Below are 57,671 nucleotides of genomic sequence, written 5' to 3'. Positions count from 1 at the left end.
TCGCACCCGGTTTCCTCTCCGAGGACGAGGTGATCGCGCGCTATTCCGCCGAGACCGGACGCGACCTGTCCGACTTCGGCTTCTACCTCGCGTTCGGCTGCTTCAAGCTCGCCGGAATCGTCGAGGGCATCCACTTCCGCTATGTCAACGGTCAGACGGTCGGCGAGGGTTTCGCCGACGCCGGACAGGCCGTCGGTCCGCTGCTGGCGGCCGGTTTGAACGCTCTGAAGGAGAACTGAGATGGACTTCGAGTTCGACGCCAAGACGAAGGAACTGCGGGACAACCTCCTGGAGTTCATGGACGAGCACGTGTACCCGGCGGAGCCGGTGTTCGCCGAGCAGCTCGCCGCGCTCGAGAACCAGTGGGACTGGGACGCGGTGCCGGTGCTCGCCGAACTGCGCGCCGAAGCCCGGCGCCGCGGCCTGTGGAACCTGTTCCTGCCGGGCGAGCACGGTGCCGGGCTGACCAACCTGCAGTACGCGCCGCTGGCCGAGATCACCGGTCGCAGTCCGGGGCTGGCTCCGGCTGCGCTGAACTGCTCGGCACCGGACACCGGCAACATGGAGGTGCTCGCGCAGTACGCGAACGCCGACCAGCAGGCGAAGTGGCTGACGCCGCTGCTGGCGGGTGAGATCCGGTCGGCGTTCGCGATGACCGAGCCGGACGTCGCCAGTTCGGATGCGACCAACATCGAGCTGTCCATCGTCCGCGACGGCGACGAGTACGTCATCAACGGCCGCAAGTGGTGGATCACCGGGGCGATGAGCCCCAACGCGAAGATCTTCATCGTGATGGGCAAGACCGATCCGACGGCCGAACGCCACGCACAGCAGTCGATGATCCTCGTCGAACGGGACACCCCGGGCTTCGAGGTGGTCCGCGGTATGCACGTGCTCGGCTACGACGATCACGACCACGGCGGCCACGCCGAGCTCCGGTTCACCGACGTGCGGGTGCCCGCGGCGAACCTGATCGGAGCGGAGGGCGACGGCTTCGCCATCGCACAGGGCCGTCTGGGACCCGGCCGTATCCATCACTGCATGCGATCGATCGGCATGGCCGAGCGTGCGCTGGAGATGATGTGCGCCCGCGCCGCGAGCCGTGTCGCCTTCGGCAAGCCGCTCGCCGAACAGGGCGTGATCCGGAACTGGATCGCCGAATCGCGGGTGAGGATCGAGCAACTGCGACTGCTGGTGCTCAAGACGGCCTGGCTGATGGACACCGTCGGCAACCGCGGCGCGCACACCGAGATCCAGGCGATCAAGATCGCGACGCCGTCGACCGTCGAGTGGATCCTCGACAAGGCCATCCAGACACACGGCGCGGGCGGCCTGTCGCAGGACTTCCCGCTCGCCAACTACATCGCCGGGATCCGCACCCTGCGGTTCGCCGACGGTCCCGACGAGGTGCACAAGAACTCCCTCGCACGCGCGGAGCTGCGTCGCCAGGGCGCGCGTTGAAAGCCGTCGCCGACTTCCTCGCCGCGCACGATCCGTCGACCACGGACCCCGCAGAGTTCCTCCGCGCCCGATACGACGCGGGACTGGCGTGGGTGTCGTATCCGGTCGGCCGGGGTGGCCTGGGGCTGTCGCGGTCGTTGCAGCCCGAGGTCGATCGGCTCTTCGCCGAGGCGGGCGCGCCGGGGAACCGCAGCGAGGTCAATGGCATCGGGCTCGGCATGGCGGCCCCGACGATTCTGCGCTACGGCACCGCCGCCCAGCTCGATCGGTACCTCCGGCCACTCTGGACGGGGGAGGAGATCTGGTGTCAGCTGTTCAGCGAGCCCGGTGCCGGCTCCGACCTCGCCGCCGTCGCCACCCGCGCGGTCCGCGACGGCGACGACTGGGTCGTCAACGGCCAGAAGGTGTGGACCTCGGGAGCCCACAATGCGCGCATGGCGATCCTCGTCGCCCGGACCGACGGCGACGTCCCGAAGCATCGCGGTCTGACGTACTTCCTGTGCGATATGACCGATCCGGGCGTCGACGTCCGTCCGCTGCGGCAGATCACCGGGGAGGCGGAGTTCAACGAGGTCTTCCTCACCGATGTACGGATCCCCGACAGCCAGCGGCTCGGTGCGATCGGACAGGGCTGGGAGGTCGCCAACGCCACCCTGAACAACGAGCGCGTCGCGATCGGCGGGCGGGCGGCCCGCCGCGAGGACGGCATGATCGGGGTCGTCGCGCAGACGTGGCGCGATCGTCCCGAACTGCGGACCTCAGAGCTGCACGGAGAACTGCTCCGACTGTGGGTGGACGCCGAGGTGGCCCGGGTGACCGGTGTCCGGCTCGGGCAGAAACTCGCCTCCGGACAGCCGGGTCCCGAGGGCGCCGCGATGAAGCTGTCGTTCGCGCGGATCAACCAGAAGCTGTCCGGGCTGGAATTGGAGATCCTCGGGGCCGAGGGGCTGCGCTACTCCGACTGGACCATGGTCCGACCGGAGCGCGTCGACTTCTTCGGCCGGGACGCGGGTTACCGCTATCTGCGCGCCAAGGGCAACTCCATCGAGGGCGGCACCTCCGAGATCCTCCGCAACATCGTCGCCGAACGGGTGCTCGGGCTGCCGCCGGAGCATCGCGTCGACAAGGACATCCCATGGAAGGACGTGCCGCGATGACCGCCGACTACGTTCCCGCTCTGCTGACCGACGAGGTCGAAGAGGATCTGCGCGCGTCGATCCGCGATCTGCTGGCCCGCCGGATCACGACCGACCAGCTGATCGGTGCCTACGACGGTGCGCCGCAGCCCGACCTCTGGCCGGAGCTGTCGGGCCTCGGCCTGCCGGGCCTGCTGATCGGCGACGATCACGGCGGTGCGGGCGCCACCCCGGCGGTGGCGGCGGTCGTGCTGGAGGAACTGGGCGCGGTACCCGCGCGCACGCCGATGCTGACGAGCGCGGTGATCGCCACCACCGTCCTGACCCAGTGCGGGGACACCGCACTGCTGCCGGGACTGGCCGACGGCTCGGCCGTTGCCGCGTTGACGGTGCCGTTCTCAGCGGACCCGTACTCGGTCGTCGCGACAGTGGCCGCCACCGCGGGCCGTCTCACCGGACGGGTGATGAGCGTCGCGGGCGCGGAGAGCGCCACCGTCCTGCTGGTGCCCGGCTCCGACGGCGCCCTGTACGCGGTCGACGCGGCGGACGCGACCATCACCCCGGTCGCCTCCCTCGACATGACTCGTCCGGTCTCCGACGTCGTGTTCGCGGGCGTCACCGGACGTCAGGTGTCCGCCGACGGCGCCGCGGCGATCCGTGCGGGCCTGGCACTGGGCGCGGCGCTGCTCGCCTCCGAACAGGCGGGTGTGGCCCGGTGGTGCGTCACCGAGACCGTCTCCTATCTCAAGGAGCGACGTCAGTTCGGCCGGGTCGTCGGTGGCTTCCAGGCGGTCAAGCACCGGCTCGCGGAGCTGTATGCGGACACCGAGCAGGCGTCGGCCGTGGCGCGGGCCGCGGCGGTGACCATCACCGATCGAGGGGTGGACGACGACGAGTCCGCACTGATGACGGCGGTGGCCGCCGCTTACTGCGGCGATCACGCGGTGCGGGCCGCGGAGGAAGCGGTTCAGCTCCACGGCGGCATCGGGATGACGTGGGAGCACCCCGCTCATCTGTATCTGAAAAGGGCGAAAGCCGATCAACTCGCGCTCGGATCGCCGAGTCGGCACCGGACCGCATTGACGATCCTGGCCGACCTGCCGGCCTGACCGCGACCCATCACTCCGCATATGAGGAGATGACATGTCTTTCAATCTGGCCGTCATGCTGCAGGAGTCGACGGCGGCGACGCCGACGGCGCCGATGCTGTATCTGGGCGACGACACGTTGACCTACGCGGACGTGGACGAACGGTCCCGACGAGTGGCGGCGGCGTTGCTCGCGCGTGGGCTGGTGCCCGGGGACAAGGTGGCGGTGCAACTCCCGAACGTCCCGGAGTTCGTCTTCGCCTACTTCGGGATCCTGCGCGCAGGCCTGACGATGGTGCCGCTGAATCCGCTGTTCACCGCCCGCGAGATGACCTATCACCTCGATGACAGCGACTCCCGGATGCTGCTCACCTCGACGTTCTCGCTGACCGGCGCGGTGCCGGGGGCCGCGGCCGCCGGGGTCGCCGATGTGCTGGTGGTGCCGCTCGGGCAGGAGCTGCCCGCCGACGTCGGGCGGTTCGACGAGCTGCTCGAGGCGGAGCCGTTCGGCGATCTCCACCCGGCGTCGCCGGACGACACCGCGGTGCTGCTGTACACCTCGGGTACCACGGGCCGGCCGAAGGGCGCGGAACTGACGCACTTCCAGCTGTACATGAACTGCACGGTCGCACCCGAACTGTTCGGACTGCGGGCCGACGACGTCGCGATCGGAGTGCTGCCGCTGTTCCACGTCTTCGGGCTCTCGAGTGTGCTCAACGCCGCCGTGCGCTGGGGCGGCTCGGTGGCGCTGCTGCCGAGATTCGACGCACAGGCCGCTCTCGACGTGATCGAACGCCGGCGGGTGACGGTGTTCTCCGGAGTCCCCACCATGTACGTCGCGCTGGCCGAGGCCGACACGTCCGGGCGGGACCTGTCGAGCCTGAGAACCGCGATCTCCGGCGGCGCCTCGATTCCGGGAGAGGTGATCCGGGCGGTCGAGGCGAAGTTCCCCGGGGTGGTGGTGCTCGAGGGATACGGGTTGTCGGAGACGGCTAGTACGTCGACGTTCAACATCAGTGCCACCGAGCGCAAGGTGCTCTCGATCGGCAAGCCGGTGTGGGGCGTCGAGATGGCGGTGCTCGACGGCGACGGCACGCCGATGGCGGCCGGACCGGATCAGGTCGGGCAACTCGTGGTCCGCGGGCACAACGTCATGAAGGGCTATTACAAGCGTCCGGATGCGACGGCGGAGGCTCTACGCAACGGGTGGCTGCACACCGGCGACCTCGGCTATCGGGACGAGGACGGCTATTACTTCGTCGTCGACCGGCTGAAGGACCTGATCGTGCGCGGTGGATACAACGTGTACCCGCGCGAGATCGAGGAGGTCCTGTACACCCATCCGGAGGTGGTCGAGGCCGCGGTGATCGGTGTGCCGGACGATCGGCTGGGGGAGGAGGTGGTCGCGTACGTGGCGTTGCGTGCGGAGGCATCGGTGACGCCGGACGAGCTGATCGCCTTCTCGAAGGAGCAGTTGGCCGCGTACAAGTACCCGCGCGCGGTCGAGATCGTCGATGCCCTGCCCAAGGGTGCGACCGGCAAGATCTTGAAGAGGGAGTTGCGGAGGCCCTGACGGCCCGGACTCGATCGGGTTCCGACCCCGCTTGCGGCGACCAGCCGGAAGCGGGGTCTTTTTCGTCTCCCACCTATTGACGTTGACGTCAATGTAAAGCAATATGAGTGGTGCGGGTCACTCCGGTGACCTTGATCACCGCACGAGCCAGGGGAGATTCAATGGCACAGTCAGTTTCAACCGCGGCACCGGGAGGTGTGGAGAAACTCTCCGCGCACCGGAAGCTGCTCGCCGCCGGCCTGTTCGGCAGCTCGATCGAGTGGTACGACTTCTTCGTCTACGGCACCGCGGCGGCGCTGGTGTTCCCGAAGGTGTTCTTTCCGGACGCCTCGGCACTCGTCGGAACGCTGCTGGCGTTCAGCACGTTCGCGATCGGTTTCATCGCCCGTCCGCTCGGCGGCATCCTGGCCGGCCACTACGGCGACAAGATCGGCCGCAAGCCGATGGTCTTGGTGTGCCTGATCTCCATGGGGCTGGCGACGTTCCTCATCGGCTGCCTGCCATCGGCCGCCGCCATCGGGTCCGCCGCGCCGATCCTGCTCGTGACGCTGCGCTTCGTTCAGGGATTGGCCTGCGGCGGACAGTGGGGCGGCATCGTCCTGCTCCTCACCGAATCTGCCGGTCCGAAGCGCCGCGGCTTCGCGGGAACCTTCGGGCAGATGGGCGTCCCGCTCGGACTGGTCATGGGCAATCTCGCGATGATCGTCGTGAACAGCGCCACCTCCGACGCGGCGTTCATGTCCTGGGGCTGGCGGATCCCGTTCTGGGCCAGTGCCGCGCTGATCCCGCTCGTGCTGTACATCCACTTCAAGGTCGAGGACTCGCCGGAGTTCCGTGAACTGCAGCAGACCGCCGAGGCCAAGCGCGGCCAGGAGCAGATCGCCCAGGCTCCGCTGTCGGAGGCGATCCGCTTCCACTGGCGCAAGATCCTGCTGGGTGCGGGGCTGCTCGCCGCCACCAACTCCGCGTTCTACGTCGCCATCGCCGGGTTCCTGTCCTACGGCACCAGATCGCCCGCCGAGAACGGCCTCGGCATGGACCGCAACACGGTGCTCACCGCGATCATGGTGGTGTCGGTCATGATGCCGTTCGCCATCGTGTGGGCGGGCAAGATCTCCGACTCCATCGGACGCCGGCCGCTGATCATCCTCGGCGGCGGAGTGCTGCTGCTGTGGGCGTTCCCGTTCTTCTGGCTCGCCAACACCGCGTCCGGCGTCCTGCTGTTCTTCGCGATGCTCATCAGCAGCATCGGTCAGTCACTGACCTACGGTCCGCTGGCCGCCTTCATGGCAGAGCTGTTCGAGCCCCGACTGCGGTACTCGGGCGCCTCGCTCGGCTATCAGCTCGCGGCCGTCGCGGTGTCCGGCATCGCGCCGTTGGTGATGACGTGGATCATCGCGGAGACGGCGTCGACCGCAGGGGTCTCGATCTACCTGGCGGCGATGGCGCTGGTGACCGTCTACTGCGCGTGGCGGCTGCCGGAGACCAACAGCGAAGCCGTCCGGACCGACCCCGAGGCGGTCCCCGGACTGCCCACCGCGGCCTGAGCCGACCGACCCGTGCCGCACCCCTCCGGCGTCCTTGAAAGGCCGACAGTGTCACAGCAGACTGACACAGTGAGCAACGCGCAAGAGCGTGCCCGGGCCACCCGCAAGGACGCCGGAGCAGCACGTCGTACCCAACTCCTCGCCGCCGCCGCTGAATGCTTCGACGAGTTCGGCTACTCCGCCGTGACCGTCGAGATGATCGCGGGCCGCGCACGGACGTCGCGCCCGACGTTCTACGCCTACTTCCGATCGAAGGATGAGGTGTTCTTCGCGCTCGTGGAGAAGCTCGCGAACGATCTGAACGTCACGCAGAGCCTCGACGGGCTCGAGGACTCGTCACCGCGAGAGATCCTGGCCGCCACCACCCGCGCCTACGTCGACGCGATCTTCTCGATGGGCGGGATCGTCGGACTGATCGACGTGAGCGCTCCGGTGATGCCGGAGATCGCCGAGGTCTGGACCACCGGAGCCGACCGCCGGATGCGCGGCTACGGCAGGTTCCTGAACGGTCTGCCCGCGGGCACGATCGATCCGGTCATCGAGCCGGAGCGCCTGGTGCGGATCATCGGCGACTCGATCCACCACGGCGCCAAGCGATTCGCCGGAGCGAGCGAGGAGGAGCGGGAACGCTTCGTGCTCGACATCATCGCCGTCACCGAACGGCTGCTCGGCTTCGCCGACGACGTCGGCGACTGACCACTCCCAAGACAGGAATTTCCAACATGTCACACAGCATCGCGACCGCGGCGAACCTTGCGGCGGCGGTGGACGAGATCCGTTCCCGTCAGCTCGCGAACTGGCCCGCCGAGGTGCCGAGGACCTTCGCGTACCCGGCGGGCGAGGCGAGCATCGTCGATCACCTGCGGTACTGGGCCGCGGAGCGTCCGGACGCGGTCGCGATCAGCTTCTACGGCCGCGACGTCACCTACGCCGAGTACGACGAGCTGTCGGATCGCTTCGCCGGATGGCTCGCCGCCCAGGGGATCGGTGCGGGCGACCGCGTCGGTGTCCACCTGGCCAACTGTCCGCAGTTCCCCATCGCCATGCTCGGCATCCTCAAGGCCGGTGCGGTGCACGTTCCGGTGAATCCGCTGTTCAAGGCGTTCGAGTTGGAACACGAGCTCGTCGACGCGCAGGTGCAGGTCCTGCTCACGTCCCCCGACCAGCTGGAACTCGTCGAATCCGTCCGGCCGAGGACGCCGCTGCGACGGGTCGCGGCGACCGCGTTGGACGACCTCCGGTCCGGCCCCGGCGCGGGGTCGGACTGGGCGGAGATCATCGAGGCGCCGCGCGCGGAGCCCGTCCCGTCCGATCCGGATGTGCTCGCCGCGCTCAACTACACCGGCGGGACCACCGGGATGCCGAAGGGCTGCGAGCACACGCAGCGGCACATGGCCTACACCGCGGCCACGGCGACCCTCGCGGGCGGTGCCGACCTCGGCGAGCCGGACTGCGTCTCGATGAACTTCCTGCCCGTCTTCTGGATCGCCGGCGAGGACTTCGGCATCCTCAAGCCACTCGTCAACGGTCAGCGTGTCGTCCTGCTGACCAGGTGGGACGCGGCCGTCGTGGTCGACCAGATCGCCGAGTACGGCGTCACGGATCTGGTCGCCACCGTCGACAGCTACCTCGAGATCCTCGACCTCCCGGACCTGAAGCCGTCGGCGCTCGGATCGCTGACCTCGACGCTGGCGGTGTCGTTCGTCACCCGCCTCGACCCGGGCATCCGCGCCCGCTGGCGCGAGGTGGTCGGCTCCACGCTGCGCGAGGCGTCGTACGGCATGACCGAGACGCACACTGCCGACACGTTCACGCTCGGCTTCCAGGACTCGGACCGGGACCTGCTGACCGATCCGGTGTTCTGCGGGCTGCCGGTACCCGGTACCGATGTGCTGATCGTCGACGCCGATGGGATGCCGGTGCCGATCGGTGACACCGGAGAGATCATCCTGCGGAGTCCGTCGATCCTGACGCGCTACCTCGACAACCTGCAGGCGACCGACGACGCGATCCGGGACGGATGGCTGCACACCGGCGACGTCGGCCGCCTCGACGAGTGGGGTGCGCTGCATTACCTCGCACGCACCAAGGAGATGATCAAGATCAACGGCATGAGCGTGTTCCCGTCGGAGGTGGAGGCACTGATGCGCCGCCACGACGGAATCGAGGCGATCTCGGTGGTGCCCCGGCCCGATCCGGACAGGGGGCAGGTCCCTGTCGCGTTCGTCGTCGCGTCCGACGACGGTCTCGACGCGGCCGCGCTGACCGCCTGGGCGCGGGAGAACCTCGCGACCTACAAGGTGCCCGAGGTGATTCTGGTGGACGCACTGCCGATGACCGCGACCGGGAAGATCCGCAAGGGCGATCTGCTCGCACGCGCCGCCGAGACCACGCCGGGAGGTGCGCGGTGAAGCTGCTGATCGCGAACCGGGGCGAGATCGCCCTCCGGATCATTCGGACGGCGACGGAGATCGGGGTGCACACCGTGGCGGTGTACGCGCCCGACGACGCCGCCACCCCGCATGTCGGCGCCGCGGATGAGGCGGTCGAACTGCCGGGCACCGGTCCGGCCGCGTACCTCGACATGGATGCGATGCTCGACGTCGCCGCCCGGACTGGAGCGGACACGATCCACCCCGGCTACGGGTTCCTGGCCGAGAACGCCGACTTCGCCGAGGCGTGCGCCGCCGCGGGTGTGACGTTCGCGGGGCCGTCGCCCGACGTGCTCCGCCGGTTCGGCGACAAGCAGACCGCGCGCGCGGTCGCCGCCGCGAGCGGACTGGACGTGCTGGCGGCGACGGACGGTCGTGCCGAACTCGCCGAGATCCGCGAGTTCGCCGCCGCGCATCCGGGCGGGGTGATGCTGAAAGCGCTCGCCGGCGGCGGCGGGCGCGGGATGCGGCCGGTGGCGGCGGGCGACGATCTCGACGCGGCATACCGATCGGCTGCCGCCGAAGCCGAACTCGGATTCGGCGACGGCCGTCTGTTCGCGGAGGAACTGCTGATCGGTGGCCGCCACATCGAAGTCCAGGTGGTCGGGGACGGCACGCGATCGGTGGCGCTCGGTGACCGGGACTGCAGCGTGCAGCGCCGCCGCCAGAAGCTGATCGAGATCGCACCCGCTCCCGGTCTGCCGAACGACGTCCGGGCCCGCCTGCACACCGATGCGGCTCGACTGTGCACCGACGTCGGCTACCGCGGACTGGCCACCGTCGAGTTCCTGGTCGCCGCCGACGACGCGCACCGCGCGGTGTTCCTCGAAGTGAACCCACGCATCCAGGTCGAGCACACGGTCACCGAAGAGGTGACCGGTGTCGACCTCGTCGCCGTCGGACTCACCCTCGCCGCGGGCGGCACGCTCGCCGACTGCGAACTGCCCGACCCGCCGATCGCGGTGGGCGCCGCCGTCCAGGCGCGGGTCAACCTGGAGACGATGAGCGCGGACGGGACGGCGATGCCCACAGCCGGCACGCTGGCCGCATTCACCCCGCCGACCGGTCCGGGGGTCCGGGTCGACACGTTCGGCGCTCCGGGACTCGAGACGTCGCTGAGGTACGACTCCCTGCTCGCCAAGGTGATCGTCCGCGCCCCGACGCTGTCGTCCGCGCTCGGCAAGGCCGACCGCGCGTTGGCGGAGTTCGTGATCGACGGACCGGAGACGAACATCCCGCTGCTGCGCGCGATCCTCACGGACCGCGAGTTCTCGACCGGTCCGGTGGACACCGGATATCTCGACCGAAGGCTCACCGACCTGCTGCCGACGATTCCAACTGCCTCGACCTCGGCTACCTCGGCTGTCTCGACCGGTCCGGCGACCTCTGCGGCGACCACGGACCCGATCGCGACGGAGGCCGGCGAGGAGGCAGCCGTCGCCTCTCTGACGGCGACGGTCGTCGAGATCGCGGAGCCGGGTCGGACCGTGGCGGCCGGGCAGCCGCTGGTGATCCTGGAAGCGATGAAGATGCAGCATGAGGTCCTCGCGGAGAGCACAGTGCACGTGACCCGCGCGCTGTCGTCTCCCGGGCGGACGGTGACCGCTGGCACGCCGCTGGTGGTCTACCGGCAGGCGGCCGGAGACGAACGGTCGGCGTCCGACCGGATCGAAGACCTGGACCGCCCGCGCGCCGACCTCGACGAGGTGCGCGAGCGGCACCGCCTCACCCGCGACGAGGCACGACCGGACGCGACGGCCAAACGGCGCCGGATCGGCCGGCGCACCGCGCGGGAGAACATCGCCGACCTGGTCGACGATGACAGTCTCGTCGAGTACGGATCGCTGGTGATCGCCGCGCAGAAGGCCCGGCGATCGGAGGACGATCTGATCGCGAACACGCCGGCCGACGGGCTCGTCGGCGGTGTCGCGACCATCGGCGCCGACGACTTCGGACGAGAGCGATCGGCGGCCGTGGTGATGTCGTACGACTACACGGTGCTGGCGGGGACCCAGGGGTGGCGCAACCACGCGAAGACGGACCGGCTCCTGGACGTCGCACTGCGCCGGGACCTGCCGGTGGTCTTCTTCACCGAGGGCGGCGGCGGCCGTCCCGGCGACACCGACCTGGACATCGTCGCAGGACTCGACGTCCCGACATTCCGCTCGATGGCGCGCGTCCGCGATCGTGCCCCGTCGATCGCCGTCGTGTCGGGGCGGTGCTTCGCGGGCAACGCCGCGCTCGCCGGAGCCTGCGACTTCATCATCGCCACCCCCGACGCCAACATCGGGATGGGCGGGCCGGCGATGATCTCCGGCGGCGGTCTCGGCGACTATCCGCCGGAAGCGGTCGGACCCATCGACGTCCAGCGCCGAAACGGCGTCGTCGACGTCGTCGCGGACGACGAGGCCCACGCGGTGCAGCTGACTCGTCGACTGCTCGGGTACTTTCAGGGCGACGTCGACGAATGGACGGCGCCCGACCCGCGACTCTCCCGCCACGCGGTCCCGGAGAATCGGCTGCGAGCCTACGACGTGCACGACGCGATCGGTGCGGTCGCCGACGTCGGGTCAGTCCTGGAATTGGCGCCCGACTATGCGGCGGGCATGCTGACCGGTCTGCTCCGGGTCGAGGGGCGCGCCTTCGGGTTCGTCGCCAACAGCAGTCTGCACCTGGGCGGTGCGATCGACGCCGACGGCGCGGACAAACTCGCCGCCTTCCTCGAACTGTGTGAGCGCCGCGGCCTGCCCGTCGTCTCGTTCTGCGACACCCCGGGATTCATGGTCGGTCCGGAGTCGGAGGAACAGGCGACGGTCCGTCGCTTCTCGCGGCTGTTCTCCGTCGGTGCGCGACTGACGGTGCCGTTCGGCGCGGTCGTCCTGCGGAAGGGATACGGGCTCGGTGCGATGGCGATGACCGGCGGCAGCTTCCACGCCCCGCAGTTCACCGTCGCCTGGCCGACGGGGGAGATCGGCGGCATGGGGCTCGAGGGCGCGGTGCGGCTCGGCTTCTCGAAGGAACTGGCGGCCGCCCCGGACGAGGAGGCCCGCGCGGAACTGTACGACCGCCTCGTCGCGACCATGTACGCGCGCGGTCGCGGCCTGTCCGCCGCTGCGACCTTCGAACTGGACGACGTCATCGATCCCGCGGACACCCGGGCCTGGATCGCGACGCTGTAGTGCACCGGAAGGACGAGACGAGCGCCCCGACTCCGCAGAGTCGGGGCGCTCGTCTGGTAGGTCTCTAGTCCAGGTAGTCGCGCAACACCTGCGAGCGGCTCGGGTGCCGCAGCTTGCTCATCGTCTTGGACTCGATCTGCCGGATGCGCTCGCGAGTCACGCCGTAGACCTGACCGATCTCATCGAGCGTGCGCGGCTGACCGTCGGTGAGGCCGAAGCGCAGACGGACGACGCCCGCCTCACGCTCGGACAGGGTGTCCAGCACGTCCTGCAGCTGATCCTGCAGCAGTGTGAAGCTGACGGCGTCGACGGCCACGACCGCCTCGGAGTCCTCGATGAAGTCGCCGAGCTGGCTGTCGCCTTCGTCACCGATCGTCTGATCCAGCGAGATCGGCTCACGCGCGTACTGCTGGATCTCCAGCACCTTCTCCGGCGTGATGTCCATCTCCTTGGCGAGCTCTTCGGGAGTCGGCTCGCGGCCGAGGTCCTGAAGCAGTTCGCGCTGGATGCGGCCGAGCTTGTTGATGACCTCGACCATGTGCACCGGAATGCGGATGGTGCGGGCCTGGTCGGCCATCGCGCGGGTGATCGCCTGGCGGATCCACCACGTCGCGTAGGTCGAGAACTTGTAGCCCTTGGTGTAGTCGAACTTCTCGACCGCGCGGATCAGACCGAGGTTGCCCTCCTGAATGAGATCCAGGAAGGCCATGCCGCGGCCGGTGTAGCGCTTGGCGAGCGAGACCACCAGGCGGAGGTTGGCCTCCAGAAGGTGGTTCTTGGCGCGATTGCCGTCGCGAGAGATCCACGACAGGTCGCGGCGCTGCGCGACCGAGAGCTTCTCGCCCGACTCCATCACGCGACGCAGTCGCTCGGTGGCGAACAGTCCGGCCTCGATGCGCTTGGCGAGTTCGACCTCTTCCTCCGCGTTGAGGAGGGCGACCTTGCCGATCTGCTTGAGGTAGGCGCGAACGGAGTCGGCCGACGCGGTGAGCTCGGCGTCCTTCCGGGCCTGGCGGAGGGCTTCGGACTCGTCCTCGTCCCAGACGAAGTCGGGCTTGGCCTCGTCTTCCTTCTTCGCCTTGGCTCCGCGGCCCTTGGCGGGCTTGGCGGGCTTCTCGTCCTCGGCGTCGTCGTCCTCGTCGACGATGAGATCGCTGTCGGCGAGGTCGATCTGCGAGTCGTCGACGTCGTCGAGGCCCTCACCGGCGGTGTCGAGGTCGTTCTCGTCGACCGACGGGTCGGCGGCCTTGCTCGCGGCCTTCTTCGCCGCGGTCTTCTTGGCCGCGGTCTTCTTCGCGGCCGTCTTCTTGGCTGCCGTCTTCTTCGCGGCGGCCTTCTTGGCAGGCGCCTTCTTCGCAGCAGTCTTCTTCGCCGGGGCCTTCTTGGCGGGGGCCTTCTTGGCTACCGGAGCATCATCTGCTCCGACGACTTCAGCTGCTGTGTCGGTGGACTTGGTGGTTGCCACGTACAACCTTTCGACAGAACTCACGGGCGGCACGGCTGCGCGCGTCCCGGACAGGACGTTACGCCGTGGGCGAAGGGGCTTGAGGGCTCGGTGCGGGACCGATGCGTTCCATTGTAACGACATCGCCGCCCGCGTGACATGCGCATGCCGGTCTAGACCCTCGGGTCGCGACCGTGCGATCAGAACGACAGGCCGTCGTCGACGGCGATCGCGGCACCCACGATTCCCGCGGTGTTCCGCAGTTCAGCTGCGACGACGGGGGTCTCGTTGGTCAGCAGCGGGATCCATTGGTCGGCCTTCCGACTGATGCCGCCACCCGCGATGAACAGCGTGGGGGAGAAGATCGCCTCGTAGTGCTTGAGCACTTTCGAGACCTTCTTGCTCCACTTGGCCAGCGACCATCCGTGGTCCTCCCGGACCTTGGCCGAGGCCCGGTGCTCGGCCTCCTTGCCGTCGATCTGAAGGTGACCGAGCTCGGTGTTCGGTACCAGGATCCCGTCGTACAGCAGCGCCGAGCCGATGCCCGTGCCGAACGTCAGCAGGATGACGGTCCCCTCCGCATTGCCCGCGCCACCGCCGAATCGGTGCTCGGCGATCCCGGCCGCGTCGGCGTCGTTGAGCACGGTCACCGATCGGCCGCCGAGCCGGTCGCTGAAGAGCGCGTTCAGATCGGTGCCCTTCCAGGTGTCGTCGATGTTCGCGGCGGTACGCATGATCCCGCCCCGCACGACGCCCGGCACGGTGAGCCCGACGGGGCCGGTCCATCCGAAGTGCTCGACGATCTCGACGACGGTGTCGGCGACGGCCGCGGGCGTCGCGGGCTGCGGCGTCGGGATCCGATGACGGTCGCCGACGAACTGTCCCGTCCGCAGGTCGACGATGGCGCCCTTGACTCCGGATCCGCCGATGTCGATACCGAAGCCCAGGCGGGACGACGGGCTCGGGGAGTGGTCGGAGGCAAGCACGGTGATTCGCGCGTCGGACATCGAGCGGTCCGCCTTTCTTGACATGTGAAGGCAGTGCCGCGGCGGGTCGCGGCGGTGGAAACGCAGTCGGCGAGATGTTCTCGTCGGCAACTCTAGACTCTAAGTGTGACGTCCCCTGGATTCTCCACTCCCTCCGAACGCGCCGTGTCCGATCAGGTCCCGGCCGCGGCCGATCTCGTCGAGATCGCCCGTCGCGTCGCCGAGCGTGCCGCTGTCCACGTCCGTACCCGGCGAGCCGAACTGTTCCCGCCCGCGGGCACGCGTGCGAGCGACGACTCCGTGGCCGCGAAGTCGACCCCCACCGATCCGGTCACGGTGGCCGACACCGAGACCGAGTCCCTCATCCGAGGGCTGCTGCGGTCGGAGCGTCCCGGCGACGAGATCCTCGGCGAGGAGGCGGGCGGGACGGTCGACGTGCCCACCGGGGTGCGCTGGGTGGTCGATCCGATCGACGGGACGGTGAACTTCCTCTACGGCATCCCGGCGTTCGCGGTGTCGGTCGCCGCGCAGATCGACGGCCGATCCGTCGCCGGTGCGGTGGTCGACGTCGCGCGCGAGGTGACCTACTGGGCGAGTGCCGGAGGCGGGGCGTGGGCGGCCGGGCTCGCGGCCGAGCCGGTGCGGCTGTCGTGCAACCCGGTGCGGTCCACCGACCTCGCCCTCGTCGCCACCGGGTTCGCGTACTCGCGGGCCCGACGCGAGCAGCAGGGCGCATTGATCGGCCGGCTGCTGCCTCAGGTGCGTGACATCCGCCGCGTCGGCGCGGCCGCCATCGATCTCTGCATGGTCGCGTCGGGCGCGGTCGACGCGCACTTCGAGCACGGACTGAGCCCGTGGGACTGGGCGGCGGGCGGTCTCATCGCCGCGGAGGCCGGTGCCCGGGTGGTGCTGCCGCCCGCCGACTCGCGGTCGGCCGACGGTCATGCGACGGTCGCCGCAGCGCCCGGTATCGCCGACGAGTTCCTCGGCGTGCTGGACCGGATCGGCGGGCTCGACGCCATGCCGGATTAGGCCGGTGCCAGGGTCGCGGCCCGCCCCGTACTCAGCAGGACTGGCCGTGCACCGATTCGATGAGTGACCGGTCGATCGCCGTCTTCGGGTTGTTGGGATCCACCGATCGCAGAGCCTCGAGCGCGGCCTGGGTGTCCTGCGTCGGACGGTCGCTCGTGTAGTACTCGCCGAGCGCAAGGTCGACGTCGGTGCCGGTGCGACCGTCGTTCACCAGCTGGGCGCACGGTGCAGCGAGCCAGACCGCGGCCGCGCCGGCCTGGCCTGCCTGGCCGAACCGGATCTGCGCGACGCAGTGGAGGTCTCGATTCGCGTAGACCGTGTCGTCTCCGTACGCGGGCTCGGCCGGAGTGAAGCCCTCGGCGACGAGATCGTCGCTCGCCGATCGAGCCGAGCCCCGAGCGGCCGCCGAGTTGAGGACTCGCACCTTGAAGGTCGACAGCCCGGCGGGGGCCACGCTGAGCATGTCGGTGGAGCTGACCGGGGTCAGCGCCGGCGGTGCGGTGGCCGCCGAGCCCGCGGGCTTCGAGGCGGCCGCGACGGGCATGTTGCAGTCCGTCGGCCGGGCTTCGTCGCCGCCTCCGGTGAGAACGACCGACCACGTGATGATCGCCGCGACGGCGAGCACGGCGGCGACGATGGCGGCGGGCATCATGTGGCGGCGCCGGAACGGCCGGCCTTTCACATCGGTGGTGTAGCCGGTGGCGATCTTCGAGACCAAGACGCTCTAGCACCTTCTTCCGGAAACAGGGGTCGGCACCACTCTAGAGTGCTTCGACGGGCTGCTGCGGCAAGCCTTCCGGCGCGCCCTCATAAGTCGAGTTCGGTGGGTCTGATCGGCGCATTCACCGGCGGCTTGACTTACAGATCGAGTGCACCTAGAATTCGGGCGCCCACCATCGTTGAGTGACGATGTGAGGGGCGGGTGAACGAGGCCACAAGTGTGTTCTCCCATGGCAATCCGCAACGAACCTACAAGACCCAGGTTAGGCACGATATGGCAACCGATTACGACGCTCCGCGTCGCAGCAACGACGACGACATCGCGGAGGACTCGCTGGAGGAGCTGAAGGCTCGCCGCAATGAAGCGAAGTCCGCCGACGTCGATGTCGACGAGGGCGATACCGCCGAATCGTTCGAGCTGCCGGGCGCGGACCTGTCGGGTGAGGAGTTGTCGGTACGGGTGGTGCCGAAGCAGGACGACGAGTTCACGTGCTCGAGCTGTTTTCTCGTCTACCACCGCAACCGCCTCGCCGAACAGCACGGCAATCAGATGATCTGCGTCGACTGCGCCTGATACAGCCGCCCGCTGAGTCGAGCCGCCGCGGCCGGTGATCCCGGTACCGCGGCGGCTCTTTTACATCAATCGCCGCTCTTGTACATCAATCGCCTCCGTGCTGTGGTGCGCTGTCAGCGACGGGAGCGCCCGATCACTCCGGCGCGTCCGACTCCTCAGTGCCCGTTCCCGCAGCATCCCGGCCCGCATCGCCCATGCCGAGTGCGGCGAGCACCTGGGCCGGTTCGCGCGTCGAGATGAGCCAGTACGGCGTGGGGTCATCGGGGTCGTCGAGGACCACCAGGACCATCGTCTTCACCCAGGTGCGATGAAGCACGAACGCCGCCGGGTCGAGCTGTCTGCCCATCGCGGCGCTGCGCTGTGCCGCTGAGACGACCGCGCCGCGCGCGATGACCTCGCCGGGGAGCATCGCCTTGCCCGCGTGCAGCGCGCCGTCCGCATCGACGCGGACCGGAGTTCGCCCCATCGAGTAGAGGCCCCACGCGATCAGCCCGGCGATGATCGGGTACGCGACGATGCTCCACGGCTGGCGGTATGCGGCGAGCTGCACCTCGTAGCCGAAGATCGCCGTGACGGCGAGGCCCGCGAGCCACCACCACCATGGGACGATGAGGCGCTCACGGTAGCGGTCCTGCTGCTGGGCGGGGGTCGAAGCTGCTTGCGTCACGCGGTCAAGCCTAGTGCGGAGGCGTCCTAGTAGTCTGCGGGGGTGACCACGCCAGTGACGCCCGATACGTACCCGCCGTTGCGGATCCGCCGACTCGATCCAGACCTGCCGCTGCCGTCGCGGGCCCATCCCGGAGACGCCGGCGTCGATCTGTACGCGGCCACGGACCTCGTCCTGGCTCCCGGCACCAGACAGCTGGTCGGCACCGGTATCGCGATCGCCCTGCCGTTCGGCACCGTCGGGCTGATCCATCCCCGGTCCGGCCTCGCCGCCCGAGCCGGTCTGTCGATCGTGAATGCGCCGGGCACCGTCGACGCCGGGTATCGCGGCGAGATCAAGGTGTGCCTGATCAATCTCGACCGCGACGCGGCCATCGCCATCTCGCGTGGCGATCGGATCGCGCAGCTGGTCGTGCAGCGTGTCGAGTTGCCAGACGTGATCGAAGTCGATGAACTCGACGACACGGAGCGCGGCGCGGGTGGCCACGGCTCCAGCGGCGGCCACGCGATTCTGGCGGAGGGATGACATGACAGACAAGCACTCGATCGGCGACACCGCGGGGCCGTACGACATCGCAGACCTCGCGACGCCACTCGCGGAGCTCGCGAACTCCCATCTCGATCTCGGGTCGATTCTGATGCCGGTCGTGGAGGGCGGCCAGGTGACCGTCGAGATGTCGGCGACGCACGAACCGGAGGCCGTCTACCTGGTCACCCCGGTCGGCCGGATCGGGCTGCACGCGTTCGCCGCGCCGCGCAGCGGCGGTCTGTGGCGCGAGGTGGTCCGCGAGCTCGCCGAGTCGCTCCGCAGTGACGGCGCGCAGACCTCGATCGAGGACGGGCACTGGGGTCGCGAGGTGCTCGCGCGGGTGGCCGGCGGAAGCCATCGTTTCATCGGCGTCGACGGCACGCGCTGGATGGTGCGCTGCGTCGCGAGCGGACCGGAGGAGTCGGAGGTGCAGCTCGCGCAGCTCGCCCGGGCGGTGCTGGCGGAGACCGTGGTGCGCCGCGGCAACGAACCGTACCCGCCCCGCGAGCTGCTGCCGATCGTGCTGCCCCCGGTGCTCGCCGAGCAGGTGGCTGCGGCGCAGCAGCAGATGGCGGACCAGGTCGCCGAGGAATCGGGAGTCGACGCGGAGACCGGGGCGTTTCCATCGCAACCGCTCTCGGCGGCGCCCGACGCGGACTCTGCACCGGGCACCGCGGTGCCCGAGGAGGTGGTGCCCGGCGGCGCGGTGGCGCAGAGCGCCTCGGCGACGATCTATTCGGAGGCACAGCCCGGTCCGGAGCCTACGGGCGCTCTCCAGGACGAGCCCGGTCAGAACGAGACCGAGAACGATCCGGCTGCGGTGGATCCGGCATCAGGCGCGGAGCCGGCGGAAGCCGACGCCCCCGCCCCGTCGCGCGGGTCGGCGATGTCACGGTTCCGCAGGCGCCGCCGCTGAGGCGGTCCGCCACGCGGCCAGACATGCGTCGCCGAGCCGGTGCTCGGCGGGTCCGAATTCGGTGAGCGGCACCGCGGACAGGGACGCTCGCGCGGCGCGCGCGACCCAGGCGCGGCCGACGGCGATCGGATGGAGCGGGTCGTCGGGCGCGGCGGCGACGCCGAGCGGGACCGGCAGTGACGCGACATCGTCCTCGGTGGGCGCGGTATAGGAGCAGGCGGCGCGCAACTGTGCCACCAGGCCCCGGTCGGCGAGCGATCGCCACGACCGCGAGAGTTCGGTGGCGAGCCACGCCGGACTGGTCGCGGCCATCTGCGCGATGGTGGCCTCGAGTCCGTCGCCTTCGATCGAGTCGGCGGTGATTCGGGCCGAGAGCGCGGCCAGTGAGTCGCCGGGGGAGCCCGACCACGGCGGCAGCGCGGCGAGCACCCCGATACAGCGGTGCGCGTACACCGAACGCAGGACCCATTCGACGGCGATCGCGGCACCGATCGAGACGCCGCCGACGAGCACGTCGTCGTCGGTCTGCGCGATCTCGTCCACGCGGTCCAGATAGCCTCCGACCAGGTCCGATTCGGGTTCGAGGGCGATCAGCCGGGCTCCGAGCGATGCCGCCGCGGGGCCGAATGCGCGGGCCGCGTAGTCCGCGTCCGAACCGGTGCCGGGCATCACGATCAGAGTGGTCATACGTCGATCATGCACGGGGAGTATGGTGGCCTTGCAAGTGAGTTCTACAGCGACGCCCCGCGGAGGATGGGATGGCTAATTCGGGTCTGCTCAAGCGGCTCGGACGGATGCTGACCGAGGATCTCGACGAGATCGAAGACGGTCGCATCCAGCGCGAGTGTCAAGCGCACGGCGCACAGCGAGCGGTCGACTGCGCTCGCGGCGACGAGGCCACGATGGTCGGCGAGCTGAGGTCCGTCGAGACATGCTCCCGAAACACCAAGTCCGGTGTCGTCGCGGAGTTCTTCGACGGCACCGACACGGTGGTCCTCAAGTGGATGGGCCGCAACCGGATCCCGGGCATCGAACCCGGGCGCCGGGTGACCATCAGAGGCCGGGTGGCCAATGCCGACGGCATGAAGGTGGTCTACAACCCGTACTACGAACTCCACGCGACTGAAGAGTGACTGAAGACGACGCCGGCCTCCAGAGGAGACCGGCGTCGAATCGTGTGACGGTGACGATTCAGGCGTGCACGCGACGATTCAGGCGTTCAGCAGCAGCGACGTCCCGAGGGCGATCAGCGCCGCCACCTTGATCAGATCGAATCCGACATACCAGTAGTGCGCCGTGCTTCGCTTGTCCGGCACTGCCTCGGGGTTCGCGAGCACGGCGTCGGTCCGCTTCGACAGCACCGGGCGGATCGCCGCGACCTGGACGATCAGCGCCGCGACCGCGATGCCGAGCGCGACTTCGGTCGTGATCGACCAACCGTCGCCGACGACGACCGTCACGATGAGCACCGCGGCCCAGACCATCTCCACGGCGTTGAGCGCGCGGAACACCAGTCTGCCGATCCCGAGGCCCAGCGGAATGGTGATGCCCGGAGCCTGGAATTTGAGCGGTGCCTCGATGAACGAGATGCCGACCACCAGGCCCAGCCAGATGAAACAGCCCGCGACGGCGAGAGCCGGCGCGGCGGTCACTTCATCACTCCGAAGGTCTCGTAGTGGATGCGATCGCCGGGCACGTCGCGGTCGAGGAGGGCGTCGCGGATCGCGCCGAGGAATCCGGACGGGCCGCACAGCAGAGCGACGGTGTCGGGCGCGATGTCGATGCCGTCCAGGTCCATGTAGCCGATCCGCGTCGACGCGTCGGTCTTGAGGCCGTTCTCATACCACTGCACCAGTTCGGCGGCGGGCAGGCGGTCGACGAGCTGCGCGAGGTCGCCGCGGTGCGGCTGCCTGCTGCGCGACCGGTCGGCGTGGAGGACAGTGACGGGCCGGGTGTCGCCGGTGGCGGCCAGATGGTTGAGCAGTCCGATCACCGGGGTGCAGCCGATGCCCGCCGACGCCAGCAGCAGCGGATCGTCGCCCTCGGGGAGCGTGAGATCGCCGAACGGAGTGCTGACGCGGATCACGTCGCCCTCGAAGACGTGCTCGTGGAGGTGGGTCGAGACCTCGCCGTCGCACTTGACGCTGACGTGCCACGCCGGGTCGGAGGTGGCTCCGGTGAGGCTGTACTGACGAATCTGGTTCGCGCCGTCGGCCATCGGGGCCTGCACCGAGATGTACTGGCCCGGGACGAAGGCGCCGAGGGGAGTGCCGTCCACACCGGTCAAGGTGAAGGCGACGGCGTCCGGCGAGACCTGCTCGCGTCCGGTGACGAGGGCCGACTGCCAGACCTCACCGGCGTCGACGCCCGCGGCGCGGTACAGCTCCGCCTCGCGGCCGATCAGCACGTCGGCCATCTCCCAGTAGAGCTCGTCCCAGGCGGCCGCGACCTCGGGAGTGACCGCGTCACCGAGCACGTCGACGATGGCGGCGAACAGATGCTCGTGCACGATCGGATACTGCTCGGGGACGATGCCCAGCGACGCGTGCTTGTGCGCGATCCGGTCGATGACGAATCGCATCCGCTCGGCGTCGGGCTCCAACTGCAGACGGGCGAAGGCCGCCACGGCTCCGGCGAGCACCTGTGGCTGGCCGCCGGTGGCCTGGTTGGTGCGATTGAACAGATCCCGAAGCAGTTCGGGGCGTGCGGTGAACATCCGGTCGTAGAACCGCGGAGTGATCTCCGGCAGGGCGGATTCGACGACGGGCAGAGTGGCTTCGAGGACGAGTTTCGTATCCGACGAGATCATCGGGGGCTCCTTAACTTCTCTTCACTGCACTTCATTGACGGACTGCACTTCATTGACGGCCGCCGCGTCCACGATGTCGGTGGCGGGCGGAGTTCCGGGGGATCCGGCCGGTGGCGAACCGGCGGTGGGCAGGAGCGTCAGCAGGCGCGCTCCGGTGGGATCGGCGATCAGGTCCTGGACGGTCAGCCGATCGAGGCTGTCGTAGAAGGCCTCCTGCGCGGCGGCCAACGCGCCCCGCAGCCGGCACGCCGAACGGAGCGGACACGGTGTCGGGCCTTCGCAGTCGACGACGGGGCCGTCGCCCTCGAGGTGGCGCGCCAGCCAGCCGACGCCTGCGCGGGGGCCGAGTTCGGTGATGCCCAGTCCGCCGGACCGGCCGCGCGAAGAGTGCACGACGCCCAGTTCGGCCAGACGGCTGACGACCTTCGCCACGTGCGTGTAGCTGAGATCGAGATCGTCGGCCAGCCGGCGCGAGGTGTGACTGGCCTCCGGGTCGGCGGCCAGCGCCATCACGACCCGCAGGCCGATGTCGGTGAACCGTGTCAGCTGCATGAAATGATCACAGCATAATTGGAATGAAAGACTCCAATTAATGTGCCGCACCTCTCATGACCTGGTAGAACAGGTTGTTCCGGTGCGTGAAAGCGGGACGAAGGTCCCTAGACCTACTACGTGTCGTAGGAGTTAAATCGGAGTCTTGATCGTCCGATGCAGCTCGTCCTCGGACTCCTCCGGAGCAACGAAGACCAACTCGTCGCCGCCCTCGAGCGAGTCGTCGGGCTGCGGCACGATCACCCGGCGACCGCGGATGATCGCGACCAGCGCGACGTCGCGGGGGAGTTGCAGCCTCCGCACCGCCTTGCCCGCGAGTGGAGTGTCGTTCGGCAGCGTGAGTTCGACGAGGTTCGCCTGGCCCTGGCGGAAGGTCATCAGGCGCACCAGGTCGCCGACGGTCACCGCCTCCTCGACGAGCGAGGCGAGCATTCGCGGCGTCGAGACCGCGACGTCCACACCCCAGTCCTCGTTGAACAGCCACTCGTTGCGGGGATCGTTGACGCGCGCGACCACGCGGTTCACCGCGAACTCGGTGGTCGCCAGGAGACTGACGACGAGATTCGCCTTGTCGTCGCCCGTGGCGGCGATCATCACGTCGAACGTCTGCAGTTGGGCGAGTTCGAGGTCCGACAGTTCGCACGCATCGGCGTGCACCCAGTTCGCTCCGGGCACGGCGACCGGGTCGATGTGGGTCCGATCCCGCTCGAACAGCGTCACGTCGTGCTCGTTGACCAACAACTCGCGGGCGATGGCCCGGCCCACGGCACCCGCTCCGGCGATGGCGACTTTCACGATTACTCCCGGGGCATCTCGGCGCCGGCGACGGCGCGCGCGTGGTCGATGTTCGACGCGATGGTGGCGACGTACAGTTCGTCGTCGTCCTGGATCACGGTGCGCGGATCGGGCAGCACCGTCTGGCCCATGCGGGCGAGGAACGCGACGCGCGCTCCGGTCATCTCCTGGAACCTGGCGGCGTCGGTGCCGACCCATGATTCGTGGAACTCCAGGGCCGCCATCACGACCGATCCCGACGGATCGTGCCAGAGCGGGGTGGTGGAGGTCTCGCCGAGTGCGGCCACGAAACGCTGCGTGGTCCACGGCACGGTCGCGACCGTGGGGATGCCGAGGCGCTCGTACACGGCCGCGCGCTTGGCGTCGTAGATCCGCGCCACGACGCGTTCGACGTCGAAGGTCTCGCGTGCCACACGTGCCGCGATGATGTTCGAGTTGTCGCCCGAGGAGACCGCCGCGAAGGCGTCGCAGTCGGCCACGCCGGCCTCGTTGAGGACGTCGCGGTCGAATCCGACACCGCAGACCGTACGGCCTCTGAAGTCCTGTCCGAGGCGTCGGAAGGCCGTCTCGTCCCGGTCGATGACGACCACGTCGTGACCGAGTCCGGACATCGCCCCTGCCAGGGCGGATCCGACGCGGCCGCAACCCATGATGATTACGCGCACGGTGAACGAGGCTACTGTGTGACGATTGAATTCGCACCCTGATGGGACGTGGTGGCTTCAGGGTCCTAATGTTGCGGAGTGTCCACGATGTCAAAGGTGTCGGTCGCGACCAAGAGGCTTGTCCTGGGGCGCCCGTTTCGCAGTGACCGCCTCGGTCACACACTGCTGCCGAAGCGAATCGCGCTACCGGTGTTCGCGTCCGACGCGATGTCGTCGGTGGCGTACGCCCCGCAGGAGATCTTCCTGGTCCTCTCGATCGCCGGTATCAGCGCGTACACGCTGGCCCCGTGGGTGGCGGTGGCCGTCGCCGTCGTCATGGTCGTGGTGGTCGCCAGCTACCGGCAGAACGTGCACGCCTACCCGTCGGGAGGAGGCGACTACGAGGTCGCGACGGTCAACCTCGGCTCCAACGCCGGGCTGACGGTGGCATCGGCCCTTCTCGTCGACTACGTCCTCACCGTCGCGGTGTCGGTGACCTCCGCCGCGGAGAACATCGGTTCGGCGATCCCGCTGGTTCACGAACACAAGGTGTGGTTCTGCGTGATCGGCATCGCGCTGCTGGCGGCGGTGAACCTGCGCGGAATCAAGGAGTCGGGCGCCGTGCTCGCGCTGCCGACGTATGCGTTCATCGCGGGCGTCCTGCTGATGCTGGGATGGGGCGCGATCAAGATCTTCGTCCTCGGCGACACGGTCGAGGCCGAGACCTCGGGATTCGGGATCGTCGCCGAACAGCCGCACCTGATGGGCCTGGCGATGGCCTTCCTCGTCGCGCGGTCGTTCTCGTCGGGCTGTGCGGCGCTCACCGGTGTCGAAGCGATCAGCAACGGTGTTCCGGCCTTCCGCAAGCCGAAGTCGCGCAACGCCGCGACCACGCTGCTGCTGCTCGGCTCGTTCTCGATCGCGCTGCTGCTCGGCATCGTCATGCTGGCGCAGAAGATCGGCGCGAAGTATGTGCTCGACCCGGCGAAGGACCTCAGCGGGCTGCCGGACGGCTATCAGCAGAAGTCGATCCTGGCGCAGCTGGCCGAGGCCGTCTTCCGCGGTTTCCCGCCGGGCTTCTACTTCATCGCGGTCGTCACCGCCCTCATCCTGCTGCTCGCGGCGAACACCGCGTTCAACGGTTTCCCGGTGCTCGGTTCGGTGCTCGCGCAGGATCGCTACCTGCCGCGACAGCTGCACACCCGCGGCGACCGCCTGGCGTTCTCGAACGGCATCGTCTTCCTGGCGCTCGCCGCGATCGCGTTCGTGGTGGCGTTCGGCGCCGAGGTCACGTCGCTGATCCAGCTGTACATCGTCGGCGTGTTCGTGTCGTTCACCCTGAGCCAGACCGGCATGGTCCGGCACTGGACGCGTCACCTCAAGACCGAGAGCGATCCGGATGCCCGGTCGCGGATGAAGCGGTCGCGGATCATCAATGCGATCGGCATGCTGATGACCGGCACCGTCCTCGTGGTGGTGCTGTTGACGAAGTTCACCGCGGGCGCATGGATGGCGATCCTCGCGATGGTGGTGCTCTTCGGCCTGATGAAGCTGATCCATCGGCATTACTCGTCGATCGAGGAGGAGCTCGAGTCGGCGGACCTGTCCGACGAGGTGCTCCCGAGCCGCAGCCACGCGGTCATCCTGATCTCGAACCTCCACCTGCCCGCCCGCCGCGCGCTTCGCTACGCGCGCGCGACCCGTCCGGACACCATCGAGGCGGTGACCGTCAACGTCGACGACCGCGACACTCGCATCCTGGTCAGCGAGTGGGAGGAGAGCGACATCACCGTTCCGCTGAAGGTGCTGGCGTCCCCGTACCGCGAGATCACCCGGCCGATCATCAGTTACGTGCGCCGCGTGCGCCGCGAGTCGCCGCGCGACGTGATCACCGTGTTCATCCCGGAGTACGTCGTCGGCCACTGGTGGGAGCAGATCCTGCACAACCAGTCGGCGCTGCGACTGAAGACGAGGCTGCTGTTCGAGCCCGGTGTCATGGTGACCTCGGTGCCGTGGCAGCTGAACTCGTCGGAGAGCCGGGCGCGTCGCGCCGACCAGAACTACTACGCGCCCGGCGACGCCCGACGCGGATTCCCCGGCACGGACCAGACGAAGGCCGCTCAGACGAAGACAGGCCAGACGAACACCCGGGGCCGCCGCACACCCGAGGACCGGGCATGACACGGCCGGCGGAGCGTCTTCTGGAACTGGACGTCACCGGCTACGCGAACGGCGGCTCCGGCATCGCCCGATCGGCAGGCCGGGTCGTATTCGTCGACGGTGCGCTGCCCGGCGAGCGGGTGGTCGCGCAGATCACCGACGACTCCCACGCGGCGTATGCGAAAGCCGTGGTCCACCGCGTACTCGAACCCTCGGCGCACCGGGTCGAACCGGGCTGTCGTGCGGCCGCCGCGGGCGCGGGCTGCTGCGACCTGTCGTTCGTGGCACCGGACTTCGCGCGCTCCCTCGGCGCGCAGGCCCTGGCCGACGTCCTCCGGCGGATCGGCGGCTTCGACTTCGACGACCTCGCCCAACCCGAGATCGAGGCGCTCGGCGATTCGTCGACCGGCTGGCGGATCCGGACGCGGCTCGCCGTCGACCGGGCGGGCCGCGCGGGCTTGCGCGGCCGCCGATCGGCTCAGATCGTGACCGAGCCGTGCGCCGCCCCTGTCACCGGCCTGCTCGACGGCGTCGACGACCTCGGCGCCCGGCCGGGGACCGAGATCGTCCTGATGGCCGACGCCGACGGCGGGCGCCATGCGGGCGAACTCGCCGCGGCCGGCGACGGACGGGACGGGCGCGGCGGCCCGGGTCGTCGGCGCGCCCAGCGATCGCGCGGCGCCCGCAGCGCGCCGCGCGCGCTTCGACCGCTCGACGGTGCGGACTCGGTGACGCATCGGGTCGGCGACCGGGAGTGGCGGATCCGGGTGACCGGATTCTGGCAGGCGCACCGCGACGCACCGCGTGTCTACTCGATGGCTGCACTCGAGATGCTCGCCGATGTCGGGGTTCACGGCCGAGTGCACGTGTGGGACCTGTACGGCGGGGCGGGCGTGTTCAGCGCAGCACTGCTCGACGGCGGTGCGGAACACGGATTCGAGGTGTCGTCGATCGACCTCGTCGACACCGATCCGGGCGCGCTCGCGGCCGCGCGGGAGACGCTCGCGAGCGACCCCGTCCACGCGCACCGCGGCGGTGTGGCCGAGTCGATCGCCGGTCTGCGCGCACCCCAGGTGGTGGTGAGCGATCCGCCGCGGGCGGGTGCGGGGCTGCACGTCGTCGATGCGATCGCGGCCGCGCGCCCGGACGCGGTGGTGCACGTCGGCTGCGATGCGGCGTCGTTCGCGCGGGATCTCGGCCGGTTCGCGACCCACGGCTATCGGGTCCGCGGGTGGCGCGGCTTCGACGCGTTTCCGATGACGCACCACATCGAGGCGATCGCCGTTCTCACTCTCTGACCCGGAGTCCGTAGAATGGGTCCGATGCGCGGCCGCCAGGGCCGACGCGGGTGCGAAGGAGGACAACGGATGGGCGTGCTGGATCGGGTGGATTCACCGGCAGACGTACGTGCGTGCTCGCCAGAGGAACTGGCCGAGCTCGCCGACGACATCCGGCAGTTCCTGATCCAGAAGGTGGCGGCGACCGGCGGTCACCTCGGGCCCAACCTGGGCGTCGTCGAGCTCACCCTCGCGATCCACCGAGTCTTCGACTCGCCGACCGACCCCGTCCTGTTCGACACCGGACATCAGTGTTATGTCCACAAGATCGTCACCGGACGCAAGGATCGCTTCGACAGTCTCCGCCAGGAGGGCGGCCTCAGCGGCTATCAGGACCGCAGCGAGAGTCCGCACGACTGGGTCGAGTCGTCGCACGCGTCGGCGGCCCTGTCGAATGCGGACGGACTGAGCAAGGCGTTCGCGCTGCGCGGCGAGGACCGCACGGTCGTCGCGGTGGTCGGCGACGGCGCGCTCACCGGCGGCATGTGCTGGGAGGCGCTGAACAACATCGCAGACAGCGACCGTCCCGTGGTGATCGTCGTGAACGACAACGGGCGGTCGTACGCGCCGACGATCGGCGGGCTCGCCCGGAACCTGTCGGCACTGCGTCTGCAGCCGGGCTACGAACGCTTCTTGAACACCGGACGCCGGACGCTCAAGAGCATGCCGATGGTTGGCGACGCCGCGTACGCCGTGCTGCACGGCATGAAGAGCGGCGTGAAGGACCTGGTGTCACCGCAGGCGATGTTCGCCGACCTCGGCCTGAAGTACGTCGGTCCGGTCGACGGGCACGACCTCGCCGAGATGGAGGCGGCGCTGCGCCGCGCCAAGGCGTTCGGCGGCCCGGTGATCGTGCACGCGGTGACCCGCAAGGGCAACGGCTACGCTCCGGCGGAGAACGACGAAGCCGAGCAGATGCACGCCACGGGCAAGATCGATCCGCTCACCGGCAAGGCGCTGGCGGAGTCGCCGGTCGACTGGACGTCGGTGTTCTCGAAGGCACTGGTCAACGAGGGGGCACGACGGCCCGAGGTGGTCGCGATCACCGCGGCGATGCCCGGACCCACCGGACTGTCCGCGTTCGGCGAGCGGTACCCGGAGCGGATGTTCGACGTCGGCATCGCCGAACAGCACGGGATGACCTCGGCGGCCGGCCTGGCGCTCGGCGGCATGCACCCGGTGCTCGCGATCTACTCGACGTTCCTCAACCGCGCCTTCGACCAGCTGCTGATGGACGTCGCGCTCCTCAAGATGCCGGTCACCGTCGTGCTCGACCGGTCCGGAATCACCGGCCCCGACGGCCCCAGCCACCACGGAATGTGGGACCTGTCGCTGCTGTCGATCGTCCCCGGGATCCGTGTGGCGGCGCCCCGCGACGCCGTGCGACTGCAGGAGGAGCTGTCGGAGGCGCTGGACATGGGCGACGGCCCGTCGGCGATCCGGTTCGGGAAGGGCAGTGTGCCGCACGACGTGGCGGCGGTCCGGCGCCTGGACGACGGCGTCGACGTGCTCGTCGAGGCGGATGAGCCGGGCGGCGTGCTGATCGTCGCCGTCGGAGGCATGGCCGAGCTCGCGCTCGCGACAGCCGAACTGCTCGTCGCGCAGGACGTCCCGGTCACGGTCGTCGACCCGCGATGGGTGCTTCCGGTGCCCGCGTCGGTGGTCGAGCTCGCGCGCGAGCACACGGCCGTCGTCACCGTCGAGGACGGTGGCGTGCAGGGCGGCGTCGGCAGCGCGGTGGAGCTGGCGCTGGAACGCGCGGGCCTCGACGTGCCCGTCTATCGCCGCGGCGTGCCGCAGGAGTTCATCGCGCATGCGTCGCGCGAGGCGATCCTCGCCGACTGCGGTCTGACGCCCGGCGCGATCGCCGAGTCGGTCCGATCGGCGATCGCCGGCGGGCAGGAGCGGGTCTCGCTCGTCGGTCCGGAGGAGCCCGTCTCGCTCGACCTCGTCACCCGGCAGTCGTGATCCGGTAGTCGCCGCGGACGCAGCCGGTCAGCAGCGTGCCGGTGCCATGCGCGGTGAGCCGCTGATCCGAGAGGCCCGACGACTGGATCGTCGGCGTCGCGGTGCCCGGGATCCACACGCGGATCCGGCAGGTTCCGGGGCCCGCGCGGCCGGTCAGCTCCATGTCGGCGCCGTCCGCGTGGAGTGAGGTGATCGTGCCGGGAGCGGCCTGCGGGTACGCCCGGGTCAGGATCTTCAGCAGCGCCGACTTGGGTGGGGCGTCACCGCCGGTGCGGCAGTCCTGTGGCATGAGGGCGTCGCCGATCGGCCCGATCCCGTTCTGCGGATCGCCGCAGGCCTGTTTCCACACCCAGTAGGCGCCGCCCTGGTGGCGCCGGTCCTGCTCGCGGGCGAAACGTTGCAGCATGTCCTCCGCGGTGTCGCCCCAGTAGCCGTACTCACCACTCCACACCGGCGCGCCGTACTCGGCGGCCACGCGGTCGGCCAGCCGGAAACCGCGTTCGATGCTGACGAGCGGCCCGATCCCGAGCGAGGCGTCCATGGTGATGGACTGGGCGTACAGGTGCGGGGAGAAGACGATGTTCGCGTCGTCGGTGAAATCGGGGGAGGGGCCGCCGTCGAACGCCAGCCCCGACCACAGGATGCTCGGCTCGACGAACACGATCTGGTCCGCTCCGGCGGCGCGGATCTCCCGGATCGCCGACGCGTAGAAGCGGCCGAGGAGCAGGGAGGAGGTGAGCGGGGCGGACTCGCCGAAGCCCGGCTCGTTGAGCAGATCGAAACCTGCGACGGCGGGCTCGTCGGCGAACTCGTGCGCCAGTAGCCCCCAGGTGTGGGCGAGGGCGTCGCGGATGCCGTCGCTGTTGTACCAGAAGTGGTTGAACGCGCGGTCGCCTGCCGGCGACATGTCACGTCCGTTGAACTCGCAGCGCGGTGCGCCGTCGGTGATCGTGGCCCATCCGGGCGCGCCGTCGAAGCCCCACATCGGCGAGGTCCCGGGCCGGCATCGCGTTCCGGGCGACGCGGCGCCGTTCCACCATCCGTCCTGATGCATGTCGAGGACCGTGTACACGCCGTGCGCGGCGGCCTGGTCGACCGAGGTGCGGATCCGGCCCAGGTACTGCGGGTCGAGTCGTCCGCGTTCCGGCTCGAGCGCCGACCACGAGAGGTTCAGCCGAACGACGGTGAACCCGAGGTCGGAGATCGCCGCGAAGTCGGCGTCGGTGAGCGGTCGCGTCGCGGGTACGTTCGGGCGTGCCGCGTAGAAGTCCACGAGCTGATTCACGTTGACGCCGCGCAGCAGCACCTCGCGGTCGGCGGTGTCGGCGATCGAGCCGTCGCGCACCCGCAACGGCAGCAGCGAGTGGTCGTCGACAGCGGTCACAGGGGTAGCGGTGGCAGGCGGGCCGTCGGCGGAACGGTGGGGAGCGGAGTGCACGGCAGTCGGCACGACGACGCCGACCGCGATGACTGCGATCAGCGCCAGCACGGACTCACCTGCAGTGATCACACCCGCACCGGCCTCGTCCGCACGGTGCCCCCGAAGCGGCGCGGGCAGCAGTGCGGCGAGTCCGGCCACCCAGCCGAGGCACGCGCCGTACGCGATGCCGTCGGCGATCCGGATGTAGCCCGACAACACCGGCCAGAGATCGGAGCCCGCGCCTGCGCCGCCGAAGCCGTCGCCGGCGAAGAGTCCCACCACGGTGGCGCACAACCCGAGCACCGCTCCGCCGCCGATCGCCGCGTACCAGCCGATCAGGAATCGCTGCTGTGGTGCCTGGTCTGAACCCGCCCGTCCAGAACCCGACTGGCGAGTCTCGGCCGCGCCACGCCGCATCCACCAGCCGGCCGCGGCGGTCCCCGCCCACAGCACGCCGACGCCGAACACCACCGCCCACCAGCCGCGTGCGGGATTCGGCGCGGGCATCGCGGAACTGTAGGTCGCACCGGTCCACCAGAGTCCGGCGAGGGGGACCGCGATCACGGCGAACAGCCCGGACCCGAGCCAGTCCGGTCGGACGCGATAGGGAGCCTCTTCGACGGGGGCCCCGATCCGGTCGCGCCGGCACACCGCCACGACCACCGCGCCCACGACCACAGCGGCGACCGCGGCCTTCCCGACGCTGTAGCCCACGGACCACGCTGCGGTCCGCAGCTCGCCGACCGAGACGAGCGCTGTCACGAACTTGCCGATGAGGAGCGCGATCAGGGTGCCGGCGAATGCCGGTGCGAATCGTCTCCGACCGTCGTCGAAGACATGGACGGTCCACCACGTGCCGACCAAGGCGATCGGCAGGAGCAGCAGGAAAGGCGCGCCCTGCCATACGCCTTCGACAGGCCAGATCCTCGCACCCGACCACCCCACCACGGTGATCAGTCCCACGGGGTCGAGGGCGGCACCGAGCCCGATGACGAGGGCCAGGGCCACGGTGGCGACCGTAGACCGACGCATCAGCAGTTCGCGATTCACTCGCGTCACCCTAGGTCGGAGAAGAACCACCGTGCGAGCCGAATGCGAAGGGGGACCCGTTTCTGGCCCTCTCACTCGAGAGCCGGACTCACCCGAGAGCCGGACTCACCCGAGAGCCGGACTCACCCGAGAGCCCGAATCACCCGAGAGCGTCGTCGATCGGTTCGGCGACCAGCTCGCGCTGCCAGGGCCGCGCGCCGTGGGCGGCCAGCCATGACCCGGCGTCGTCGCCGGCGAGGCCGTCCCAGCACAGATTGCGGAGTAGATCGGGCGCCAGCAGGTTCTCCTGCGGAATCCCGATCTCCTCGGCGATGGTCCGGACCACGGGCCGGACCGCGTTGGCGCGCGCGGCGGCTTCGGGGTTGCGCTGCTCCCAGCGGTTGTACGGCGGCGGCCCCACCTGCGGGCTCTTCTTCGACGGCAGCTCGGACTCCGGAAGGCGCTGAGCCGTCGAGATCGCCCGCATCCAGCGGTCGGCCTGTCTGCGCTGTCGCGGTCCGCCGAACACCGGCAGTCTCGTCAGCGCCTTGCCGTCGACCGGATTCGCGGTGGCCGCGGTGATGATCGCGGAGTCCGGCAGCACTCGCCCGGGGGCGACGTCCCGAAGTGCGGCGAGCTCCTCCCGGGCCGTCCACAGCTCGCGTACGACCGCCAGCTGTCGTGCCGAGCGCAGATCGTGGATGTTCGATGTCCGCCGCCACCTGTCGGGCTTCGGCGCCGACGGCGGTCGTGCCAGCACATACGCGAATTCCTGAGCCGCCCACTCGTCGCGCCCGGCCTCCGACAGCGCGTCGGCGACCGCGTCGCGGAGTTCGACGAGCACCTCGACGTCGAGTGCCGCGTAGTTGAGCCAGTCGTCGGGGAGCGGGCGGCGGGACCAGTCCGCGGCGCCGTGACCCTTCGCCAGACCGAGGTGGAGGAACTCGGCGACCATCGCCGCCAGGTTGACCTTGGGAATGTTGAGGAGCCGCCCGGCCAGTTCGGTGTCGAACAGAGTCGTCGGGGTGAAGCCGAGTTCGCGCAGGCACGGCAGATCCTGGTCGGCGGCGTGCAGGATCCATTCGGGACCGTCGAGTGCGTCGATCAGCGGGGACAGCGCGTCCGGATGGCTGATCGGATCGATGAGGAAGCTGCCCGACCCCGCGCGCTTGAGCTGCACCAGGTAGGCGCGCTGCGAGTATCGGTAGCCGCTGGCCCGCTCGGTGTCGACGGCGATGGGACCGGTTCCGCGGCCGATGAGCTCTGCGGCTTCGGCGAACTCGTCGGGTCGTGAGAGCACGGTCGGCACGCCGTCGTGCGGGCGGGTGAGTGGCGTGATCTCCGGTGCGCCCTGGTCCGACGGGCCGGCCGCGACCCCGGTCACGACGGCTGGACCGGGCCGAGCGCGGTGACGCCGGCCGGTGGCAGCCCGGCGGCGGACGCGAGTACCTCGCAGAACGCCTCCAGGTGGGCGGCGAGTTCGGCGCTGGTCGCCGTCCACGACGCCCGCAGTTCGAGCTGATGGGCCTGCGGCGGTCCGGCGATGTCGCCGTACCGCACCGAGGTGGTTGCGGTCACCGTGCCGCCGAGCGCGCGGACCGCGGGTTGGTCGGCGCCGAGGGCGGGCGTCGACTCCGTGGCGCCGTCGGGGACGCCGAGCGCCTCCGACAACCAGGTCCACGCGACCTGTGGAAGCAGGGGATCGGCGGCCAATGCCGCTTCGACCTCGGCTTGGATGAAGGCCACCAGGCGGAACGTGCCGTTCCAGGCCTCCTGACCGGCGGGGTCGTAGAGAAGGACGAGGCGGCCGTAGGCGCTGCCGGACGAATCCGTCGGGACGAGGCCCGGATCGTTGATCTCCGCCGGGCTGACCTCGACGCCGAGGGCGTAACTGTACGGCGCCAGGCGCTGCGGCGGGCGAATCGAACCGATCTCGATCTCGCGTCGCACGGCGGCGTCGTGAAGAGAGGCCACCGCATCGCGGAATTCGGCGGGCTCGCTCGGGGCTCCAGATGTGGTCACGGCGTCAGGTTAGGCCCCGGCTCAAGCCAGTTGGCGGAGGCGCGCCGCAAGCTAAGACGACGATAAGTGAGCGGCCTCACGGCCGGATGGCTTATGTCCTGTCGGAAGTGGCAGAGTTGTCGGCATGACTTCGATTCGAGGCCGCCGCTCGCCGAACCGGATGCCGTTGATCGCCGCCGCCACGGGTGGCAGCCCAGCCCGTCGGCCCGTGTGGTTCATGCGCCAGGCGGGCCGTTCGCTGCCGGAGTATCGGGAGATCCGGGCCGGACGCGGAATGCTCGAATCCTGCTTCGACCCGGAGCTCGTCGCCGAGATCACCATGCAGCCGGTGCGCAGGCACGACACCGACGCCGCCATTCTGTTCTCGGACATCGTGGTTCCGCTGCGCGCGGCGGGCATCGACCTCGACATCGTCGGCGGAACCGGACCGGTGATCGCCTCGCCGATCCGTACGGCGGCCGACGTCGCGTCGATCCCGCGTCTGGATCCGGCGGCGGTCGGGGCCGTCACCTCGGCGATCGGTTCGATTCTCGCGGAGCTCCCCGACGAGAAGTCGCTGATCGGCTTCGCCGGGGCGCCGTTCACGCTCGCCTCGTACCTGATCGAGGGCGGACCGAGCCGCACCTACGAGCACACGAAGGCGATGATGCTCGCCGAACCCGAACTCTGGCACACCCTGATGGGACGACTCACGGACATCACCATCACCTTCCTGCGAGCCCAGCTCGACGCGGGCGTCGACGCGATGCAACTCTTCGACTCGTGGGCGGGGACGCTCTCGAAGTCGGCGTATGAGGAGTACGTGGCACCGCACTCCACCCGCGTGATGGCCGAGGTCGCCGAGTACGGCGTTCCACGCATCCACTTCGGTGTCGGCACCGGTGAGCTGCTCAGCTCGATGACCGACGTCGGCGCGGACGTGATCGGCGTCGACTGGCGCATCCCGCTCGACGAGGCCGCGGCCCGCGTCGGGCATCGGGTCGCGGTGCAGGGCAACCTCGACCCGACGGTGCTGCTGGCAGGTGACGACGCCGTCCTCGAACGGGAGATCGACCGGATCGTCGCCGCGGGTCGTCGAGCCGTCGACGCCGGTGCGCCCGGGCACATCTTCAACCTCGGTCACGGGGTGCTGCCGAACACCGACGCCGGCGTGATCACGCGGGCGGTCGAGCTGATCCACTCGCTGTGAGCCGGTCGCGGCGCGTCGCGGTGATCGGCGCGGGTGTCTCCGGACTGACCGCCGCGTATCGCCTGCGCCGCGAGTTCGGCGACGACATCACGATCGACGTCTACGACGAGGCCGATCGGCCCGGCGGACTGCTGCGGATGGCGGACGTCGGCGGCACCGCGGCGGACGTCGGGGCCGAGGCGTTCATCGTCCGGCGCCCCGAGGCGTTGCAACTGGTCACAGAACTCGGTCTCGCGGACCGCATCGTGTCGCCGGGCCCGCTCCGTCCCGCCATCTGGTCGGGCGCCGCACTGCACCCGCTGCCCACCCCAGCCCTGATGGGGATTCCCGCCGCACCGGCTTCGGTGGCGGGTCTCGTCGACGCCGCGGATCTCGAGCGCATGGCCGGCGAACCCGACGCGCCCTTCGCATGGACGCCGGGCGACGATCCGTCGGTCGGCGAGCTGGTCGGCGAACGCTTCGGACGCTCGGTGGTCGCGCGCAGCGTGGACCCGATGCTCGGCGGCGTGTACTCGGCGCTCGCGGATCAACTGGGTCTGCGCGAAGCGGTACCCGCTCTCGCACGTGCGCTCGACGACGGGGCTCCGTCGTTGACGGCCGCGGTCGACGCGGTCCTCGCTGCGGGCGCGAGCGGCACCGGCCCGGTGTTCGGCGCGTTGCGCGGCGGGTATCGGGAACTGGTCGAAGCGCTGCTGGCGGCCGGCCGCGCGGAAGTCCGTTACGGAACCGAGGTGGTCGGTGTGCGACCCGGCGCCGCCGGGGTCACCGTCACCCTCGACGACGCGGCCGAGGGGCGGGCCGTCGACTACGACGCGGCCGTGATCGCCGTCCCGATCTGGTCCGCCGCCCGACTGCTCGCCGACGCTGCTCCCGATGTCGCATCGGTGTTCGGCGACGTCCGCGCGGCCGGTTCGGCGGTCGTCGCTGTGGCCGTCGCCGAGGAGACGCCGCTGCCCGAGCATTCGGGAGTCCTGGTTGCGACCGACGCCGGCCTTCGGATCAAGGCCGTCACGCTCAGTAGTCAGAAGTGGCCGCATCTGCGATCCGGTCCGGTCCGGACCCTGCGGACCTCCTTCGGCAGGCTCGGCGATCCCGTCGTCTCGACCGACGACGAACTGATCACGGCGTCGGTGTCGGACCTCGGCACGCTGTTCACGGCCGCCGGCCTGCCGGCGCCGGAGATCGTCGACGCCGTCGTGCAGCGGTGGCCCGGCGGGTTGCCGCACTATGCGCCGGGCCATCTCGCTCGCGTGCGTGAGGCGTTCGCCGCGGTGCCCGGCCGAATCGGTGTCGCGGGGTCCGGCTACGCCGGGGTCGGAGTCCCCGCGTGCATCGGGACCGCCGAGGCTGCAGTGGCCGGAATCACCGCCTACCTGCACACCTGACGTTCCGGCGCTCGAAGCGCGGTGGCACGATGGAGGCATGACTCGCCTCGATTACGCCGAATTGAATGCAACGATCCGCTACCTGATGTTCTCGGTCTTCACCGTGCGTGCGGGCGAGTTGCCGGAGAGCCGCGATGAGGTCGCGGCCGATCTGGAGCGTTTCCTCGACGAGGTCGCCGACAAGGGAGTCGTGGTCCGGGGCATCTACGACGTCGCAGGCATGCGCGGCGACTCGGACTTCATGTTCTGGTGGCACGCGGAGACTATCGAGCAGTTGCAGGACGCGTACTCGACCTTCCGTCGCAGCACCATCCTCGGCCGTGCCTCCGATCCGTTCTGGAGCGGCTCGGCGCTGCACCGGCCGGCCGAGTTCAACAAGAGCCACATCCCGGCCTTCCTCGCGGGTGAGGACCCCGGCGCGTACGTGTGCGTGTACCCCTTCGTGCGGTCGTACGACTGGTACCTGCTGCCGGACGCCGAGCGCAGGCAGATGCTCGCCGACCACGGCAAGGAGGCTCGCGACTACAAGGACGTCCGCGCGAACACCGTGCCCGCGTTCGCCCTGGGCGACTACGAGTGGATCCTGGCGTTCGAGGCCCCGGAGCTCCATCGCATCGTCGATCTGATGCGCGACCTGCGCGCCACCGAGGCCCGCCGTCACGTTCGCGTCGAGATCCCGTTCTTCACGGGACCGCGCGTCGACCCTGCGAAGCTGGCGCACTCCCTGCCGTGAGTCAGGCCGCGGCTACTCGCCTTCGAAACTCAGACTGATGGAGTTGATGCAGTAGCGCAGATCGGTCGGGGTGTCGTAGCCCTCACCGGCGAAGACGTGACCGAGGTGGCTGTGGCAGTTGGCGCACAGCACCTCGGTCCTCGTCATTCCGAGGGAGTCGTCGACGCGCTCGATGATCGCCTCGCCGGCGAGCGGCGAGAAGAACGACGGCCAGCCGCAGTGCGAGTGGAACTTCGTCGTGCTGCGGAACAGTTCGGCACCGCAGGCCCGGCAGCGGTACACGCCGACGTCCTCGGAGTCGGTGTACTCGCCGACGAACGGTCGCTCGGTGCCCGCTTCACGCAGGACATGGAACTCCTGCGGCGTGAGGCGTTCGCGCCACTGCTCGTCGGTGAGATCGGACAGGTCGGCGGGCTGCTCGGAGGTCATGCCGTCCAGGGTAGCGCTCAGGCGGCGGACACGGCCGTGTCACCTGGAGAGCCGTCGGGGGAGCCGTTCTCGGGACCATCGGGGGAGCCGCCGAGCGCCTTCGCCTCACGCAGGTCGAGGTAGCGGAAGAGCAGCACGCAGAACACCGAGATCATCAGCAACGACCATCCCAGCGGAACCTTGTTGTACTCGAGGTAGCGGCCGAACGGCTCCCACTTCTTGGAGTCGAAGACGTCGAAGGTCATGCAGCCGTACACGCCGAGCCAGGCGGGCCAGTTGCGCATCGTCGAGCCCTTGAGGAACACCGTCATCAGCAACGGGAACAGCAGCATCGAGTAGTAGCCCTGGCCGAGCGAGCCGACGAGGAACGTGGTGCCGAGCAGCACGCCGGACGATGTGGTCAGCCACAGCAGTTCGTCGGTGCGGCGGTAGTACTTGTACAGGAACCACAGGGAGAACACCGCCATCACGACGAAGGCGATGCGCATCAGCCAGGCGAGCCACGAGTCGATGCCGAAGTAGGCGGCGTTTCCGGTGATGGAGCTGTTGTAGTAGTCGCGGGTCTCGCCCAGGTACGGGACGGTGCGGTTCACGAAGTCCATCGGGTCCTTCGAGAGCGGCCACGCCAGCACGTTCAGGACGAGTGGGACGCCGATCGCGGTGATCAGGATCTTCCACTGCCGGTTGAACAGGACGAGCAGCAGCAGCGGCGCCAGGACCGGCTTGACGGCGATGGTGAGACCGATCGCGACGCCGGCCCACAGGTCGTGCCGGCTCATCATCAGCATCATGAACGCGATCATGCCGAGCAGGACGAAGCCGTTGAAGTTGGTGAAGATCAGCGTGTGCGCGACCGTCTCGGTGCTGAAGAAGAAGAACAGCACGGCCGGGAACACCCACGAGTCGTAACTGAACCCGAACATCCGGGTCAGCAGGTAGGCGCACACGACGAGCACCGCCACGCTGACCGCGATGAACAGCCACCGCGCGTACTCGGGATTCAACACAGCCAGGGGAGCCATCAGCATGGTCCCCGACGGCGGATACAGATAGTGCGGGTCGACGGTGCCGTAGTTCTCGTTGTAGACCGGCAGGCGGTTCAGGAAGTTGAACGCCGCGTTGTAGACCGGGGTGAAGTCGTCGGTGCGGTGACCGTTGACGCCCAGGATCAGCGACCGCTGGATGATCATCATGACGGTGATCGGCCACAGGATCAGCGAAATGATGCGCTGCGACTCCACACGCGGATACAGGTAGCGCTCTACAACGTTCACCCGCGCACCGTACTACACGAGGGTGTCAGGCCGGACAGGCGCGTTCGGTCGGCGCGCCCAGTGGAGCGGAACCGAGATACTCGCCGATCAGATCGCCGGCACAGCGCGAGTTGGCGGCCACCGAGTAGCCGAGGCCGTCCCAGGTCACGGTGGTCGGGGCGGTATTGGCCGCGAGCATCAGCGGAGTCAGGTCGGCGGCGGCGTCCGCACCGTTCACCGGGTCGTTCCGGCCGACGAGAATGAGCGGATTCACGGCGAAGTGGTCGGGTGCGGGAGGGCTGTCGGTGACGCCCCACCCGTCGCAGCGGACCAGGTCCAGCGCCGTGGTGGTCCCGGTGAGCGGGCTCTGCCCCGACCAGTCGCGGGCGATCGCCGGGATCTCGTCGGTGCCCGGCCGGCCACGCATGTCGTTGCATCGAGCCACCACCTGGCCGTCGGCGAGCCGAAGGGAACGGGCCGCGTCGGACAGTGCGCGCAGGGCGGCGGTGTCGCCGCGGTCGGCCGCGGTGAGGGCCGCACTGAGTTCCTTCAGCCCGGCGGGCGAGGTGTCGCCGACGGCGAGTGCGGTCGTCACGGCGTCGAGCACCTGTGTATCCGACAGCGCGTCGCCCTGTCCGGCCGCGCCCGTCGACATCAGCCTGCCGAGGGTGGCGGCGCCGTTCGCGCCGAGTGAGCAACCGGCGCCCGCGCACCGCTGCAGGAAGGCGGTCAGGGTCGCCTGGAGGCCGCGGGCCCGGCTGGCTGCGGCGGCTCTGGCGTCGACGTTGTAGCCGACGGGGGAGTCGAGCACGAGGCGCCCGACCTGATCGGGATGGGCGGCGGCGAACGCCAGCGCGACCGACGACCCGGTGCCGACCGAGAGCACGGCGAGCCGGTCGACGTCCCACCGCTGCCGAAGCTGTTCGAGGTCCTCGCCCGCGGCCGCCGCCGAATACGCGAGCTGGTCCGGGCTGAGCGTGTCGTTGCACTGGTCGGCGCCGGTGCGCGCCGCCTCCGACAGCTTCTCGGCGCGTGCGGCGACGTCCCGATCGTCGCCCGCGGCGTTGGTGTCATAGGTGCCGCGCTGCGTCGTGGTCATGCAGTCGATCAATCCCGAGGTGCCGATTCCGCGGTGGTCGACGGCGACGATCGGTTGACGGTCGAGCGCCGCGTGGCCGTCGCCGGACGCGAACGACAGCAGCGTCCGCGAACTGGGCATGTCCTCGCCGCTGGTCAGGACGAGCGGCACCGCGTCGGCCGGCGTGGCGGCGGTCTTCGCGCGGACCACGCCGATCTTCACGGTTGCGCCGCCGGGCTTCGACGGGTCGACGGGCGCGTCGTATCGCGCGCAGTCCAGTCGGACGCCCTCGGGAGCCTTGACGCCGTACCGCTCGGCGATCTTGCCTGCGCACGGGCTCCAGTTGAGGTCGTTGCGCGGCGCCTGAAGCTCCGGCTGGCGTGGCACCTCGGTGGACTTCTGGTCGCCGTGGTCGCCGCGCACGATGTCCGGGCCGGTGTCCGGTCCGACCGCGCACCCGGCGACGAGGGCGACGGACGTGAGCACACCCGCGGCCACGGCACCTGCGGATCTGCGACGGCCGGATCTGTGACGGCGACCGTGAATCTGCATGACCGCGAGCCTAGTCGTAGGTGTGAGTCGGCCGGTCGACGGCGCGCTCCCACAGCTGGAACAGGTAGCCCTCGTCGTCGCCGAGCAGGTGCCGCACGCGCATCGGTGCATCGGCCACCGCACCGCGGGCGATTCGGGGCGCGTCGCCGCCGGTGACGATCGGGCTGATCGTCAGCGCGAGCTCGTCGAGCAGTCCGGCCGCCGCGAGCTCTGCCAGGAAACGGGGACCGCCTTCGCACAGCACGCGGCGATGGCCGCGCGCGGCGAGCTCGGCGACCAGCGCATGCGGGTCGACGGTCGACCGACCGCAGTCGACGATGCCGGCACCGGCGTCGAGCAGTGCACTGCGGGCCTCGTCGGGTGCCTCGCTGCAGGTGGCGATGAGGACGTCCGGATGGGTCGCAGTGGGGTAGTCGACGGGGAGGTTCAACGAACGCGACACCAGGACGAGCAGTGGTACGGCGGACTGGCCGCGTTCGGCGCGCCCGGCGGCGTAGCGCGGATCGACGGTCGGCGGGTGATATCCCTCGGCCACCGCGGTGCTGGCGCCGACCACGATCACGTCCGCGAGCGCGCGCTGCAGGTGGAACAGCTGCCGGTCGCCGTCGGAACCGAGCGATCCGGACTTGCCGTCGGCGGTGGCGGCACCGTCGATGCCCGCCACCATGTTGGCCCGGATCAGTGGCCGCTCCGACGCGCCGAAGGCATACATCCGCTCCAGTTCGTCGGCTGTGACATCAGTCGCTTTCTGCAGAATGAACATGAGTCCATCATGGGGCCGGTCGTTACCCTTGCCTAATGCTGGCACGACTTAGCGATCGGAATCCGGTCCTGGCTCCCGACCAACTCATCGGTGAGATGATCCCGCCGACGATGTTCGACGAGGTGAGCTTCGACTCGTACATCCCCGACCCCAACGAGCCCAGCCAGACCGCCGCGGTGAACGCCGCACGCGACTTCGTCGCACGGGCGTCGAAGGTCCGCGCCGGCGGAAAGAAGAGCTTCTTCCGCAAGTCCGCCGCGCCGCAGGGCATCGGTCTGTACCTCGACGGCGGCTTCGGCGTCGGCAAGACTCACCTGCTGGCGTCGATCTACCATGCGATGCCGGGTCCGAAGGCGTTCGCGACGTTCGGCGAGGTCACCAACGTGGTCGGTGCGCTCGGCTACATCGACGCCCTCGAGCGGCTGTCCGGTCACAGTGTGCTGTGCATCGACGAGTTCGAGCTCGACGACCCGGGTGACACCATGGTGGTGTCGCGGCTGCTCACCGAGCTGACCGCACGCGGCGTGTCGATCGTGGCGACGTCGAACACTCTGCCCGGGCAGCTGGGCGAGGGCCGGTTCGCGGCCAGCGACTTCCTGCGCGAGATCCAGAAGCTGTCGTCGATCTTCGAGACCATCCGCGTCGACGGCCCGGACTACCGGCACCGCGACCTGCCGCCGGCACCCGAACCGATGACCGACGAGGAGCTGGAGCGTCAGGCCGAGAACACCGTCGGCGCCACGCTCGACACGTTCGACGAACTGGTGGAGCACCTCGCCAAGCTGCACCCGTCGAAGTACAAGTCGCTGGTGGACGGCGTCACGCTGGTCTGCGTCAAGGATGTCCGACCTGCCCCGGATCAGGCCGTGGCGCTGCGTCTGGTCGCCCTCGCCGACCGGCTGTACGACGCGGAGATCCCGGTGAGCATCTCCGGCGTCAAACTCGACGAGCTCTTCACCCCGGAGATGATCGCGGGCGGCTACCGCAAGAAGTATCTGCGCGCGACCTCGCGTCTCTTGGCGCTGTCCCGGTTCGCGGAGGCGAACGACTGAGGCGGCGGCGATGATGCTCATTCTGCTGTCGCTCGGCGCAGGTGCCCTGCTGGAGTACCTGCCGCCGGTCATCCACGGTTCGAGCGAGGCCGTCGATCGGCCACGCCGCATCGGTTACATCGACGAAGCCCAGCGGCATCTGCTGGACGCTCCGTTCACCGGGCCCGAGCATGAGCGGCTCGTGCGGTTCGGCTACGACGTGGTGAACATCGACCTTCGACGCGGCGGCGTGGAGGACCTCATCGACTCCGTCGACGCGCTGTATGTGTCCGGTGGCGACACCTTCGCGCTGATGTCGGGACTGCGGCGCAGCGGTGCCGACACGCTGATCGCCGATCGTGTGCGCGGTGGACTGCCGTACGTCGGACTCAGCGCCGGGGCGGTCGCGGCCGGGCCGGACGTCGAGCCTGCGGCCCTGATGGACGACCCCGGGCTGGGACTCGACCTCGAAGACTTCCGCGGACTCGGACTGACCGAGACCGTGGTGATCCCGCACGCGGACGGCCAGCTGCCGCCGTATCCGACCGAGCTCATCGACCGGACGCTCAACGAGTACGGCGACCGCTTCACCCTGTTGCCGCTGTACGACGATCAGGCGCTGATCGTCGACGACGCCGGGTCGCGAGTGGTGCCGTCGACGGAGCCGGTCCTGTAGAGACCTGAGCTAACAGCCGCGGGCGAGGACGAAGTCGTGCTCGATCGCGCCGTTCATGTCGAACGTCTTGGTGCCGATCTGTCGGAACCCCATCTTTGTGTAGTACTTCTTGGCCCGCTCGTTGCCGGAGTGCACGCCCAGCCAGATCAGGGTCGCGCCCCGGCTGCGCGCGGCGTCGACCGCCGCGGACATCAGCGCGTGCGACGGGCGCAGTTCATTGTTGGCGGCGTGATGGGCGGGCAGCACGTACATCTTCGAGATCTCGGTGACCGTCCGATTCGCGATCGCCTCGGATCCGGCGGCGGCCGCGTCGACCGCGGCGAACACGTCGGGGTCCGTCGGGATGTCGTGGACGAGCAGGGCGTACCCGATGATCGGGCCGCTCGGTCCGAGGCGGGCGATCAGCACCTGCTTCACCGGATCGGTGAGGTACTCCGAGAACCGCTCGGCGGACAGCACCTGTTCGATGTGCGCGGCGATGTTCTCCGGAGTCGAATGCGGCGGGCAGGCCAGCGGAAAGGTCGCCGCGGCGACGTCAGCGATCGTCGGTGCGAGCGACGGGTCGACGGCGGTCTCGACGACCAGCGCGGTGCCGTCGGGAGTCTCGGTGCGGGAGGGCTGCGGCGTCACATATCGATTGTGCCCGTTCGCCGGACGCGCCGCATATGCCGCCGGGCACGACATTCCGTGACTGGGCTGGTCCAATAGACGCCAGAACCTCGACTGCCGCATCGATCGTGAGGATGTCCCCGTGGACCCGTTGCTCGTCACCCTGTTCTCGACCCGGATCGACACCGACCTGACCGCGGAGGCGTTGCTCGACCAGCTGCGCGCCGACTGGGGTGAACTGCTGAATGCCGAGTTCGACTCCGTCGTGGTCGGGATCGAAGAGGTGTCGGACGATCCGGAGGCACCGTCGTTCGGATTGAGCGTTCAGTTCGACGATGTGCGGGTCCTCATCGCGGACTTCGACGCGCCGTACGAGCTCGAGATCGCGGAGGCGGCGGAGGCGAGCCCGCTGTGGGACGCCGACTCAGAGCTTCCCGACGTGGATGGGCCGTCGCTCGTGGTCACGGTGCTACCGGAGGTATCGGCGGACGTGCTGGACGGCGACGAGGAGGCGGCCGCGGATCTCCTCTTCGACCAGGACCGTGACCTGATCGCGGAGGCGACGTTGATCTCGCGGGTGGTGACGTCGCTCGTCGCGTGCACCGACTCGATCCAGGCCGTCTACATGCACACCTCCGAACAGATCGCGGACCCGGCGGCCTACCGGGCCGCGGCGCTCGACGTCTCGCCGGATCTGCCGCTCATGCTGTGGGTCGACTTCATGGTCGCCGAAGAGGGCGGTGTCGTCTCCGGCGAGACGATCGGGATGTCGGAGCTCGGCCTGCTCGACATCGAGATCAGCGACAGCACCCTGCCCGCCGAGCACGTCGTCAAGGTCATCGTCGATACCGCCGTGCTGATGTACGACGACGGCCTGGTCATCGCCGACGGCGACACGCTGGAGAGCGAGGTCGGCCACTTCATCGCTCACATCGGCCCCTCCAAGTACGACCCGGACCACCTGGTCCTGCAGTTGGAGTCGGTCGCCGCGGCACCGGCGAACCGGGCCGAGCGACGGGCCGCGGCGCGCAAGAAGAAGCGCTAATTCCACCGCTAGTCGACGTCGAACCCGGACTGCTCGAACCCCAGGGTCGTCGCGTTCTCCGAGACCGTCCGACGTGCCGAGTCGTCGAAGCCGTCAGGGTTGTCGGCGCTGATCTCGATCCGGATCTCGACCCGTCCCGCCGTCGACGACAGGTGCTTCAGGATCTCCTGCTGGATGATGCCGAAATCGCGTGCGGGGAAGTCCGCGTCGAGACGTGCGGAACCGAAGTAGCGCCGCTTGGGAGCATCCCGCGGTACCGGGCGGGTGGTCGCGGCGCCACCTTCGCTCTGACCGGCGTCGGTCCCGGCCGTCATTCCGCCGCTCTCACCGCTCTCACCGCCCTCGCCGGCCTGGGCGCCCTCCCGGTCGCGCTGCTCGGCGATCTCCTTCTCTCGCTGCGCGTCTGCCGGTCCGGGCTTCACGATCAGGGTGCTGTCCGAGAGGTGCAGTGTCGCGTCGTCGCTCGGCAGATGGAGCCCGACGTACCGTTCAGTCTTCTCGTCGTACGCGTCGGCGAAGGCGAATCCCTGTTGGCGCCAGCTGATCTGGTCGTCGAGGACGGAGTAGAGGCCGTCGATGAGGACGTCGCGGTCGCGCAGGCGGGCCAGGTAGGGATATGTCGCGTAGTACCTGTGGAGGGTGCCGACTTCGAGATGGCCGGACGCCCATGCCGCGGGGAGCCGTTCGGTCAGGTCGAGCTGGATGAGGGACGACGAGCGGGCCAGCGCGATGTGGTCGGATCCGAGTTTGTCGCCGGCCCGGGTGTACACGTCGTTCTTGCTGCCGGCCACATTGACGACGTCGATCGAGTACGTGGCCTCACCGGGCTGCTGGTTCGGGCACAGGGCCCAGCAGAAGGTCTCGTTCAGGCGGCTGGCGACGATGTCGTCGCTGGCTGCCCGTCGATCGGCGGCCTGTTTGGTCTGCTGTCCGCCCAGCCCGTAGTCGTCGGCGTTGTCGGCGACGTGTTTCCACGCGAGATAGTTGCGGACCGCGTCGTCGAGCTCCCGCGCCCGGTTCTGGTCGGCGGCGAGGAAGACCAGTGAATTCTTGAAGGAGCGGATCGCGGTGCCGCGGTGTTCGAGGACGTCCTTGGCCCATGGCATGGCGGTCGGGGCCGACGATCGTGCGGCGTACGTGTGTTCCATCGGGACCACGACCAGCCGGGTGTCGGTCTCGTCGGGCACGTCCGCCGAGGACTCGGGGAACACATGAATGCCGGCGAAGGCCTTGCCCGGCGACGTCTTTCGCAGTTCGGTCAGGCGACGCTCCACCTCGGCCCACACGTCGGCGGAGGCGAGCCCGGCGGCGTGGTCGCGAGCCGTGCGGGTGATGTTGGCCTGGGTGTCGTACCAGTAGCGCGATGATTCCGTGTACAGGTACGTCGACTGGCTGGACAGGGCGTCGAGCGCTGAGTGGAAGTTGCCGGGCACGTCGCCCGGCAGCGCGGTGCCGAGGAACACGCGCTGCTTCTCCGCGCCCTTGTGCGCGGAGTGCAGACCCGGGGTGGCCGCCATGAACACGGCCCGGGAGAGTCGTTGTGCCACTTTGCGTTTGCCGAGGTGCTCGTTGTTCTTGTCGAGGTGGAACGGCACCGACTCGGGGCCGGCGACGTCCGTGTGGATGATCGGCTTGAACTGATCCTCGAGGTACTTCGTCACCTCGGAGACCACGTCGGAGTCCTCGAGCGGCACGGTGCCGGGCAGGATCAGCGCCGATGTGTTGTCCGAGCGCCACAGGGTGCCGACGACACGATTCATCATCTGCAGGACGCCGCGGGTGCGCTGGAAGCGGTCGAGCGTCGACCAGTCCTGATAGAGCCGGTCGAACAACTCGGGGTGGATCGGATAGCAGCGCTTGATGCGGTCCTCGTACTGCGAGTCGCGCACTTCCGAGGGGAACTCGGCGTGGTACTTCCGGTAGAACTCGACGATCGTCTTCGCGATGTTGGCGATCTTGGCGGACGCCTCCGCGTCGGGCGTGGAGAAGATGCGTCGCCGCACGATCTCGAAGCTCTCCTCGGCGTTGGCGGGCTGCCACTGGTCGGCGGTACGGCCAATGACGTGCTTGAGCGCGTTGAGGGCCTCGCGTCCGTACTCGCCGCCGACCTCCTCGTCGTTCACTTCATCGCCGTCACCGTCGGACCCATCGGTGCTCGACGACGCCGGAATCGAGATGACCACCTGGATGCCCTTGGTGGCGCGGGCGGCCTCGGTCAGGGTCTGCGCGAAGGTGAACTGGGTGTCGAAGTCGCCCGCGGGCAGCGGCTTCGGCGGGTCGACGAGCTGGCGCGCGTAGGCGACCCATTCGTCGATCAGGATCACCGCGGGGGAGTACAGCTCGAAGAGCTCACGCAGGTCCGCGCCGGGGTTGGTGGACGTGCGGTCGGACTCGGCGATGATATCGTACGCCTCCTGACCGCCGAGCTGCCAGGCGAGTTCTCCCCAGAGCGTGCGGATGTTCGGCCGGCCGCCCTCGCTGTTCTCGCGGGACGGCACCAGCTGGTTGCCGACGAGGGCGACGCGCCGGACGCCGTCGTTCAGGTCGGCGAGCGGCTTCGCCAACGGCGCGACCTCATCGCCGAACACATGGTTGTCCGCACCCGAGGCGAGATGCCAGAGCGCGAGCATCGAGTGCGTCTTGCCGCCGCCGAAGTTAGTCTGCAGGTTGATCACGGGCGAGGCGTTCTCATCGCCAGTGAGGCGTGCGACGTTGCGCGTGATCAGATCCCGCAGGCCCTCGGTGAGGTAGGTGCGGCCGAAGAATTCGCCCGGGTCGGTGTACTCGGACTTGTGGCCGCCGCTGCTCATCGCGACCGTGTAGAGGTCGGCGGCGAACTCGGCGGCGTTGAACCGGTCGCTCTGAATGTCGGGGTGCGGCGTCAGCACGTCACGCCACGCCGGCAGGTTCTCGGACCCGACCTGGAGCGCGGGCGCGTTGCGCGCCGCGCGCTCGGTGGCCTGCCGGGTGCCGATCGCGCGCACGTCGTCGCGCAGCTTTGCCACCTCGGCGGCTTCCTTCGGCGCGCCGATCGCCAGCAGGAAGCGGTGGCAGAGGTCGAGGTCGAACTGCGCGTCGTCGTTGGTGAAGTTCTCGTGATGCGCGAACCGGTTGCGCGCGTCGACGAGCTGCGTCGCCCACGACATCTGAGCGCGGCTCAGCCGCTTGCCGATCGGATCCCAACCCCGTCGGTACTTGTACGGGATGTTGTCGGAGAACATGCGCAGGCTGTCCGACGGATCGAGCGGGTTGTACTTCTTATCCGGGTGCGCGTTCGGTGCCCGCACGGCGCGGAGCACGTCGATCCAGCCGCTCGCGCCCGGCGGGAGACCGGGACCGAGCGTCTCGGTCAAGAAGCGGTCGACCGCGGGTCCGAGGAGCTCGAACGCCTGATGGATCCGGTCCCGGTTACTCGGCGCCACGGAGGTTCCTTTCGAAGTTCACATCGATACGGGAAAGCTGCGCACACCACAGTGTGTATTTGAGTCGAAGGTTAGCGCAGTGGTCGGACAATCTGGGCACTCAGGTCAAGGCTGTGTCACCGCGCCGCCGCGGATGCCGATCACAGCAGGACTTCCTGATGGACCGCGCCGCGCGCACCCCGCGCGATGTCACTCCACGCCGCGCCGAGGTTGTTGAAGCTGACGGCGAGCGCCGTGGACTTGCGGTCCTCGGCCAGTTTGAACAGGAGGCTGGCGAGTTCCCGGCACAGATCGGTGTCGATCGCGTCGGGCACCAGACTCAGCAGCGTCGATGCCGCCGGAATGCCCTCCGAGTCGAGCACCCGCACCAGGTGCATCACGATCTCCCACTGGCTGATCGACGAGTCGGTCGACGGGTCGTAGTCGACGGGCATGTCCGACGGTGCGATCAGCGCGGCCTTGCCGCCGCCCTTGGCCAGAATGCCGGATCGCTCCATTCCGTCGAGCGAGATACTCCGTGCGTTCGCCAGCGACTCCGCGTCGCCGAACTTTCCGCTGTCGAAGCCGTTCTGCCGGAACCAGGTGAGCGCGAAGCGTGTCGGCGCGTCGAAGTCGTTCTCGAGCTCGCCGAGCACCTCGTCGAGGATCGCATTGATCCGCTGCAGTGCGGTCCGCACCGTCATCTTGGACCCGTCGTCCTCCAGCACCGCGCTGTACTCGGAGAAGATCGCCATGCCCGGCCCGATCGCGGCCTGCGGCAGGTCGACCGGCGCGATCGCCCCCTGCTGCAACTCGCGCAGGTTCGTCGGCAGCTCGGTTCGCAGTCGCGCCAAGAACGTCCGACGGTCGACTCGGGGCGCCTCCTCCGGTCGCGGCCGCAGTGCCAGGACGATAGAGGAGGCAAGGGCGTTGGTGCCCTGGCTGAGCATGCGGTTGCCGAGCTCCGACCGCATCGGCCACGTTGCCGTGATCTGCCAGCCCGAGCGGATCATGCCTTCCAGCAACGTCTCCCAGCCGGTCGACGCCTGCCCGCCCTTCGACGAGTCCTGCTGCTTGAACGCGTAGTAGACGGTGATCGGGAAGTCCTCGTACGCGTGCTCGCGAGCGCGACGGAAGACCTCGCGGAACCCGTCCTCGAAGAACTTGTGCGCTCCCTCCTTACCGTCATGACGGTAGGGGTTGGCCACCAGTTCCTCGGTCTTCGGCACGAGCATGGTCGACAGGATCGACGGATGAATGTCCTTGAGTGACCGGCGAAGCCAGACGTAGAAGAAGTCGGAGAGGTCGGAGTAGCCGATGTTGTCGTAGTAGGGCGGGTCGGTTGAGATGATGGCGCGATCTACAACGGCATCCTGGGCATCAACCTGCTTCGCTGTGCCGGGGTGTCCATCTCCGATGGTGCGCTCGACTGGAAGTACAGTGCGCCGCAGTGCATCGGTCCAGTTGCCTGTGCTACTGCCGAAGATGTTTGCTTCGGCGAAGTCCCAGTTCATCGCTATGGCTTGGCGAGTAAACACATGGGCCGGAGCTTCCTGCTTAACACTGCTGTCCCACGACACAATCGCGGCATTGCGATCAGCGAGCTTCGAAACTACGATGCCCGCGATCGTCGCAACCGCATCCGCATAGGCAGCGGCATCAGACCCGCCGCCGTCGAGCCGTTCCCCTTCGGGCAGCCCGGCAGCGAGCGCGTCGCGCAAGACCAACTCGCGGGCCTCTCCGACCAGATCGCTGAACGTCGTCAGCGCCGTGAGTTGGCGTGGTGTGAAGAGTGAGGCGAAGGTCGTCATCCCGTAGTTCGGCGTCTTGAAGTCTCTGGAGTTCTTTGCCAATATCCCCGACGGCACATCATGCGGGGCAGGGACAGCCGCCGCGTTTTCATGCGCCACTGATGGCGCTGAGTAGACCCTCCGCCGCGTTCCCTCCGCAACAGTAGCCATCAACTGTTCGCCCATTCGGCCTGCGCGGCCCTCGGCGCGAATGTACTTCAGTTCCACCGCCGTCCCGCACCGAATGCAAGTCGCACCGGTCCGTCCGACAGTTCCGTCCGTCTCCTTCGTCGGCGCCTTCGCCGGATCGTGGCCGATCTCGTATCGCACGGTCTTGCCGTCGATTACGGGAACGACGTACGCCTCCTTGCCCTTTTTCTTCCCGAGCCACCAGGATCGGACGAGCGGCATCGAGATCTGGCACTCCGGATTCGGGCACGTGACCGTCCTCGCCCAGATCCAGGCGATCACCGTTGCCTCGCCACCATCGGGCAGGGTTGCCTTCGGGTACAGGTGTCCGATGCGCTTCTCGGCCTCGTCTCGCATCCACTGGCCGTAGCGCCGTACATCTTCAGCGAGTCCTGTTGCGCGAGGCCAGGTCTGAATGGATTCGCTCGCGGCACCCGGGAACACGGGCGGTTGACCCGCGAACTTCGGCGGGATCTCGATCAGCGCCTTGTTGATCAACACCGCGACAGGGTTCAGGTCGGAGGCATGAGCTTCGAGCCCGAGGCGCTGCGCCTCAAGAGGTATGGAGCCGCCGCCGGCGAAGGGATCGAGAATCGGCGGCGGATTGCCGTCCGTGGATTCCAAGATCTTCTGGTGTGCCTCTGCCAGGAGTCGCTCATCGTTGGAGTTCTCCCACACCACGAGTCGCTCGATCAGCTCGAACAGGTGCTTCCGCTCGGCGACCTGTTCAGCTTCGGTGGGGTAGAGGTCCGGTCGCGAAGCGGGATCGTCGACGAGCTGAGCGAACAGCACGGCGCGCGCCGCGGCGAGGGGCCGACGCGCCCACCACAGGTGCAAGGTCGACGGGTGCCCGTGACGGATCGACTTCTCCCGCGCCGACTCCTCGTTGATCTTCTGCAGCGGGATGCTGACCTCGATCAACTTACGTCGCTGAACATTGCTGTGTGCATCGGTGGACACGTGAACCCCTTGATGAAACGCGCGGCGGACCAGAACGTTCCAAGATATCGCACACAACAGTGTGCTTGACGGGCGGACCTGAGTCCTTCGCCTGTTTTGTCAGACCCTCCTCCTATCATCGAATGTAAGTTCGAGGTGATCGAAGGGGGAATGATGAATACGCAGGTGAGGGAGGGTTCGGGCTCGTCGGTGGTGGTCGAGGACGGGACGATCGTCATCCGGATCGTTGCTCCGGTCGCAGTCGAGGACTCGGGTCCGGGCGCTGCCGAGGTGTCGCGGGCCGATCGAGCCGCGTTGCTGAACTTTGCGGCGCGGGCCGACTGCTTTCACGGTTTGGTGATGTGGCACCGCTACCAGGCGGCGTACTCGCTGTACCGGGCGCGGCAGGCTGAGTTGGAGGCCGATCCGTCGGTGGATGCATACACCAGGCTGTTCGATCCGCAGTGCCAGGTCGCGAGCTCGTACGCGACGGTGGCGGGCGTCGGACAGTACGCGGGAGAGCTGTTCGTCGATCGGGCCATCGCCTGCTTCGAGCGGATTCCGGCGATCGGCCGGCTCATGCGCGACGGCATCCTCAACGTCTGCTGGTTCGTGCGGGCCGTGGAGCAGACCGCGTTGGTCGACGATGCCGATCTGCTCGCCTTCATCGATGCGGAGATCGCGCACCGGCTGGCCGGGATGGGTGGGCTGACGGCGAACCGGGTGGAGTCGACCGTCGCGGGGATCGTGGCCGAGCACGACCCGGACGCCGCGCTGCTGACTCGTGAGCAGGTCGCGTCGAGCAAGAAGGTGTCGGTGACGCCGGTCGCCGACGGTGTGTCGGAGATGGTGATCGTCGGCTCCACCGAGGATGCGGCGATTTCCCTCGGGGCGATCAACGCGCTCGCCGACCGGGTGTGCCCGTTCGATCCGCGGACCAAGCAGGCCCGCCGGTCCGACGCGGCCACCGCACTGCTGCAGCAGAGCCAGTTCACCTGCCTGTGCGAGCGGGACGACTGCGTCTCGGAGTTGGCGCCCGCGCAGATCGACGCGCGACGCGCCCAGGTGATGGTTCACGTCGTGGTGCGCAAGGAGACGCTCGACGGCGTGTCGCAGACTCCGGCTTACGAGGACGGCGTCGGCCCGATCTCCGCGCAGCACGCGCGCGAGGTAGTCAGCCGTCCAGATGCGGTGATCCGCGAGTTGGACCTGGACACGGTGATCGCCGACTGTACGCGACACGCCGGTCGGTACCGTCCGTCGGCGGCGGTCGACACGGCCGCTCGCGCCCTGTTCGGCACCTGCACCGTCGCCGGCTGCAACCGCCCGGCGTGGAAGTCCGACCTCGACCACGTCGTCGAGTTCGACCACGTCGACCCCAGCGCGGGCGGCCCGACCTGCCTGTGCAACCTCAATCCGAAGTGCCGTTTCCATCACGGATTGAAGACCCACGCCGAAGGCTGGGTCGACGATCAGATCGTCGACGCGAACGGTGTGATCTGGACCGAAGTCACCACTCCGGAGGGTATGACCGTTCGTCGGCAGGCCTTGAACATGTGGCTGCTGCCGGAGCTGGGACACATCCAGTGCAACCACGGCGTGTCGTTCGGCGTGTCGGATTCGTCCGCGACGCGCCCGGAAATGCGACACGCCGAGAGTGAACCGGAACGGGGCATGACTCGAACTCAGGCCAAGCACCGCTACCGCATGCAGATGCGTGCGGCCAACCGCCGACGGCGGGAAGTGGCCGTGGTCGCCGACGGCGAGCCGCCGTTCTGACGAGGCGACGCCACTCAGTGCGGTGGGGTGGCCTTCCTCCAGGCCTTGTGCCAATTGAGTTCGACGCCGCTCACGTCGGCATTCGCGAGGTCGATGTCGCGGAAGTAGTCGGTGAGGTACCGGACTTCGTCGTGCTCAGGACCGTCCGGGCTGACCGAGACCATCGCGAGCCGGTGGTTCTCACCGGTGTTCTTGCCCTGCAGTACCTGGTTGTACGACACATAGAACGTGTCAGCGCCGACGACACGCCCCTTCACCTCGATGTACACCGACGGCGCGCGACCACCGTCGGCGGACGGCGCGGGCACCGAGAGGACGTCGTACCCCGGATTGTTGTGCGGCATCTCCTCAGCTGTCCGGCCGAGGTCGCGCTCGGCGCGCAGCACCGCGTCGACGGCGCGCCGGTCGGTGACGGTCGTGTCGACGGCGTGTCGGCTCACGGCGTCTGAATCAGCCTGCATCGCTAGCATTCCCGCCGGGACGACGAGCATCGCCGTCACGATCCGCGGCGGTCGAGCGGTGAGGGCGCGCTCGTCGGCGAGTTGGCGCAGCCGACGCCCGAGTCGCGCCTCCAACTCCCGAGCCTGACGTTCGAGTCGTTCCGGACTCATTCGCCGCTTCTTGGACGGTTTGCCCGCGGCGGTCTCCTCGCGTCGGCGCGCGACTTCGGAGTCGAGGTAATTGATCTGCTCGACGAGTCGAGACCGCACGGCCTGCTCGGTCCGTTCGACCTCCGGCACCACGCGTTCCCTGATCTCGCGCAGATGCTGTGGAACCGCACTGCCTGCGGCCCAGGAGAGCGCGCTCTCGGTGAGCGACTGCGCCATGAACGAGTCGAGCCCGGGTGGCCGAGCATCGTCCGGCAGCGGTCGCAGGTCGAGGTGGGGCGCGGGACCGGCGTCGGAGATCGTGCCGTCGGCGGCGACGGAAACGAATGCGAAACGCTTGTCGACGACCGCGCCGGTGCCGTCGACCACCTCGGAGGTCACGGCGAAGACAGCCCTCGGCCGGGTGCCCGAGTCCGTCGGGTCGAGGAGAGTGGCACCGGCCGCGAGTCCGGCGGCGCTCCCGTCGAGCACGGAATCGATCACCGCGTCGAGCAACGGGTGCCCGGGCGCCAGGAGTTCGGCGCGGACCGGTCCGGACGAGACAGCCGCCGGCTCGAAGGTTACTCGCTCGTACGATCTGGTGACCGGGCGCCCGGCATGCTCTCGTCGAATGTCTCGATGACGAAGCGGCGCAGGCACGTTCGTGATCTGGAATCGGTGCCGTTCGCGCTTGGCGAGCCGTCCGCCGTATGTCGCGAACGCGTCGGCGAAGAACTGGGCGATGTAATGCGGCTGCAGACGCCGAGCCGTGGCCTCGTCCATCGCTCGTCGGAGCCGGTCCATCTCGATCGGGTCGAGCGTCTCGCGCGCGAGGGCACGTTCGGTGATGAGCGTGTCGCACCCCGATGCGACCTCGGCGTCGACGATGCGCTCGATCTCATCGATGCGCGCGGGATCGTCGCCGTACAGCACCGCATCCCACAGCAGGTCCCGCAGCGGTCGGCCCGCGAACGCCTCGTCGCCGAGCACATCGAACAGCTTGCCGCCGTACGCCGCTCGCTGCTGCTCCATCTTCGCCAGCAGACGCGTATAGACCTGGCCCTCGCGCGTCTCGGCGGCGACGATGTTCCAGAGTCGGCAGACGTTCTTCTGACCGATGCGGTGGATGCGGCCGAATCGCTGCTCGAGACGATTCGGATTCCACGGGAGGTCGTAGTTCACCATCAGGTGCGCCGCTTGCAGGTTCAGGCCCTCGCCGGCGGCATCGGTCGCGACCAGCACCAGACGGTCGGGTTCGTTGGTGAACTGCTCGCGGATCGCGACGCGGTCCGCGCGCCGGGTGCCGCCGTGAATCGTCAGGACGGCGTCGTCCGACCCGAGCACGTTGCGGATCTGCGCGGTGAGGTAGTCCAGCGTGTCCTTGTGCTCGGTGAAGACGATCAGCTTGCGGGGTCGGCCGCTCTTGTCCCGCAACAGCTTCCGGTCCGTGAGGAGGCCCCGCAGCTCGGACCACTTACGGTCGATCCCGCGGTCGCGCACCCGCGTCGCGAGTCCGACGAGGTCTTCCAGGATCGCGATCTCCGTGTCGAGCTCGACGACGGTCCGGGCCGCGGTCGCCGCGTCGACCACTTCCTCCTCGATGCGTTCGTACTCTTCGGCGCTGTACTCGTCCGGATCGTCGAAGGCGTCCGCCGGCGGCAGCGGAGTCCGGTCGTCGACCGGGATCCGGCCCGCGATCAGATCGGCCCGCCGTGACGCGAGTCGGTCACGACGGCGCTGCAGACTCCGCAGCACCGCGTGGGTGCTCGACGCGAGCCTGCGCTGCAGGACGGTGAGCGCGAATCCGACCGTTCGTCGTTTCGGCGAGTCCGGAGAACTCTGAGCGCGGTTCATCTCGACACGCACGTACTGGGTCACGGCCTCGTACAACTCGGCCTCGCCGTCCGACAACTCGTAGGGGACGGTCTCGGCGATGCGTTCGGGGAAGAGGGGGCGGCCCTCGAACGTCAGCAGTTCTTCCTTCACCATCCGCCGCATGAGCCCGGACGTGTCGGCCACGGCATCCGACTGCGGCCGGCCGGCGAACCGGTCCTCGTCGAGCAACGAGAGGAAGAGCTGGAAGTTGTCGTCGTTGCCCGCGTGCGGTGTCGCGGTCATCAGCAGCAGATTCCGGGCGACGCCGCCGAGGACGCGGCCGAGCTTGAACCGCTCGGTCTCCCGGACCTCGCCGTCCCAGCCCTGCCATGACGCGGACATGCGGTGCGCCTCGTCGACCACGACCAGGTCCCATTCGCTGACTTCGAGATGCGCGACGAGGTCGGGATCACGCGCCAGCTGATCCATGCGCGCGATCATCAGCGGATGAGCCGGGAACGGATCGCCGTTCGGGCTCGCGTTGATGAGCTCGCGGGTCAAGAGGGTAGCGGTGATGCCGAACTTCACGGCCAGCTCGTCCTGCCACTGCTCGACGAGTCCGCCCGGCGCCACGATCAGCATGCGGGCGAGGTCGCCGCGCAGCAACAACTCCTTCGCGTACAGCCCGGCCATGACGGTCTTGCCCGCGCCGGGATCGTCGGCGAGGAGGAACCGCAGGGGAGTGCGCGGCAGGAGCTCGCCGTAGACCGCCCGGATCTGGTGCGGCAGCGGGGAGATGTCGCTCGTCCCGACGGCCGCCATCGGATCGTGCGCCCCCGTCATCGAGATGCGGAGCGCCTCGGTCGCCAATCGGAAGGCTCGCGGGTCGGCATCGAACGTCCAGGATCGCTCGAAGTCCTCCTCGACGACGATCGACGCGACGTCGTCGGCGAACAGCATCTCCTCGCGTACGCCGAGACGGTCGTCGCGCACGACCACCGTCGCCGCCGTACCGTTGGGGGTCACCGCGACGAGCTGGACCGGTTCACGCCAGCGCCCCGACAGTCGTTGCCCGGGACGGAGATCGGAGAGGGAGCCGAGGATCATGTGCACACTTTAGTGGGCACGTCGGACAAATCGGGGACCGAGTCCCCGCGGTACGAGCTACTTCCGCCCGAACCAGCGACGCTTCTTCGGCTGGGGTTCGCTCTCGGGTGCCTCCCACTCGGGGAACTCCTCGCCGACGAACTCCAGCGACAGCACGGTCTTGTCCGCGTCGACCTGCGACGGCGCATGGTGCGCGACGATCTCCGCGGTCTCGGTGGCGCCGAGTGTGTCGCCGTCGCCGATCACCGGACCGTTCTCGAGGAGATAGATCGCCGTGTTGATGATGCGGCCGAAGGTGTCCTCAGCCGACTCGTGCGACTGCACGATCTCGACGTCGGGCAGCCCGAGCATGTCGAGGCCGCGCGTATGGCCGGTCATGACACCGTCGGGCCGCGGTGCGACATTGAGGGCGACCCACGCGGGGAGCATCGGTTCCGGCAGCGTCTCGATCGCCAGGTCCCGGAAGAGGGGCGGCAGGATCACGTGGTTCGCGCTGCCGAAATAGACGGCGACGACGGTCTCCGACAGGCCGACCGCGGCGGCGATCACCTTCGACAGCAGTGCGGCGTCCGCGAGGCCTTCGACGTGCGTGGTCTCCCGACCGGGGCGCAGGACGGAGACGATGGTGTGGGCGGCGTAGTCCGCGGGCGCAGGCGTCTGGTCCGGCCAGAGGCGGCTGTACGCGGCGATCTCGGTGAGATCGTCGCCGACGGGTTCGGGAGTGCCCAGCAGGATGATCTGCTGGTCGCCGTAGGTCAGCGACAGCGGGGAGGCTTCGGCGGTGCGCCTGCCTGCCGGCGCGTCGTCGACAGTCAGCAGCGCCGCGTCCAGATCGGGGAAGTCGCTCAGCATCTGCGTGGCGAGTCGCTCGCCGGTCAGGTCGGGATCGAGGCGGCTCTGAAACAGCATCGCGAGGCTGGGCACTGGAGTCTGGTCCTTCCGTGTGGGCGGGTGCGGGTGCTGACGGAGTTCCGACGGACGCGGAACCCCGTCAATCCTGCCATGTCGGGACGGTCGTGCCTGGACGGTCGTGCCCGAACGCGAAGAAGCCCGCCGGAATCCGGCGGGCTTCTTCGATGGTGCGCGATACAAGGATTGAACTTGTGACCTCTTCCGTGTCAGGGAAGCGCTCTCCCACTGAGCTAATCGCGCGGGTATTGAATTCTGTCGGTGGAGGTGGCGACGGGAATCGAACCCGTGTGCACGGCTTTGCAGGCCGTTGCCTCACCACTCGGCCACGCCACCAGGTGAATTTCCGAGCGGATGACGGGATTCGAACCCGCGACCCTCACCTTGGCAAGG

General features: G+C 68.9%; 46 protein-coding genes and 2 tRNA genes (1 of these 48 running past the window's edge). 24 read left to right on the top strand and 24 right to left on the bottom strand.

Translation table 11 applies throughout. From position 1 onward, the window contains the following. The 9 genes from SCNU_RS15765 to SCNU_RS15725 form a co-directional block, all read left to right on the top strand. Positions 1–239, top strand: the end of a protein-coding gene (locus SCNU_RS15765) for a phosphotransferase family protein (RefSeq protein WP_009680393.1). The gene continues 793 nt to the left of window position 1, outside the view; 239 of the gene's 1,032 nt are visible here — the last part of the coding sequence; its start codon lies off the left edge, out of view; the stop codon is at positions 237–239. Between the two features lies 1 nt (position 240). Then, entirely contained in the window at positions 241–1,461 is a 1,221-nt protein-coding gene (locus SCNU_RS15760) for an acyl-CoA dehydrogenase family protein (RefSeq protein ID WP_009680392.1), read from the top strand. Further along, positions 1,458–2,618: an acyl-CoA dehydrogenase family protein gene (locus SCNU_RS15755; protein WP_009680391.1), complete on the top strand. Its 1,161-nt coding sequence runs from the start codon at positions 1,458–1,460 to the stop codon at positions 2,616–2,618. Before SCNU_RS15760 ends, SCNU_RS15755 begins: the two co-directional genes overlap by 4 nt. Next, the gene (locus SCNU_RS15750; RefSeq protein WP_009680390.1) at positions 2,597–3,706 is read left to right on the top strand and encodes an acyl-CoA dehydrogenase family protein; all 1,110 of its coding nucleotides are present in this window, start codon (positions 2,597–2,599) and stop codon (positions 3,704–3,706) included. Before SCNU_RS15755 ends, SCNU_RS15750 begins: the two co-directional genes overlap by 22 nt. A 34-nt stretch (positions 3,707–3,740) precedes the next feature. Next, entirely contained in the window at positions 3,741–5,258 is a 1,518-nt protein-coding gene (locus tag SCNU_RS15745; protein ID WP_009680389.1) for a long-chain-fatty-acid--CoA ligase, read from the top strand. Between the two features lie 161 nt (positions 5,259–5,419). Next, positions 5,420–6,805 carry an MFS transporter gene (locus SCNU_RS15740; RefSeq protein WP_040518616.1) on the top strand — a complete coding sequence of 462 codons (1,386 nt, stop codon included), beginning with the start codon at positions 5,420–5,422 and terminating at the stop codon, positions 6,803–6,805. 69 nt (positions 6,806–6,874) lie between these two features. After that, positions 6,875–7,501 (top strand): TetR/AcrR family transcriptional regulator, encoded by a 627-nt coding sequence (locus SCNU_RS15735; protein WP_009680387.1) that lies wholly within the window; start codon positions 6,875–6,877, stop codon positions 7,499–7,501. Between the two features lie 26 nt (positions 7,502–7,527). After that, positions 7,528–9,216: an AMP-binding protein gene (locus SCNU_RS15730; RefSeq protein WP_009680386.1), complete on the top strand. Its 1,689-nt coding sequence runs from the start codon at positions 7,528–7,530 to the stop codon at positions 9,214–9,216. Next, positions 9,213–12,416, top strand: coding sequence for an acetyl-CoA carboxylase family protein (locus SCNU_RS15725; RefSeq protein WP_009680385.1), 3,204 nt, complete (start codon positions 9,213–9,215; stop codon positions 12,414–12,416). The genes SCNU_RS15730 and SCNU_RS15725 overlap by 4 nt, the downstream gene beginning before the upstream one ends. A gap of 64 nt (positions 12,417–12,480) precedes the next feature. Here SCNU_RS15725 and SCNU_RS15720 read toward each other — a convergent pair whose 3' ends face one another. Both SCNU_RS15720 and ppgK read right to left on the bottom strand, forming a co-directional pair. Further along, on the bottom strand, positions 12,481–13,881 hold the full coding sequence (locus SCNU_RS15720) for an RNA polymerase sigma factor (protein ID WP_009680384.1): 1,401 nt from the start codon (positions 13,879–13,881) through the stop codon (positions 12,481–12,483). 179 nt (positions 13,882–14,060) lie between these two features. Then, a complete protein-coding gene (ppgK, locus tag SCNU_RS15715; protein WP_009680383.1) occupies positions 14,061–14,867 on the bottom strand; it encodes a polyphosphate--glucose phosphotransferase in 807 nt (268 codons plus the stop codon). A 105-nt stretch (positions 14,868–14,972) separates the two neighbouring features. Here ppgK and SCNU_RS15710 point away from each other — a divergent pair, with 105 nt between their 5' ends. Then, a complete protein-coding gene (locus tag SCNU_RS15710) occupies positions 14,973–15,878 on the top strand; it encodes an inositol monophosphatase family protein (protein WP_139026058.1) in 906 nt (301 codons plus the stop codon). 31 nt (positions 15,879–15,909) lie between these two features. On the opposite strand, the gene cei is transcribed toward SCNU_RS15710, so the two are convergent. Next, complete coding sequence (cei, locus tag SCNU_RS15705; protein ID WP_009680381.1) at positions 15,910–16,596, bottom strand: envelope integrity protein Cei; 687 nt, start codon at positions 16,594–16,596, stop codon at positions 15,910–15,912. A gap of 276 nt (positions 16,597–16,872) precedes the next feature. Between cei and SCNU_RS15700 the strand changes: the two genes are divergently transcribed. Further along, a complete protein-coding gene (locus SCNU_RS15700) occupies positions 16,873–17,172 on the top strand; it encodes a DUF4193 domain-containing protein (protein ID WP_009680380.1) in 300 nt (99 codons plus the stop codon). Between the two features lie 133 nt (positions 17,173–17,305). On the opposite strand, the gene SCNU_RS15695 is transcribed toward SCNU_RS15700, so the two are convergent. Beyond that, on the bottom strand, positions 17,306–17,839 hold the full coding sequence (locus SCNU_RS15695) for a DUF3093 domain-containing protein (RefSeq protein ID WP_009680379.1): 534 nt from the start codon (positions 17,837–17,839) through the stop codon (positions 17,306–17,308). Between the two features lie 42 nt (positions 17,840–17,881). Between SCNU_RS15695 and dut the strand changes: the two genes are divergently transcribed. Then, positions 17,882–18,364: a dUTP diphosphatase gene (gene dut, locus SCNU_RS15690; RefSeq protein ID WP_040518613.1), complete on the top strand. Its 483-nt coding sequence runs from the start codon at positions 17,882–17,884 to the stop codon at positions 18,362–18,364. A 1-nt stretch (position 18,365) separates the two neighbouring features. Then, the gene (locus SCNU_RS15685) at positions 18,366–19,283 is read left to right on the top strand and encodes a DUF3710 domain-containing protein (RefSeq protein ID WP_009680377.1); all 918 of its coding nucleotides are present in this window, start codon (positions 18,366–18,368) and stop codon (positions 19,281–19,283) included. Here SCNU_RS15685 and SCNU_RS15680 read toward each other — a convergent pair. Beyond that, the gene (locus SCNU_RS15680; RefSeq protein ID WP_009680376.1) at positions 19,257–19,970 is read right to left on the bottom strand and encodes a hypothetical protein; all 714 of its coding nucleotides are present in this window, start codon (positions 19,968–19,970) and stop codon (positions 19,257–19,259) included. The two genes, SCNU_RS15685 and SCNU_RS15680, sit on opposite strands and share 27 nt — an antisense overlap. A gap of 71 nt (positions 19,971–20,041) precedes the next feature. Here SCNU_RS15680 and SCNU_RS15675 point away from each other — a divergent pair, with 71 nt between their 5' ends. Then, a complete protein-coding gene (locus SCNU_RS15675; RefSeq protein WP_009680375.1) occupies positions 20,042–20,416 on the top strand; it encodes an OB-fold nucleic acid binding domain-containing protein in 375 nt (124 codons plus the stop codon). Positions 20,417–20,494: 78 nt separating this feature from the next. Here SCNU_RS15675 and SCNU_RS15670 read toward each other — a convergent pair whose 3' ends face one another. The 5 genes from SCNU_RS15670 to SCNU_RS15650 all read right to left on the bottom strand — a co-directional run bounded on the left by SCNU_RS15670 (position 20,495) and on the right by SCNU_RS15650 (position 24,104). Then, positions 20,495–20,935, bottom strand: coding sequence for a hypothetical protein (locus SCNU_RS15670; RefSeq protein WP_009680374.1), 441 nt, complete (start codon positions 20,933–20,935; stop codon positions 20,495–20,497). After that, the gene (locus tag SCNU_RS15665; protein ID WP_009680373.1) at positions 20,932–22,092 is read right to left on the bottom strand and encodes a globin domain-containing protein; all 1,161 of its coding nucleotides are present in this window, start codon (positions 22,090–22,092) and stop codon (positions 20,932–20,934) included. Before SCNU_RS15665 ends, SCNU_RS15670 begins: the two co-directional genes overlap by 4 nt. 21 nt (positions 22,093–22,113) lie before the next feature. Then, entirely contained in the window at positions 22,114–22,644 is a 531-nt protein-coding gene (locus SCNU_RS15660; RefSeq protein ID WP_009680372.1) for an RrF2 family transcriptional regulator, read from the bottom strand. A gap of 132 nt (positions 22,645–22,776) precedes the next feature. Beyond that, on the bottom strand, positions 22,777–23,439 hold the full coding sequence (locus SCNU_RS15655) for a potassium channel family protein (protein WP_009680371.1): 663 nt from the start codon (positions 23,437–23,439) through the stop codon (positions 22,777–22,779). 2 nt (positions 23,440–23,441) lie between these two features. Further along, positions 23,442–24,104, bottom strand: a complete 663-nt coding sequence (locus SCNU_RS15650) for a potassium channel family protein (protein ID WP_040518611.1) — start codon at positions 24,102–24,104, stop codon at positions 23,442–23,444. A gap of 78 nt (positions 24,105–24,182) precedes the next feature. Between SCNU_RS15650 and SCNU_RS15645 the strand changes: the two genes are divergently transcribed. The 3 genes from SCNU_RS15645 to dxs all read left to right on the top strand — a co-directional run bounded on the left by SCNU_RS15645 (position 24,183) and on the right by dxs (position 29,548). Continuing rightward, positions 24,183–26,264 (top strand): APC family permease, encoded by a 2,082-nt coding sequence (locus SCNU_RS15645; RefSeq protein WP_238526463.1) that lies wholly within the window; start codon positions 24,183–24,185, stop codon positions 26,262–26,264. Further along, complete coding sequence (locus tag SCNU_RS15640; protein ID WP_009680368.1) at positions 26,261–27,541, top strand: class I SAM-dependent RNA methyltransferase; 1,281 nt, start codon at positions 26,261–26,263, stop codon at positions 27,539–27,541. The genes SCNU_RS15645 and SCNU_RS15640 overlap by 4 nt, the downstream gene beginning before the upstream one ends. 69 nt (positions 27,542–27,610) lie before the next feature. Continuing rightward, positions 27,611–29,548 carry a 1-deoxy-D-xylulose-5-phosphate synthase gene (dxs, locus tag SCNU_RS15635; RefSeq protein ID WP_009680367.1) on the top strand — a complete coding sequence of 646 codons (1,938 nt, stop codon included), beginning with the start codon at positions 27,611–27,613 and terminating at the stop codon, positions 29,546–29,548. Here the strand turns inward: dxs and SCNU_RS20050 are convergent. The 3 genes from SCNU_RS20050 to SCNU_RS15620 form a co-directional block, all read right to left on the bottom strand. After that, on the bottom strand, positions 29,532–32,018 hold the full coding sequence (locus SCNU_RS20050) for a glycoside hydrolase family 5 protein (protein ID WP_009680366.1): 2,487 nt from the start codon (positions 32,016–32,018) through the stop codon (positions 29,532–29,534). The two genes, dxs and SCNU_RS20050, sit on opposite strands and share 17 nt — an antisense overlap. A 139-nt stretch (positions 32,019–32,157) precedes the next feature. Next, entirely contained in the window at positions 32,158–33,381 is a 1,224-nt protein-coding gene (locus SCNU_RS15625; RefSeq protein ID WP_009680365.1) for a ribonuclease D, read from the bottom strand. Continuing rightward, positions 33,378–34,019, bottom strand: a complete 642-nt coding sequence (locus SCNU_RS15620) for a DUF3000 domain-containing protein (protein WP_083812621.1) — start codon at positions 34,017–34,019, stop codon at positions 33,378–33,380. The genes SCNU_RS15625 and SCNU_RS15620 overlap by 4 nt, the downstream gene beginning before the upstream one ends. Positions 34,020–34,179: 160 nt before the next feature. Between SCNU_RS15620 and hemE the strand changes: the two genes are divergently transcribed. Genes hemE through hemQ form a run of 3 tightly spaced genes read left to right on the top strand, consistent with a single transcriptional unit; the run spans position 34,180 to position 37,326 of the window. Next, the gene (gene hemE / locus SCNU_RS15615; protein WP_009680363.1) at positions 34,180–35,208 is read left to right on the top strand and encodes a uroporphyrinogen decarboxylase; all 1,029 of its coding nucleotides are present in this window, start codon (positions 34,180–34,182) and stop codon (positions 35,206–35,208) included. Further along, complete coding sequence (gene hemG, locus SCNU_RS15610) at positions 35,205–36,593, top strand: protoporphyrinogen oxidase (RefSeq protein ID WP_009680362.1); 1,389 nt, start codon at positions 35,205–35,207, stop codon at positions 36,591–36,593. The genes hemE and hemG overlap by 4 nt, the downstream gene beginning before the upstream one ends. Before the next feature lie 37 nt (positions 36,594–36,630). Continuing rightward, positions 36,631–37,326 (top strand): hydrogen peroxide-dependent heme synthase, encoded by a 696-nt coding sequence (gene hemQ, locus SCNU_RS15605; RefSeq protein ID WP_009680361.1) that lies wholly within the window; start codon positions 36,631–36,633, stop codon positions 37,324–37,326. Between the two features lie 12 nt (positions 37,327–37,338). On the opposite strand, the gene msrB is transcribed toward hemQ, so the two are convergent. The 4 genes from msrB to SCNU_RS15585 form a co-directional block, all read right to left on the bottom strand. Continuing rightward, positions 37,339–37,755 (bottom strand): peptide-methionine (R)-S-oxide reductase MsrB, encoded by a 417-nt coding sequence (msrB, locus tag SCNU_RS15600; protein WP_009680360.1) that lies wholly within the window; start codon positions 37,753–37,755, stop codon positions 37,339–37,341. Between the two features lie 17 nt (positions 37,756–37,772). Then, entirely contained in the window at positions 37,773–39,029 is a 1,257-nt protein-coding gene (locus SCNU_RS15595; RefSeq protein WP_040518610.1) for a glycosyltransferase family 87 protein, read from the bottom strand. A 25-nt stretch (positions 39,030–39,054) separates the two neighbouring features. Then, positions 39,055–40,584, bottom strand: coding sequence for an alpha/beta fold hydrolase (locus tag SCNU_RS15590; protein ID WP_009680358.1), 1,530 nt, complete (start codon positions 40,582–40,584; stop codon positions 39,055–39,057). Between the two features lie 64 nt (positions 40,585–40,648). After that, positions 40,649–41,401: a dihydrofolate reductase family protein gene (locus tag SCNU_RS15585; RefSeq protein WP_009680357.1), complete on the bottom strand. Its 753-nt coding sequence runs from the start codon at positions 41,399–41,401 to the stop codon at positions 40,649–40,651. A gap of 35 nt (positions 41,402–41,436) precedes the next feature. On the opposite strand from SCNU_RS15585, the gene zapE reads away from it, so the two are divergent. Then, a complete protein-coding gene (gene zapE / locus SCNU_RS15580) occupies positions 41,437–42,453 on the top strand; it encodes a cell division protein ZapE (protein ID WP_009680356.1) in 1,017 nt (338 codons plus the stop codon). A 10-nt stretch (positions 42,454–42,463) separates the two neighbouring features. Continuing rightward, positions 42,464–43,108, top strand: coding sequence for a Type 1 glutamine amidotransferase-like domain-containing protein (locus SCNU_RS15575; protein ID WP_009680355.1), 645 nt, complete (start codon positions 42,464–42,466; stop codon positions 43,106–43,108). 9 nt (positions 43,109–43,117) lie between these two features. Here the strand turns inward: SCNU_RS15575 and SCNU_RS15570 are convergent, their stop codons facing one another. After that, positions 43,118–43,738 (bottom strand): GNAT family N-acetyltransferase, encoded by a 621-nt coding sequence (locus SCNU_RS15570; RefSeq protein WP_009680354.1) that lies wholly within the window; start codon positions 43,736–43,738, stop codon positions 43,118–43,120. 121 nt (positions 43,739–43,859) lie between these two features. Between SCNU_RS15570 and SCNU_RS15565 the strand changes: the two genes are divergently transcribed. Further along, positions 43,860–44,762, top strand: coding sequence for a DUF4261 domain-containing protein (locus SCNU_RS15565; protein ID WP_009680353.1), 903 nt, complete (start codon positions 43,860–43,862; stop codon positions 44,760–44,762). An 8-nt stretch (positions 44,763–44,770) separates the two neighbouring features. Here SCNU_RS15565 and SCNU_RS15560 read toward each other — a convergent pair whose 3' ends face one another. After that, positions 44,771–48,184 (bottom strand): DUF499 domain-containing protein, encoded by a 3,414-nt coding sequence (locus SCNU_RS15560; protein ID WP_009680352.1) that lies wholly within the window; start codon positions 48,182–48,184, stop codon positions 44,771–44,773. Positions 48,185–48,324: 140 nt separating this feature from the next. Beyond that, complete coding sequence (locus SCNU_RS15555; protein ID WP_009680351.1) at positions 48,325–51,102, bottom strand: DUF1156 domain-containing protein; 2,778 nt, start codon at positions 51,100–51,102, stop codon at positions 48,325–48,327. A gap of 153 nt (positions 51,103–51,255) precedes the next feature. Between SCNU_RS15555 and SCNU_RS15550 the strand changes: the two genes are divergently transcribed. Further along, positions 51,256–52,860: a DUF222 domain-containing protein gene (locus SCNU_RS15550; RefSeq protein WP_040518631.1), complete on the top strand. Its 1,605-nt coding sequence runs from the start codon at positions 51,256–51,258 to the stop codon at positions 52,858–52,860. Positions 52,861–52,874: 14 nt separating this feature from the next. Here the strand turns inward: SCNU_RS15550 and SCNU_RS15545 are convergent, their stop codons facing one another. The 4 genes from SCNU_RS15545 to SCNU_RS15530 form a co-directional block, all read right to left on the bottom strand. Beyond that, complete coding sequence (locus SCNU_RS15545; protein WP_009680349.1) at positions 52,875–56,369, bottom strand: helicase-related protein; 3,495 nt, start codon at positions 56,367–56,369, stop codon at positions 52,875–52,877. 57 nt (positions 56,370–56,426) lie between these two features. Beyond that, positions 56,427–57,293: a DUF4261 domain-containing protein gene (locus tag SCNU_RS15540; RefSeq protein ID WP_009680348.1), complete on the bottom strand. Its 867-nt coding sequence runs from the start codon at positions 57,291–57,293 to the stop codon at positions 56,427–56,429. Positions 57,294–57,446: 153 nt separating this feature from the next. Continuing rightward, a tRNA-Val gene (locus SCNU_RS15535) sits at positions 57,447–57,521 on the bottom strand. A 19-nt stretch (positions 57,522–57,540) separates the two neighbouring features. Continuing rightward, positions 57,541–57,614 (bottom strand) — tRNA-Cys (locus SCNU_RS15530). Positions 57,615–57,671: the final 57 nt, after the last annotated feature.

The organism is Gordonia neofelifaecis NRRL B-59395, assembly GCF_000192435.1.
Lineage (GTDB): Bacteria > Actinomycetota > Actinomycetes > Mycobacteriales > Mycobacteriaceae > Gordonia > Gordonia neofelifaecis.
This window is presented reverse-complemented; position numbering and strand designations above follow the sequence as displayed.

Coding starts and splice junctions, on each gene's coding strand:
- SCNU_RS15760 (WP_009680392.1), top strand. CDS start 241: ATGGACTTCGAGTTCGACGCCAAGACGAAGGAACTGCGGGACAACCTC.
- SCNU_RS15750 (WP_009680390.1), top strand. CDS start 2,597: ATGGAAGGACGTGCCGCGATGACCGCCGACTACGTTCCCGCTCTGCTG.
- SCNU_RS15745 (WP_009680389.1), top strand. CDS start 3,741: ATGTCTTTCAATCTGGCCGTCATGCTGCAGGAGTCGACGGCGGCGACG.
- SCNU_RS15740 (WP_040518616.1), top strand. CDS start 5,420: ATGGCACAGTCAGTTTCAACCGCGGCACCGGGAGGTGTGGAGAAACTC.
- SCNU_RS15730 (WP_009680386.1), top strand. CDS start 7,528: ATGTCACACAGCATCGCGACCGCGGCGAACCTTGCGGCGGCGGTGGAC.
- ppgK (WP_009680383.1), bottom strand. CDS start 14,867: ATGTCCGACGCGCGAATCACCGTGCTTGCCTCCGACCACTCCCCGAGC.
- SCNU_RS15700 (WP_009680380.1), top strand. CDS start 16,873: ATGGCAACCGATTACGACGCTCCGCGTCGCAGCAACGACGACGACATC.
- SCNU_RS15685 (WP_009680377.1), top strand. CDS start 18,366: ATGACAGACAAGCACTCGATCGGCGACACCGCGGGGCCGTACGACATC.
- SCNU_RS15680 (WP_009680376.1), bottom strand. CDS start 19,970: ATGACCACTCTGATCGTGATGCCCGGCACCGGTTCGGACGCGGACTAC.
- SCNU_RS15675 (WP_009680375.1), top strand. CDS start 20,042: ATGGCTAATTCGGGTCTGCTCAAGCGGCTCGGACGGATGCTGACCGAG.
- SCNU_RS15665 (WP_009680373.1), bottom strand. CDS start 22,092: ATGATCTCGTCGGATACGAAACTCGTCCTCGAAGCCACTCTGCCCGTC.
- SCNU_RS15660 (WP_009680372.1), bottom strand. CDS start 22,644: ATGCAGCTGACACGGTTCACCGACATCGGCCTGCGGGTCGTGATGGCG.
- SCNU_RS15640 (WP_009680368.1), top strand. CDS start 26,261: ATGACACGGCCGGCGGAGCGTCTTCTGGAACTGGACGTCACCGGCTAC.
- dxs (WP_009680367.1), top strand. CDS start 27,611: ATGGGCGTGCTGGATCGGGTGGATTCACCGGCAGACGTACGTGCGTGC.
- hemE (WP_009680363.1), top strand. CDS start 34,180: ATGCCGTTGATCGCCGCCGCCACGGGTGGCAGCCCAGCCCGTCGGCCC.
- hemQ (WP_009680361.1), top strand. CDS start 36,631: ATGACTCGCCTCGATTACGCCGAATTGAATGCAACGATCCGCTACCTG.
- msrB (WP_009680360.1), bottom strand. CDS start 37,755: ATGACCTCCGAGCAGCCCGCCGACCTGTCCGATCTCACCGACGAGCAG.
- SCNU_RS15585 (WP_009680357.1), bottom strand. CDS start 41,401: ATGTTCATTCTGCAGAAAGCGACTGATGTCACAGCCGACGAACTGGAG.
- zapE (WP_009680356.1), top strand. CDS start 41,437: ATGCTGGCACGACTTAGCGATCGGAATCCGGTCCTGGCTCCCGACCAA.
- SCNU_RS15575 (WP_009680355.1), top strand. CDS start 42,464: ATGATGCTCATTCTGCTGTCGCTCGGCGCAGGTGCCCTGCTGGAGTAC.
- SCNU_RS15550 (WP_040518631.1), top strand. CDS start 51,256: ATGAATACGCAGGTGAGGGAGGGTTCGGGCTCGTCGGTGGTGGTCGAG.
- SCNU_RS15545 (WP_009680349.1), bottom strand. CDS start 56,369: ATGATCCTCGGCTCCCTCTCCGATCTCCGTCCCGGGCAACGACTGTCG.